At 37.3% G+C, this 57671-nt stretch carries 53 protein-coding genes and 1 tRNA gene (2 of these 54 cut by a window edge); 12 read left to right on the top strand and 42 right to left on the bottom strand.

Annotation, left to right across the window (positions count from 1 at the left end):
• Nucleotides 1-221, top strand: the 3' portion of a protein-coding gene (locus AAEU29_RS03435) for a DUF3718 domain-containing protein (RefSeq protein ID WP_421972066.1). It extends 130 nt beyond the left edge of the window; the window shows 221 of its 351 coding nt (coding positions 131-351); the start codon falls outside the window, past its left edge; the stop codon is at nt 219-221.
• Between the two features lie 64 nt (nt 222-285).
• Here AAEU29_RS03435 and AAEU29_RS03440 read toward each other — a convergent pair whose 3' ends face one another.
• Nucleotides 286-990 (bottom strand): DUF445 domain-containing protein, encoded by a 705-nt coding sequence (locus tag AAEU29_RS03440; protein WP_421972067.1) that lies wholly within the window; start codon nt 988-990, stop codon nt 286-288.
• Between the two features lie 248 nt (nt 991-1238).
• Between AAEU29_RS03440 and AAEU29_RS03445 the strand changes: the two genes are divergently transcribed.
• Together AAEU29_RS03445 and AAEU29_RS03450 are read left to right on the top strand one after the other, a co-directional pair.
• Nucleotides 1239-2114 carry a fructosamine kinase family protein gene (locus tag AAEU29_RS03445; RefSeq protein ID WP_421972068.1) on the top strand — a complete coding sequence of 292 codons (876 nt, stop codon included), beginning with the start codon at nt 1239-1241 and terminating at the stop codon, nt 2112-2114.
• A 69-nt stretch (nt 2115-2183) separates the two neighbouring features.
• Entirely contained in the window at nt 2184-2387 is a 204-nt protein-coding gene (locus tag AAEU29_RS03450) for a CPXCG motif-containing cysteine-rich protein (RefSeq protein WP_274760072.1), read from the top strand.
• 37 nt (nt 2388-2424) lie between these two features.
• Here AAEU29_RS03450 and AAEU29_RS03455 read toward each other — a convergent pair whose 3' ends face one another.
• Nucleotides 2425-3054, bottom strand: coding sequence for a riboflavin synthase subunit alpha (locus tag AAEU29_RS03455; protein WP_421972069.1), 630 nt, complete (start codon nt 3052-3054; stop codon nt 2425-2427).
• Nucleotides 3055-3120: 66 nt separating this feature from the next.
• On the opposite strand from AAEU29_RS03455, the gene AAEU29_RS03460 reads away from it, so the two are divergent.
• The 7 genes from AAEU29_RS03460 (at nt 3121) to AAEU29_RS03490 (ending at nt 10284) form a co-directional block, all read left to right on the top strand.
• Nucleotides 3121-4476 carry an MATE family efflux transporter gene (locus AAEU29_RS03460; RefSeq protein ID WP_421972070.1) on the top strand — a complete coding sequence of 452 codons (1356 nt, stop codon included), beginning with the start codon at nt 3121-3123 and terminating at the stop codon, nt 4474-4476.
• Between the two features lie 19 nt (nt 4477-4495).
• Nucleotides 4496-5464, top strand: coding sequence for a DUF3080 family protein (locus tag AAEU29_RS03465; protein WP_421972071.1), 969 nt, complete (start codon nt 4496-4498; stop codon nt 5462-5464).
• Nucleotides 5465-5566: 102 nt separating this feature from the next.
• Nucleotides 5567-5643 (top strand) — tRNA-Val (locus tag AAEU29_RS03470).
• Nucleotides 5644-5799: 156 nt separating this feature from the next.
• A complete protein-coding gene (locus AAEU29_RS03475; protein ID WP_421972072.1) occupies nt 5800-6915 on the top strand; it encodes an MltA domain-containing protein in 1116 nt (371 codons plus the stop codon).
• Nucleotides 6912-7553 carry an LOG family protein gene (locus AAEU29_RS03480; RefSeq protein WP_421972073.1) on the top strand — a complete coding sequence of 214 codons (642 nt, stop codon included), beginning with the start codon at nt 6912-6914 and terminating at the stop codon, nt 7551-7553. Before AAEU29_RS03475 ends, AAEU29_RS03480 begins: the two co-directional genes overlap by 4 nt.
• Before the next feature lie 17 nt (nt 7554-7570).
• Entirely contained in the window at nt 7571-9277 is a 1707-nt protein-coding gene (gene aceK / locus AAEU29_RS03485; RefSeq protein WP_421972074.1) for a bifunctional isocitrate dehydrogenase kinase/phosphatase, read from the top strand.
• Between the two features lie 65 nt (nt 9278-9342).
• Nucleotides 9343-10284 (top strand): LysR family transcriptional regulator, encoded by a 942-nt coding sequence (locus tag AAEU29_RS03490; RefSeq protein WP_421972075.1) that lies wholly within the window; start codon nt 9343-9345, stop codon nt 10282-10284.
• A gap of 44 nt (nt 10285-10328) precedes the next feature.
• Here AAEU29_RS03490 and AAEU29_RS03495 read toward each other — a convergent pair whose 3' ends face one another.
• Together AAEU29_RS03495 and AAEU29_RS03500 are read right to left on the bottom strand one after the other, a co-directional pair.
• Nucleotides 10329-10661: a hypothetical protein gene (locus AAEU29_RS03495; RefSeq protein ID WP_421972076.1), complete on the bottom strand. Its 333-nt coding sequence runs from the start codon at nt 10659-10661 to the stop codon at nt 10329-10331.
• Nucleotides 10662-10727: 66 nt separating this feature from the next.
• On the bottom strand, nt 10728-11006 hold the full coding sequence (locus AAEU29_RS03500; RefSeq protein ID WP_421972077.1) for a hypothetical protein: 279 nt from the start codon (nt 11004-11006) through the stop codon (nt 10728-10730).
• 82 nt (nt 11007-11088) lie between these two features.
• On the opposite strand from AAEU29_RS03500, the gene AAEU29_RS03505 reads away from it, so the two are divergent.
• The gene (locus AAEU29_RS03505) at nt 11089-12456 is read left to right on the top strand and encodes an O-antigen ligase family protein (protein ID WP_421972078.1); all 1368 of its coding nucleotides are present in this window, start codon (nt 11089-11091) and stop codon (nt 12454-12456) included.
• Here the strand turns inward: AAEU29_RS03505 and AAEU29_RS03510 are convergent.
• The 35 genes from AAEU29_RS03510 to glk all read right to left on the bottom strand — a co-directional run bounded on the left by AAEU29_RS03510 (nt 12434) and on the right by glk (nt 50943).
• The gene (locus AAEU29_RS03510; protein ID WP_421972079.1) at nt 12434-13123 is read right to left on the bottom strand and encodes a VpsP family polysaccharide biosynthesis protein; all 690 of its coding nucleotides are present in this window, start codon (nt 13121-13123) and stop codon (nt 12434-12436) included. The genes AAEU29_RS03505 and AAEU29_RS03510 overlap by 23 nt on opposite strands.
• Nucleotides 13117-13845: a tyrosine-protein phosphatase gene (locus AAEU29_RS03515; RefSeq protein ID WP_421972080.1), complete on the bottom strand. Its 729-nt coding sequence runs from the start codon at nt 13843-13845 to the stop codon at nt 13117-13119. Before AAEU29_RS03515 ends, AAEU29_RS03510 begins: the two co-directional genes overlap by 7 nt.
• Entirely contained in the window at nt 13846-16026 is a 2181-nt protein-coding gene (locus tag AAEU29_RS03520; RefSeq protein ID WP_421972081.1) for a GumC family protein, read from the bottom strand. It abuts the gene before it with no gap.
• An 8-nt stretch (nt 16027-16034) separates the two neighbouring features.
• A complete protein-coding gene (locus AAEU29_RS03525; protein WP_421972082.1) occupies nt 16035-16553 on the bottom strand; it encodes a polysaccharide biosynthesis/export family protein in 519 nt (172 codons plus the stop codon).
• 10 nt (nt 16554-16563) lie between these two features.
• Complete coding sequence (locus AAEU29_RS03530) at nt 16564-17748, bottom strand: outer membrane beta-barrel protein (RefSeq protein ID WP_421972083.1); 1185 nt, start codon at nt 17746-17748, stop codon at nt 16564-16566.
• A gap of 15 nt (nt 17749-17763) precedes the next feature.
• Nucleotides 17764-19164: an undecaprenyl-phosphate glucose phosphotransferase gene (locus AAEU29_RS03535; RefSeq protein ID WP_421972084.1), complete on the bottom strand. Its 1401-nt coding sequence runs from the start codon at nt 19162-19164 to the stop codon at nt 17764-17766.
• A 233-nt stretch (nt 19165-19397) separates the two neighbouring features.
• Entirely contained in the window at nt 19398-20813 is a 1416-nt protein-coding gene (locus AAEU29_RS03540) for a phosphomannomutase (RefSeq protein ID WP_421972085.1), read from the bottom strand.
• Nucleotides 20814-21015: 202 nt separating this feature from the next.
• Nucleotides 21016-21864, bottom strand: a complete 849-nt coding sequence (gene rfbD / locus AAEU29_RS03545) for a dTDP-4-dehydrorhamnose reductase (RefSeq protein ID WP_421972086.1) — start codon at nt 21862-21864, stop codon at nt 21016-21018.
• A complete protein-coding gene (rfbB, locus tag AAEU29_RS03550; protein WP_421972087.1) occupies nt 21864-22931 on the bottom strand; it encodes a dTDP-glucose 4,6-dehydratase in 1068 nt (355 codons plus the stop codon). The genes rfbD and rfbB overlap by 1 nt, the downstream gene beginning before the upstream one ends.
• 14 nt (nt 22932-22945) lie before the next feature.
• On the bottom strand, nt 22946-23491 hold the full coding sequence (rfbC, locus tag AAEU29_RS03555; RefSeq protein WP_421972088.1) for a dTDP-4-dehydrorhamnose 3,5-epimerase: 546 nt from the start codon (nt 23489-23491) through the stop codon (nt 22946-22948).
• Nucleotides 23488-24372, bottom strand: a complete 885-nt coding sequence (gene rfbA, locus AAEU29_RS03560; protein WP_421972089.1) for a glucose-1-phosphate thymidylyltransferase RfbA — start codon at nt 24370-24372, stop codon at nt 23488-23490. Before rfbA ends, rfbC begins: the two co-directional genes overlap by 4 nt.
• A gap of 17 nt (nt 24373-24389) precedes the next feature.
• The gene (locus AAEU29_RS03565) at nt 24390-26945 is read right to left on the bottom strand and encodes an AMP-binding protein (protein WP_421972090.1); all 2556 of its coding nucleotides are present in this window, start codon (nt 26943-26945) and stop codon (nt 24390-24392) included.
• Between the two features lie 15 nt (nt 26946-26960).
• On the bottom strand, nt 26961-27449 hold the full coding sequence (locus AAEU29_RS03570; protein WP_421972091.1) for a serine O-acetyltransferase: 489 nt from the start codon (nt 27447-27449) through the stop codon (nt 26961-26963).
• On the bottom strand, nt 27446-27967 hold the full coding sequence (locus AAEU29_RS03575; RefSeq protein WP_421972092.1) for a serine O-acetyltransferase: 522 nt from the start codon (nt 27965-27967) through the stop codon (nt 27446-27448). The genes AAEU29_RS03570 and AAEU29_RS03575 overlap by 4 nt, the downstream gene beginning before the upstream one ends.
• Nucleotides 27968-28053: 86 nt before the next feature.
• Nucleotides 28054-29361 carry a glycosyltransferase family 4 protein gene (locus AAEU29_RS03580; protein WP_421972093.1) on the bottom strand — a complete coding sequence of 436 codons (1308 nt, stop codon included), beginning with the start codon at nt 29359-29361 and terminating at the stop codon, nt 28054-28056.
• A 144-nt stretch (nt 29362-29505) separates the two neighbouring features.
• Nucleotides 29506-30867 (bottom strand): oligosaccharide flippase family protein, encoded by a 1362-nt coding sequence (locus tag AAEU29_RS03585; RefSeq protein WP_421972094.1) that lies wholly within the window; start codon nt 30865-30867, stop codon nt 29506-29508.
• A 191-nt stretch (nt 30868-31058) separates the two neighbouring features.
• Entirely contained in the window at nt 31059-32156 is a 1098-nt protein-coding gene (locus AAEU29_RS03590; protein WP_421972095.1) for a glycosyltransferase family 4 protein, read from the bottom strand.
• A complete protein-coding gene (locus tag AAEU29_RS03595) occupies nt 32153-33487 on the bottom strand; it encodes an O-antigen ligase family protein (RefSeq protein ID WP_421972096.1) in 1335 nt (444 codons plus the stop codon). The genes AAEU29_RS03590 and AAEU29_RS03595 overlap by 4 nt, the downstream gene beginning before the upstream one ends.
• Before the next feature lie 2 nt (nt 33488-33489).
• A complete protein-coding gene (locus tag AAEU29_RS03600) occupies nt 33490-34218 on the bottom strand; it encodes a WecB/TagA/CpsF family glycosyltransferase (protein ID WP_421972097.1) in 729 nt (242 codons plus the stop codon).
• Nucleotides 34211-35428, bottom strand: a complete 1218-nt coding sequence (locus AAEU29_RS03605; protein WP_421972098.1) for a glycosyltransferase family 4 protein — start codon at nt 35426-35428, stop codon at nt 34211-34213. The genes AAEU29_RS03600 and AAEU29_RS03605 overlap by 8 nt, the downstream gene beginning before the upstream one ends.
• Nucleotides 35429-36385: a glycosyltransferase family 2 protein gene (locus AAEU29_RS03610; RefSeq protein ID WP_421972099.1), complete on the bottom strand. Its 957-nt coding sequence runs from the start codon at nt 36383-36385 to the stop codon at nt 35429-35431.
• Nucleotides 36386-36438: 53 nt separating this feature from the next.
• On the bottom strand, nt 36439-37407 hold the full coding sequence (locus AAEU29_RS03615; RefSeq protein ID WP_421972100.1) for a glycosyltransferase family 2 protein: 969 nt from the start codon (nt 37405-37407) through the stop codon (nt 36439-36441).
• On the bottom strand, nt 37388-37813 hold the full coding sequence (locus AAEU29_RS03620; protein WP_421972101.1) for a hypothetical protein: 426 nt from the start codon (nt 37811-37813) through the stop codon (nt 37388-37390). Before AAEU29_RS03620 ends, AAEU29_RS03615 begins: the two co-directional genes overlap by 20 nt.
• On the bottom strand, nt 37806-38108 hold the full coding sequence (locus AAEU29_RS03625) for a hypothetical protein (RefSeq protein WP_421972102.1): 303 nt from the start codon (nt 38106-38108) through the stop codon (nt 37806-37808). The genes AAEU29_RS03620 and AAEU29_RS03625 overlap by 8 nt, the downstream gene beginning before the upstream one ends.
• A 71-nt stretch (nt 38109-38179) precedes the next feature.
• Nucleotides 38180-39145: a glycosyltransferase family 2 protein gene (locus AAEU29_RS03630; RefSeq protein ID WP_421972103.1), complete on the bottom strand. Its 966-nt coding sequence runs from the start codon at nt 39143-39145 to the stop codon at nt 38180-38182.
• 1 nt (nt 39146) lies between these two features.
• Entirely contained in the window at nt 39147-40313 is a 1167-nt protein-coding gene (locus AAEU29_RS03635; protein WP_421972104.1) for a nucleotide sugar dehydrogenase, read from the bottom strand.
• 84 nt (nt 40314-40397) lie between these two features.
• Nucleotides 40398-41315 (bottom strand): UTP--glucose-1-phosphate uridylyltransferase GalU, encoded by a 918-nt coding sequence (gene galU, locus AAEU29_RS03640; RefSeq protein WP_421972105.1) that lies wholly within the window; start codon nt 41313-41315, stop codon nt 40398-40400.
• Between the two features lie 395 nt (nt 41316-41710).
• Nucleotides 41711-42151, bottom strand: a complete 441-nt coding sequence (locus AAEU29_RS03645) for a hypothetical protein (RefSeq protein WP_421972106.1) — start codon at nt 42149-42151, stop codon at nt 41711-41713.
• 46 nt (nt 42152-42197) lie between these two features.
• Nucleotides 42198-44189 carry a bifunctional diguanylate cyclase/phosphodiesterase gene (locus AAEU29_RS03650; protein WP_421972107.1) on the bottom strand — a complete coding sequence of 664 codons (1992 nt, stop codon included), beginning with the start codon at nt 44187-44189 and terminating at the stop codon, nt 42198-42200.
• Complete coding sequence (locus tag AAEU29_RS03655; RefSeq protein ID WP_421972108.1) at nt 44173-44868, bottom strand: transglutaminase-like cysteine peptidase; 696 nt, start codon at nt 44866-44868, stop codon at nt 44173-44175. Before AAEU29_RS03655 ends, AAEU29_RS03650 begins: the two co-directional genes overlap by 17 nt.
• Before the next feature lie 211 nt (nt 44869-45079).
• Nucleotides 45080-46084 carry a type I glyceraldehyde-3-phosphate dehydrogenase gene (gap, locus tag AAEU29_RS03660; protein ID WP_421972109.1) on the bottom strand — a complete coding sequence of 335 codons (1005 nt, stop codon included), beginning with the start codon at nt 46082-46084 and terminating at the stop codon, nt 45080-45082.
• 1 nt (nt 46085) lies between these two features.
• Nucleotides 46086-46715 (bottom strand): bifunctional 4-hydroxy-2-oxoglutarate aldolase/2-dehydro-3-deoxy-phosphogluconate aldolase, encoded by a 630-nt coding sequence (locus AAEU29_RS03665; RefSeq protein ID WP_421972110.1) that lies wholly within the window; start codon nt 46713-46715, stop codon nt 46086-46088.
• Nucleotides 46716-46727: 12 nt separating this feature from the next.
• A complete protein-coding gene (edd, locus tag AAEU29_RS03670; RefSeq protein ID WP_421972111.1) occupies nt 46728-48590 on the bottom strand; it encodes a phosphogluconate dehydratase in 1863 nt (620 codons plus the stop codon).
• A 355-nt stretch (nt 48591-48945) separates the two neighbouring features.
• Nucleotides 48946-49962 carry a LacI family DNA-binding transcriptional regulator gene (locus AAEU29_RS03675; RefSeq protein ID WP_421972112.1) on the bottom strand — a complete coding sequence of 339 codons (1017 nt, stop codon included), beginning with the start codon at nt 49960-49962 and terminating at the stop codon, nt 48946-48948.
• A 15-nt stretch (nt 49963-49977) separates the two neighbouring features.
• Complete coding sequence (gene glk, locus AAEU29_RS03680) at nt 49978-50943, bottom strand: glucokinase (protein ID WP_421972113.1); 966 nt, start codon at nt 50941-50943, stop codon at nt 49978-49980.
• Nucleotides 50944-51144: 201 nt separating this feature from the next.
• Between glk and AAEU29_RS03685 the strand changes: the two genes are divergently transcribed.
• The gene (locus tag AAEU29_RS03685) at nt 51145-52215 is read left to right on the top strand and encodes a LacI family DNA-binding transcriptional regulator (protein WP_421972114.1); all 1071 of its coding nucleotides are present in this window, start codon (nt 51145-51147) and stop codon (nt 52213-52215) included.
• A gap of 23 nt (nt 52216-52238) precedes the next feature.
• On the opposite strand, the gene AAEU29_RS03690 is transcribed toward AAEU29_RS03685, so the two are convergent.
• The 3 genes in view from AAEU29_RS03690 to AAEU29_RS03700 are tightly spaced (at most 24 nt apart) and all read right to left on the bottom strand, a layout consistent with a single transcriptional unit that may run on beyond the window.
• Nucleotides 52239-54644 carry a glycoside hydrolase family 15 protein gene (locus AAEU29_RS03690; protein ID WP_421972115.1) on the bottom strand — a complete coding sequence of 802 codons (2406 nt, stop codon included), beginning with the start codon at nt 54642-54644 and terminating at the stop codon, nt 52239-52241.
• A gap of 24 nt (nt 54645-54668) precedes the next feature.
• Nucleotides 54669-56162: an MFS transporter gene (locus tag AAEU29_RS03695; RefSeq protein WP_421972116.1), complete on the bottom strand. Its 1494-nt coding sequence runs from the start codon at nt 56160-56162 to the stop codon at nt 54669-54671.
• A 4-nt stretch (nt 56163-56166) separates the two neighbouring features.
• Nucleotides 56167-57671, bottom strand: the 3' portion of a protein-coding gene (locus tag AAEU29_RS03700) for an alpha-amylase family glycosyl hydrolase (RefSeq protein ID WP_421972117.1). The gene runs 298 nt beyond the window's last position; only the last 1505 of its 1803 coding nucleotides appear in the window; the start codon falls outside the window, past its right edge; its stop codon occupies nt 56167-56169.

Below are 57671 nucleotides of genomic sequence, written 5' to 3' on the forward strand. Positions count from 1 at the left end.
AACCGTTAAAAATGCAAAAAGCGATTAAGAATAATCGTGTTAAAAAGCATCAAATTGATGACAAACTAGCTTGCAATGATATGTCACTCGCAGAATTTGCAAGTGTGTATGGCCTTAACCGTACAAGTAACTTCATGAATTTAGATGTGAGTACATCAACAAGCATTAAAGATTTAGCAATGGCAAAAAAAGAATTGGTGTATATCTCAGGCAGTAAGTAATGACGAGACAAACAAAAAACGGAGGGACAACCCTCCGTTTTTTCATGAAGCTTACAACAAGCTGTTAAATAAAATGGGCAAGTAAGCCAAATAAACCACCAAATACCCCACCCCATACAACAAGCCAACCTAAGTGTTCCTTAATGAGATTCTGAATAAGCTCTTTTACAAGTTCAGGCGTTAATTCCGCTAGACGCGCTTCAATAATCGCTTCAATTTTTGACTGTAGCTTTTCGGCACTGGTATTTGACGTTAATTGTGTTTGCACCGTGTTATGAAATACTTCTGAGCTACTAATCTCAATCAATGAAGATTGCATTTTTTCGATAAACGGTTGTTTCATCGGCTCAAGCACAGCTGTACCACCAAACATACCAAGCATCGCACCAAACTGTGAGTTTTCGATTACATCAACCAATGAATCAAACGCTGGGTTTAAATCGGTGTTTTCAATAATCGGTGTAAAGTCGATGCCTGTTTCACTGTTATCAAGCTCTGCCGACATTAATTTATTAATGTTTTCTTGCGTGAAGAATTGCGACATAAACAAGCGCTTTATCGCGTCTTTAATTTGTTCAAATTGATTTGGAATAACCCCTGAGCCATAAAGACCTGGCACCTTTTCAAATAGCATATGTACCGCAAGCCAGTTAGTTAAAGCGCCTGACAAAGCAAATAAACCAATACTTAACAGCCATGGTAACGACAAGAAAAAACCAGCAACTGTTAATAAAACTGCGACAACATTGGTGATAGCGTGCTTGTTCAACTAACCCTCCAAAATAAGCTAAACCCAAATCGCGGCTATTTTAAAGTTTGCCCTTAACCCTAGGCAAGGCAAAAAACGAATAATCGCCATATTTATGTGCTTTTTTGTAAACAAAGCTCAAAATTTATCTGCCTTGACTATAGTTACTTTGTGCAACTACTTCAGGCTTAGATGAATTCACCATATAGTTGTGAAAGTATGCTAACGATTTCATTAAGCCTTTATGCTAAATCGTTAAAGGAACCCCTATGTGGAACTCATTACTCAATGAATTATCAGTTGTGTTACACAGAGATTTCTCATCTGCAACGAAAAGCCAATTGGCCTCTTCACGTAAAGAACGACTTTATAAGTTAAGTGATGACAAACAGTCTTTCTTTGTAAAAGTGGCAACAAAAGACTATTTAGATAAGTTTGAACAAGAACGTATATGTTTAAACACACTCACAACAGAAAGTGTGTTTTATGTTGCCGATTCAATATTGGTCGGCCAAAGCACTGAGTTTGCATACCATGTTATTGAATGGTTGGATTTAAGCGAAGGGACTCCTGAAAACTGGTATGCATTTGGGGAAACGCTTGCAAAACTCCATAAAAAACACCGTCAAGAAATGTTTGGTTTTGACACTGATAACTATATTGGCGACTCCCCACAGCCAAACGAGTGGCATAAACATTGGGATATTTTCTTTGCTGAAAAGCGTATAGGATATCAATTACAACTTCTTGCTGATAAACAGATACATTTAGTCGATATAGACCAGTTTGTTGATACTGTTAAACAGATTTTACATACCCACCATTGTTTACCTTCTCTTTTACACGGTGATTTATGGCGCGGTAATCTTGGTTTTTGTAAAGGGAATCCGTCAGTATTCGACCCTGCTTGTTATTATGGTGACAGAGAAGCCGACATTGCGATGACAGAACTGTTTGGTAAATTTCATCACGAGTTTTATCAAGGATACAACGACACCTACCCTTTATCAGATAAATACCAACAGCGTAAGCACATCTATAATCTTTATCATTTACTCAATCATGGAAATTTGTTTGGTAATCAATATATTGAAGATGCCCATTTAAGCATCGTTAAAATCCAGCAAAGTTATAGTCTAGACTAAGCGCAAAAACAGGTGAAAAATCAGTTTTCAACTACACTTAAACAAGTATTACTGTTGTTGGAAACTGTTATGCGAGACCATAAATTTCAACGTATTTCATGCCCTCATTGTGGCCATCATGTTGATGTAGAGATGGACACCACTTCTGGCGATCAAGATTACTATGAAGATTGTGCTGCATGTTGCAACCCTATCCATCTCAATATGCATATTGATAGGATTTACAACAAAATAGAGCTAAGCGTCGACAGCGACGACGAACAAGTTTTCTAAGTTTATTGGGCAAAAAAAAAGAGGCGCAATGCGCCCCTTATAGCCCTTTTGATTTCATATATCGCTCAATGGTTTCAACAATAGTATAAGTTTGTTGATCAACCTCGATATTAAACTCGGTACCAATTTGCGCTAAGCCTAAGTTGGTAACTTCGAGCGTTTCTGGGATCAAATGCAAATAAAAGCCATTTTGGTGCACTTCACCAACCGTTAAGCTACAGCCGTTAACACTGATAAAACCTTTATAATTAATATATTTAAGCCACTTTTCAGGTAACGATAAGTAAAACGCACAATTATCTTGCTCACGTTCAATTGATTCAACGCGCGCTACTGTGTGAATATGGCCAGAAACAATATGCCCGCCGATTTCAGTACCAAATGTCACTGAGCGTTCAAAGTTTACTTTTTGCCCTTGTTTAAGCTGCCCCAAATTGGTCAGTTTTAACGTTTCATCAATGACATCAAAATGTACTTGGCCAACCACATCTTTATTACCAAGCTCATAATGCACTACGGTTAAACAGCAACCATTGATTGAAATGCTCGCGCCAATATCTAAATGGTTCAAATACGCATTGGGTGTAGACAAAACTAGGCGCATTACTTCACCACTTGTGGAAACAGATACCACCGACGCCTTTGTTTGTACAATACCAGTAAACATTTAATTCCTATCTATCTCTGCATTCAGTAAAATACGATTTTCCTGATTTTGCTAGAATGCGCAAGTATGACGTTTAATGTTTTTGAAGCGAGATATATTCTTCGCTTAGCTATTCCTGTTTTTATAGCCCAAGTAACCATGATTTTAATGGGTGTTGTTGATACTGTTATGGCAGGTCAAGTGAGTGCGTATGATTTAGCGGCACTTGCAATTGCTTTGGGTATTTGGAACCCGGTACTTTTAACCTTGCTCGGTGTACTTCTTGCTCTAACGGGTATGGTGGCGCAAAACTTTGGCGCAAAAAAACTGTTTGCCATACGTCATGATATGTTTCAGGGCTTTTTCTTAGCCTTTGTACTTACAGCATTAGGCTTATTACTTATCAACTTTGTCGAAATTCCAATATCCTATATCCAAATGGAACCTGAAGTGGCTGGCTTGGCGCTTGGCTATATTCATTATGTCAAATGGGGTTTGCTTGGCTTTTTAATTTACAATGTACTGCGCTGCGTGTGTGAAGGCATGGCATATACCAAACCAGCAGTATTTATTGCGGCTATTGGTCTCGCTATTAACATTCCGGCCAACTATATTTTTATCCACGGTAAACTCGGTTTTGATGCATACGGGAGTGCTGGTTGTGGCATAGCAACAGCTATTGTTTACTGGTGCATGGCATTTAGTTTGTTTATATATATGCTTTATTCAAAGCGCTTAAAAGGCAGGTTTTTATTCTCACGCGCCATAAAACCAAAGTTAACCACAATAGCCTGCATTGCTAAGCTTGGTACTCCCATTGCACTTGCACACTTTTTTGAAGTGACACTATTTGCGTGTATTCCACTCTTTATTGCACCGCTTGGCGCTATTGCCGTTTCAGGTCATCAAGTGGCTGCAAGCGTCTCTACTGTGCTATTTATGATCCCACTTAGTCTTGCGCTAGCGATTTGTATTCGTGTAGGTAACTTAGCGGGTCAAAAAAACTATGCGGCGGTTAAAAAAACCGTTTCAACTAGCCTATTACTGGCGTTAATGATTTCGACTGTCGTGGCACTTATTACCTTTTTATCGCGCAGCGTTATTGGTAGTGTGTACAGTGATAACGCTGAGGTAATCGCCCTTGCCAGTGCTATTTTAATTTTAGCGTGTTTTTACCAATTGCCTGATGCTTTGCAAGTGGCAGCAACTGGTATTCTAAGGGGGTTAAAATACACAGCGCCAATTTCATACATTACCTTTATTTCGTACTGGTTAATCGGTTTTAGCTTAGGTTACGTATTGGCCTTAACAGATCTCATTGTTGAACCAATGGGGCCTAAAGGTTTTTGGCTCGGTATTATCGTAGGGTTATCAACCGCTGCGGTTTTACTTATAACGACTGTGAGAAAACGACTTGCTCAAGCGCCTTTTAATATTTCTTAGTCTTATTTGCTTATCAAGTATGTATCTTGTTGGGTGCTCTAAAGCGCCCAACGCTCTTAATTCAGATTACCATACACGCTTACAAAGCCAAATTAATCTGCCAAAACTTACCCCCTATTCAGATAGCCATAAACTCAAAAAAACAAGTATAGAAATCACTCAAACTAATACCATAGGCATATTACAGCTAGCCAAAATCCAACATTGTCAGCTCGGGCAATTAATCGCTGAGCGCAATTCACAACTTGGTAAAGTGGCAGGGCCAAGTGCTCAGTTTGCATATCAAGTTAGGTTTATTCAGTTGTTACCTAAGTGCATTAAGACATTAGAGGATGCGCTATTAAAAGACCAACTAAAAACGGTTTACAACGAAAAACGTGAAGTGCTTTTTAGCTACTGGCAGCAGATGACTTTTCAAGACCCTCAGTTATCGTCTTTATATAAACCAAGCACTTATTCATTAATGGAGATAAATGAGCAAGATAAACAAGCCGCCTTAAATAGTTTGCGTTTTTTGAGTCAAACTAAAGCGCTTATCTTAAATCAGCAGTTTGACGTTATTGATATTTCTCAATTGGAAAAGCAACTATCTGCATTTTATAAAAATACTTATGCGACAGGTGTATTAAGAGCTATGTACGAGCAAATTACGTTATTACAGCAGCAAAACACCGCGCTAAAGGCTGTCTCTACCGAGACACTATGCAAAAAAGGCCACAGCACAGAAAAGGCAAATGTATTAAGTAACATTTTTACAAAATTTTATGGTAATAAAATACAGCAATATCACAATTTACTGCTTCGCGAGTACGCTTTAATCCACCCAGAACTAAGCGCGATTTGGCAAAACGAGATTTCTAAGCCTTATGATAGCGACTTAGCTATTCACCCGCTTGATTTAGCAAATAGTTTAAAAACGTTGTCTGTTGAGCATGTACGCTGGTGGCAAGCTCTGTATAAGTCCTGTGGCATCGTGCCGGGAAGATAAACCATGTTATATTTTGCATATAAATCCATCAGTTAAACGGTGTTATGCAAAATTCTGCTTGTACAACAAAAAATTCTATGTAGAATGCGAACCATAAATCGAGGGTCTGTAGCTCAGTTGGTTAGAGCGCCACGTTGACATCGTGGAGGTCGGTGATTCGAATTCACTCAGACCCACCATTTATTCACTTCTTTATTTCCTAAATATTTCCCTAATAAGCCAATCACATTTCTGTGATAACTAAATCATTTTAACCTGAACAACTAAAGCCCTAGCTTCTCGTTTTTTAAATCAGTAAACTAAGTTTTATTACATGCTTACTAACTGATATTTCAATGAAGTATATTGTTTTATTCTTATTATTTTTTAACGTTTTCATCTCCCACTCTTTATTTGCCGACTCCTTTTATATTACAAAACAAACACCCATTAACGATTTCAAAATCAATACAAATCCCCATGATTTATGTAAGGTTGCTAATAACACTGTTAATTACCTTTCATTAGGTAAGCAGTATGATGCTGCAGTTATTCACGCGAATAAATTATCAGAGTATGGTATTTCTGAAGACGATCTTTCGCGCACGCTAAAATCACTTTGTACCTTTGCCAAAGCAGATGAAAAAAACAACACGAAATCACTAACCGATATTCAATTTTTAAAAAAGCATTATGATTTTTACCGAATTAGTTCGGATACAACACACGCAAAAAAACTCAGTGATAAAAAGCCGCTTTTAAAAAACCTGACTAACGATAAAGTGCTTATGACAAAGTACTACGTGCATTTAGCAACGGGCAGCGATGTAAAAACAACAGAATATACGTATCCGCTTTATGCTTTACCCTTTGATGAGGCTGGTTTATCACTTGAAGAGGCCGAGCGAAAAAAACAGCAACTCACCCGTTTTAAATACGGAAAGCAAGAAATTCTAAGCGGTATACTCACACAACAAAATCTAGCTAAACCAATCATATACCTAACCCGTGAAGATTTAGAATCCGCATTATTACAAGGCACGATTGTAGTAGAGATAAATGGCGAACAGCGAGTTTTTAACGTTCACCGCAATAACGGTATTGCATATGATCGTACCATTAAGCCTTTTGAACAAAATCGCTACTGGTACTTCAAACAAGTAAATGGCATTTTAGGCTATGGTAAAGATGCAAATCATAAAATTGAAGTATTGCCTGAAGTCACCTTTGCTGGCGATATCTATCAACTTGGGCTTGGCGCTTTAGTATTTGCTAAATTTGATTTTAAAAGCCACAGTGAATACCGTATGGCGGTAATGGCCGACACAGGTGGTGCGTTTGAAGACAACTTGTATCAATTAGACTATTTAGCGGGAAGTTATCCCGGCATTAAAGCCTATTACGATGCAAACCGTCATATGCCCGACTACATTGATGCGTGGTTTATGATCCTTAAAGGAGATATAAAATGATCGATGATCTTAAAGGCGATGAATCATGGCGTATGTTTCGCATTATTAGCGAATTTGCCGATGGCTTTGATAAGCTATCAGACACAGGCCCTGCCGTATCGATTTTTGGCTCAGCCCGCTTAGATGAAAATGACGTGTACTATCAAGCAACTGTCGATATCGCAAAGCGCTTTGTTGAAGAAGGCTTTGCTGTTATATCTGGTGGAGGCCCAGGAATTATGGAAGCCGCCAACCGCGGTGCAACTCATGGTAAGAGTATTGGCCTCAATATCGAATTACCCCATGAGCAAATTCCCAACCCCTATCAAAATGAACAGCTTGATTTTAGGTATTTTTTTACCCGTAAAGTAATGTTTTTAAAATACTCTATGGGTTACATTTGTATGCCAGGTGGTTTTGGCACGCTTGATGAAACATTCGAATCACTTACCCTTTTACAAACAGGCCGTATCTCAAAAATGCCCGTTGTGCTATTTGGCAGCGAATTTTGGCAAGGGCTGGTAGATTGGATGCAGCAGCAACTAGTTGCAAAAGGATTGATTGACCAAAGTGATTTTTCATTGTTCACTGTTACTGATGATATCGAACATGCAGTATCAATTATCACCAATCATGCAAAAAAACATCAACCACAATAACTAAAAGGTGTAAATGTATGCAGTTGAGCCAAGTTATCGCCAACTTGATTTTAAAAGGGTTTAGCCACCACTATTCACTGTTTCAAGGTTTAACGTCACAAGCTCAAGTGCATTTCGCCAATGCCGATTGGCAATCCATGCAACGTATTAGTGCTGAGCGTATTAGCTATTATGATAAGCGCGTAAATGAATGTATTGAAAAGCTTAAACGTCGCATAGATGCATCACACTTTGACGCTGAATTGTGGCTTGCCATTAAAACTGATTACACCGATTTACTGAGTTTTCATCCGCAAGCTGAGCTTGCCGAAACATTTTTTAACTCAGTATTTTGCCGCCTTTACCACCGCAAATATTTTAATAACGATTTCATTTTTGTTGAAAGTACCTTGACTGAACCGCTAGTGCCAGTTGAAGAAGAATATAAAAGCTTTTTTCCAGTGGTTGATGGCCTACTTCCAACCATTAAACAAATTTTTGCTCAGTTTGATTTAAAAGCCCCTTTTATCGATCTTGAATCGGATATTAAAAATATCGTCAAAGCCTTTGTTAAACAGGCACCTAATGTAAATTCACGCAATCATCAAATGCGCTTTGATATTTTAAAAGCGCCTTTTTATCGCAACAAAGCAGCCTATATTGTGGGGCGAATCGTCAGTAAAAACGGGGTGCAGCCTTTTATTATTCCTATTTTACACAATAAAAATAAAGGCCTATTTATTGATGCGGTGCTGACAAATTCCGTACAAATGCGGGTGGTATTTGGTTTTGCCCGCGCCTATTTTATGGTGAATACCCGTTCCCCTTCTGGTGTGGTGAGCTTTTTAAATCAGTTAATGCCCAATCGCACACCGGCAGAACTATACAACGCGATTGGATTTCATAAACAAGGTAAAAGCGAATTTTACCGCGAGTTTTTAAATCACCTAGCATCGTGCAAAGAAGACTTTGAAGTAGCCGCAGGCACCCCAGGAATGGTGATGGAGGTATTTACTCACCCTACTTTTCCATATGTATTTAAAGTTATTCGCGATAAATTTGGTGATGGAAAACCCTTTGGCAGGCGCACGGTGTTAGAGCGTTACCAACTGGTTAAAAAACACGATAAAGTTGGCCGCATGGCCGATACCATCGAATTTTCAGATGTGGCTTTTCCTATTTCCCGTTTTCCAGAGCCACTATTAGAGCGTCTTAAAAAATCAATTGCAGGATCACTCGAGTTTGATGGTGATTTGTTGATCATAAAACACCTTTATATCGAAAGGCGGATGACACCGCTTAATTTGTTTTTACAAGATGCACCAGAACAAGACAAACGTCATGTAATGCGTGAATACGGTCAAGCACTTAAGGAAATGATGTCGGCCAATATATTCCCCGGCGATATGCTGCTCAAAAACTTTGGCGTAACCAAGCATAAACGGGTCATTTTCTATGATTATGATGAAGTGCAGTATCTAACCGATATGAATTTCAGAGAATTACCTAAATCGGATGGATACTTTGATTACCCAGATGCCTACTCTGTAGCGCCGCAAGACGTATTTATTGAGCAATTAACCACGTTTGTGACAACCGATCCTCATATTAAAGAAATTTTATTAGAACAACATCCAGAGCTAAATAGTGCGTCTTATTGGCGTGAGCAACAGCAAAAAATTAAGCAAGGAATAAGTACTAATATTTATCCTTACCCCGAAAGTCTAAGATTTAAGTCACGATAAGCACTTGTTATTTATGCCTTCGTTTATTAAAGTCTTTTATTAAATACTGTTACGGCATAAATAAAATGAATATTAGTAAAGTAGATTTAAATCTCTTAGTGTACTTAGATACCCTACTTAGGGAGTGTAATGTGACACGTGCGGCAAATCAGCTGAACATTACACAGCCTGCTATGAGTAACGGCTTAAAGCGTTTACGTGCACTGTTAAATGACCCAATATTAGTGCGTACCAGTGACGGTATGGTGCCAACTGAGCGCGCAAAGGAGTTACAACCCGTTGTACGCGGTGTGTTGCTAACGCTTGAAGAAACACTTCAGCCCAACCGTGATTTTGAACCTGCCAGCAGTAATCGTGTTTTTCGTATAATGGCAAGTGACTATGCGGCCAGTACATTAGCCCCAATGCTACTAAGCCGCCTACAAACGTTCGCGCCAGACACCACGCTTGATATTGTAACGCCAAGTGATGTGACATTTCATGATGTAGAAAACGGCAAAGTAGACATGGCTATTAACCGCTTTGATAACCTGCCGCAATCCTTTCACCAAAAACGTATTTGGAAAGACAGCTTTTCGTGTGTGGTAAACGCAAATAACCCTGTTTTAGAAAACTACAGCCTAGATGCCTATTTAAAAGCACGTCATATCTGGGTAAGTAAAACAGGTTTTGGTGTGGGTGTGGGTATGGATCCGGCTGATGTACAAAAGCTAGGCTGGGTAGATGAAGCGCTCGCACATTTTGGTAAACACCGTAATATTGCCTCATTCACTCGTAATTATCATGTTGCTATTCATTTAGCCAAGGCTGAAAACCTCATTGCAACACTGCCAACAAAAGTGGCAAAAATTTATAAAAACGACAACGAGCTCAAAATTATTGAACCACCGTTTCCAATTCCGCCATTTGAGCTTGATATGATTTGGAGCCCACTACTTCACCGTGATGCAAGCCATATTTGGCTGCGTCAACAAATTGCCGATGTAGCAGAGGCGCTTTCAAGTTAATAAAAAAGCCGACATACTCGTCGGCTTTTTTATTTAACAATTATTTATTCTTCACGTTTGGTAAGTTTTACACCATCAACCGTCATAACCCATTGGTCATTTTCCACATAAGGCGTTTCAGAGACATCAAATGTTGTTGTTAAAAACCCGATGCCGACAACGAAGTCATCCCCTTGAAATTCTTTAAGCGGGCCATTAACTTCGGTACTGCCGCCACCCTTTAAACGTTTATAAGAAACGGTGCCATCGGGCAAAATAAGCAAATACATTTCTTTGCTTACCCACTCACCGGCATAAGACATTCGCTCTTCAGGTAATGGTTTACTACACGCAGCTAAAAAAATGACTGTAAAAATCGTTAAAACAAAATTCTTCATATTCCCTCACTAATGAACACAAAACGGCAGTTCACTGATTGAACTAATTGAATACTTAATTAAATACTATTTATCAGTATTAAGTTTATTAATCTCAAGCAAACGATAAATCGCATAAAGGTATAAACAAGGATAAAATCCACCAATAAATAGAATTAAGCTAGATGAGATTAAAAAATCTTGAAATGTTAGTTCGCTTAACTGCTGCTTTAAGCATACTTGATCAAACAACAACCAAATTGCAAAAAACAAAATAGCGAAGTGAATGGTCGCGAAGAAAATAACACGTGATTTTGACTTGGCAATTGAGCGAGACCATCCAATTGGCTCTGAAATTAAACTCATAAACAATCCTTTGTTTTAAGTAATGTTGCACAATAATATTGTTGTTTAATAACTTAATCAAACTTCTAGCTAAAAAATATGTGTGTTAATATTTATTAATTCTAAAAAGCTTAGAACCTTGAATAAATTGAATAAAGCTATCTTTGCAATGCTATGTGCATTAATTTTCTGGCTTCCTATTCCATTAGGAAGTTACCGTGTTTGGGCTATTATGTTTTTTGGCTTTCTAGTTAGCTGTACATTTATTCTTCATCTCGTTAATTGTGCTTATTCCAAACAAGCAATTTTCCCAAAGAAATCCAGCTGGCCACTCTTCGGAGCATTACTTGCAGTATTATGTGTCTTAGCTATTCAACTATTGCCAACCCGTTTTCAAAGTATTGATCCTAACCAAACATCTGTCATGCTTTTAAAAACAATAACTATGCTTCAGTTTGCTTGGTTGATTCTATTTTATGTAAATTCAAAAAATAGAATTAAAACCTTTATCTATTGGCTTATAGCTGCAGGTGTTTGCCAAGCACTTTATGGAAGTTATCTTGTGTTAACGCAAGCACCACATAGTCTTGTTTTTGATTATCCATATGACTCAAGAGCAATGGGCTCTTTTACATATCAGAACTTCTTAGCTAATTATTTAGCAATGTGTATGGCAATGGGAATAGGTTTACTCATTTCTGAACTAAAAACTCATAACCATAAGCAAAGTTTTAAAAATTTTATCAGAAATTTTTTTGAATCAATTCTCAGTAACAAAATCATTATCAGACTTTGTCTAATCTTAATTATTACATGCTTAATCTTAACCAAGAGCCGAATGGGAAACGTTGCATTTTTTATGGCACTTGGTATTACCAGTTTATTCGCTTTATTTTATTACAAGGAAAGACCCTACAATCTCAAAATAATAATCGTGAGCTTTTTTATACTAGATTTAATTATTATTGGGAGCATGTTTGGCGTAGAAAAAGTTAGAGAAAGAATTGTAAATACCAGTTTTGTTGAAGAGACACGAGATGAAGTATTGCTTTCTTCAATTTCTCTTATTTTAGATAAACCTTTTCTTGGTTCAGGAGGAGGTTCTTTTTACACGGCCTACCCTGCTTACCAAAACGAATTAATGCTAGGTCATTATGATAATGCACATAATGACTATATTCAGTTTAGTGTTGAATTAGGTATACCGTTAACAATAGTTTTGGGATTATTGTTATTCTACTCTTTATTCATATCTTGCAAAATTATGATTTCCAGTTTGAGTAAAACAAGTAAAGGAATAGCTTTTGGCGGTTCAATTGCAATCCTTATGATGTTAATACACTCATCTGTAGATTACTCATTGCAATCTGGAGCAAATTCAATGACATTTATTGCCATAATTGCCCTGTTGTTCGTTGCATATGAACTTTCGACTAACTCGAAAGTAATCAAAAACCGCAAATACCTTTAAAGGGCCATTGCTGCTGATATTTGTTAAATTGCGATTTGTATTTAATCTGAATACAGATCAATTTTTCCATTTCAACCGATTGGGCATCTTGAATGACTGTCGTTAATATCTGTGGTTTTGACGCAGCAATATCTAATAACCTAAAGAAAAACAATTTTTCTTCGGTATTTAAACTTTCCCAATTGTTTAAAAGAATTCCACTCGCAGTAGTAATAACAAAACGATTGTAAGGCCCATAAATTAACGCATTATTAATATATGAAATCGTTTCAGGTGTAATTCCATGGACATAGGCATTAACGCTTGCTAATTCCACCCATGTTACAGGCCAATTTTTACGCTTTTCGAGTGATTCGCGATACAAGGAGATAACTTCTTTATACTTTTCTTGGTCATCGTTATTTAAAAGAATTCCTCTTGAGAGTATTCTTGCCTTTGTATCGAGATAATGAGGATTGTTTGGGTTAAATTTGATTGCAGAATTTATAGAATTTAACGCTAGCTCGTAATCTGTGGTTTTTTCGATTTTTTTTTCTCTGTCCCAAGAGTTTAATTTTGTACTAGCGTTCTCATAATTTATGTCAGCAATAAATAATCTGAAACTAAAAATTCCCGAAAGTGCAGAAGCTGTAACAAGCAAAAGCATTATAAAATAACGATTCAACATATAAATAAGTTTTTTGTTAGTAACTTAGGTGTATTAATAAATAAATTTTCTGCATATTCTGCAGTGTATTTATCACAGACTTCTTTAAATGCTTTACTTAAAATAGGAGGTCTTCGTTTCAGATTATGCGCATCTGATGCAACAATATCAGCTAGTTTATTTTCAAGCATAAAGCTAGCTATTTGCTTAGGTTTTTCACCAAAATCACCAACAATGCTTCCTGCGGTAACTTGAAGTAAACAACCTAAGCGTTTTAACTTCAAAATCAAATCGGTATTTTTCTGAATATCACGATTTCTCTCAGGGTGTGCAATTAAAGGCAGAATATTATTAGAAATCATCCACTTTATTAAATTATCTGCACCTTGTGGATAATTTGAGTGTGGCAGCTCTAGTAAAACTACTTTTTTATCTAATGAGTTACCAATAAATGGGATTTTACCATGCTGAAAGAGAGTGATTAATTCAGCATCAATTCTAACTTCAGCTGCGAAAGCTAGGTTTAATCTTAAATTTGCATCAGCCGCTTTTTGTTTAAGAGAAAAGAAATTAGTGAAGATATCATCAATATTGTTATTAAATTTTCCTAAATGTATATGTGGAGTAAGAACAATATGTGTAATTCCATCATTCTCAGCAATTTTCAAAAGGGATATGGCTTCGTCCATATCCCTTGCACCATCATCAATACTGGGAATTAAATGGCAGTGAATATCGTACATTTAAGACTTTTGTTCCACACCATAACCATAGTAATCATAATAGCCATGATAGCCTCCGTAGCTCTCAGCTCTTTTAAGGTCAACTTGATTCAGTACTATGCCTGCTATATTAGCTTTTGTCTCAATCATGCGCCCTAAGCCAGCTTTAACCATTCCTATTCGTGTACTATCTGCTTTAACAACATAAATTACCGAATCAACATGCTGCGCAATTACCAAAGAATCACTCACTACTTGAGTTGGTGCAGTATCAATAATAATTTTGTCAAATTTAGTTCTTAAATGCTCAATCATCTTAGCAAATCTAGACGATGACAATAACTCCAGAGGATTAGGTGGCACTTGTCCACATGGCATAATTGTAAGTCCCGACTTTTCATCAACAAATAAACATTCATCAAATTTATTTGTACCAGCAATAAAATTGGCAAGCCCTGGATGATAAGCTGGAACATTAAATCGCTTACAAATACTTGGCTTGCGCATATCTGCATCTATGAGAAGTACCTTCTCAATCTGAGCTAAAGAAAACGCAAGATTGCTTGATGTTGTTGATTTTCCTTCACCAGGAATAGAAGATGTAACTTCAATTACCTGATTTTTTCTATCCATTTGGCTCAATACAAAACTGGTTCTAAAAGTTCTAATAGATTCAGCAAATTGACGTGCATCCTCATTAAAGAAATGATGGGTATCTAACGCTTTATCTTTTTTCGTAGGTTGCAGTGGCAACAAACCTAACATGCGTTGCGCCAGTTTACTCTCAACATCATTAACTGTTTTAACCGTATCATTTAAAAGTGTTAACATAATAACAATACCAACGCTAAAGGCGAATGAACCAATAAAAGCTAATAGTACAAATTTCTTTTTGTTTGGCTTGATAGGTTTCGTTGGTACAAACGCTTTATCAATGACCTTAGCAGCTTCTAGACTAAAATCACTCGAAACTTCAGTTTCTTTCGAACGAGTCAAAAACGCGTCATAAAGATTTCTATTGGTTTCAACTTCACGTTTAAGTTTCAAATAGTCAGTTTCTTTTCGAGTAATGCTTTGATAATCACTGCGAAGTTGTTTTAAAGAAGACTCTAAAGAAACGACATTTGCACGAGCATTACGAACTTCCTTTTGAATTCCAGAGATTAAAGACTTAATTTGTTTTTTAAGGTTTTGCTCAGCTATCTCAAACTCTGAACGTGCCGTGATCATTTTAGGATGCTTTGGTCCATAAACTTGTGCAAGTTCATTTACTTTTCTTTCTGCTTCACGAACTTCTACCTTCATGGCTTGAATGGCAGAATGAGATGTTACTTCGTTAATTGATTCTAGTTGTTCAACATTATTAGAACCATTTTCATTAATTATACGTGTTATATTTTCTAATTTAATTAAATCATTCTTAGCAACAATAAGTTGTGTAGAGGTTTGCTCTAGTTCACTTCGAATCAGACTGATGCTACCTTCAAAATCGATTAAATCTTCAGCTTCACGATAAGCTTGCAAGTTTGCTTCAGATTGATCTAACTGAACTCTTAGTGTAGATAATCTGTCATTCAACCAACCAGATGCTTTGCGAGTAATACCCGTTTTTTGTAAGACTTCTCTTTCAATATAAGTTGAAGTTAGTGTATTCACGATGAGCGCTGCAAGTTCAGGATCTGCCGATTCATACGATACAGTTATTAGTCTCGTGCCATATTTTGGCTGTACTTTCAGATTTCTAAAGAATTTATCAAGCATCTGTTGCAGCTTAAATTCTTCACTATTAACTGATACATCAACTCTTGATTCGAATAAAAATGGCAAAAATTCTTTTATCTTAGACGATAATCCATCATTCGATGAAGGGTCATAGGGTGTGAACTCTGGGTATTGAGATAGGTTTAGCTTATTTATAACCTCTCTAACAATGCTTTCAGATTTTAAGATTGCAAATTGTGTTTCAAAATATTCTCTACGCGAAAAATCAACACCATACACTTGCTGAAAATTAACTGCTCTTGCCTGCTTTGATTCAATTTGAATTGTAGAGGTTGCTTGGTAAATCGGTGATATCGTCATTACGTATAAACCGACAAGACAGGTAACTAGCAATGAAAAAAAAGTAATAGAAAAAAACCTTTTCTTCACGGCAAAAAAGTAGTGCTTTAAATCAAAAGCTTCCGAATTTACGTTTTCCATTAAAACCTCTAGAAAAATCGTTGTTCGATTTTTATTGTGTCTCCAGCAGATACTTTAGTATCTAAATTCGCTTTTAACTGATTAATATTGTTCCCTTCTTTATATAAGAAGATTTTGTCTTCTGAAGCACGTTCAGTTAGCCCGCCCGCTAGAGCAATAGCCTGATTAATTGTCATGCCAGGGTTATACGAATAAGCACCTGGCTCTTTAACCTCACCATGAATATAAAAAGGTCTGTGTTCAACAACTTGTGCGTAAACATTTGGATTTACAAGGTAATCACCTTTCAGACCATCGGATACTAGGCGTTCTACCTGTTTAACCGTTAGTCCAGCAAGTTTAATCTCGCCCAAAAACGGGTAGTTAATTTCGCCACTGTTCCCCAACAAAGATTCAACAGATAAATCTTCTTGCCCATAAACCTTGATAGAAATTTTATCTCCTGGTCCTAAAATATAATTATCCTGCGCTTCAACAGAAGGCAGGATAAATAATAAACATAGAACTAGGCTAAAAAGCCTCAGCATATTGTTGTCCTTACAGCGAAATACGGCTTGAGATACCGATTATATTTTTGTCAAATTCAATTTCTTTATCTGTTGAATTTTTATCTAATACTTCAGCAAACAGGCGAAGTGAAATCCAACGTAAAATTTGATAATCAATTGCAGCTTTAAATTTTAACTCATCATCTGTACGGATTATACCTTCATAGTTAAAATCACTATATCCAATACTTAGTGCTGAGCTAAGGTCTTCGCTCCAGCCATGCTGCCATTCAACTTCAAGCGAAGTTGTATTAATGAAGTCACCATCTGTAAGCGTTTCTTCAGCACCTTTATACGTGTTAAGGTTGACTTTGGTATAGCTTAAAGGTTGCCAAGTAACACCTAACTCCCAAATAAAGCCTGAGTAAGTTTCGCGCCCACTACTGATAAAATCTTTTTTCTGATAACCTACTTTTGCTTTACCTGTAGTAAGGGCAGTTGCTTCCCACTCAAAACCCAGTAAAACATCGATATCATAAGAATCTCGAGAATACTCATTTGGATCTCTTACATCATAATTAATATCAGTATTTGAGACCTCTAGAAACGCATCAGTACCTGCTTGGGTATTGTAAATGAATTTACCGCCAAGCATCATAGATTCATAGTTTCTGTACTGCGATTGGGACTTAAAATTCAAATAGTCTTTATTATAGTATTCTGCCATTGCACCAATACGACCGAATGCTGTTTTAGAGCCATATTCAAAGTCACCACTAAGGCGTTGCTCTGCATATCGGTGCATTTTAGTATTAATATCACCTTCACCTTCGGTTAAACCCGTACCTCTAGGTTCAGAAGTCCAATTCGCATCTAGACCAAGATTAAAACGCGTTTTAGAGGAAGGTTCCATATGCATACCGAGCCCAATCAGACCATCGAAAAAATTATCTGAGCTATTTTCAGAATATAAACCCGAAAGCATTCCTACATCGATTGAATATTTGTTAACGCCATCATCAAGTAAAAAATTAACAGAAGGGTCAATGTTTAAAATTGAACTACTTACTTCCTCAGAATTACTGTATATATTGTCGTCATATGTCAACCCTAAATCTAGTAATGGCGTTACAACAAATCCTGATTCAGTTGTGATGACGCCTGGTTCGCTATATGCGGTTGTACTTATAGCTGCCATTGCTAATATCGACACTGATAACAAACGTTTGTTCATTTTATCCTTCCTTTATTAGTAAGCATTCTTGCCTACAAACCCTTTAAAAAACGTTAAAAATATAATTTTTATATCAAACCATAGTGACCAGTGTTTGATGTAAAATAAATCGTACTCAACACGCTTTTCCATTTTTTCAAGCGTATCAGTTTCGCCCCGCCACCCATTAATCTGAGCCCAACCAGTGATACCTGGTTTTACCTTATGGCGCAGCATATAAAACTCTACTTTTTTACGATATTCTTCATTATGAGAAACAGCATGTGGTCGTGGGCCAACAATAGACATTTGTCCCGTAATGACATTAAAAAATTGGGGAAGCTCATCTAAGCTTGTTCGACGTAAAAAACCACCTAATTTTGTGACGCGTGCATCCCCTTTTGTGGCTTGTGTCACTACATCGCTATTTTCCATAACCGTCATTGAGCGAAACTTCCATACACGTATTTTTTCACCACCAAGCCCGTAGCGGTCTTGCTTAAAAAACACAGGACCTTTAGATGTCAATTTTACGGCTAATGCGATCAATAACAGAAGCGGTGAAATCATTACTAGAATAAGCCCGCCAATAACAATATCTTCTGTGCGTTTAAACATTTCTTTGGCGCCTAAATATGGAGATTCAAACACACTCAATGTATCTACATCACCTATATGCTCAATTCTTGCGTGAATTAAGTTAGAAAGAAGAAAATCAGGAATAAAATGCACATCGACTGTGCTATTGCCCAGTTTTACCAAAATATCAGAAATGCGCTTTTCGGCTTTAAACGGAAGAGCAATAAATAACACCTCAATTTTACCCTCTTTGGCATTATTGACAGCGCTATCTATTTTGCCTTCAACATGGAGGTGCAAGTCTTCAAAAAGGCGTTCCGGTTTTCTGTCTTCAAAAAAACCAACAAACTCATAACCAAGCTCTTCATGTTGAGTAATTTGCCTAAATAAATTCGCACCTGACTCTGTTGCACCGATAATCGCAACTTTTTTTGTACTAAGCCCTAAACGACGACGATTTTTTTTATATGCGCGAACAAAAAAACGACTCAAAAATAAGCCTAAGAAACTAAAAATAAACCATAGTCCTAACGTAAAACGAGATAGAGATTCTGAGAATTTAAATATAAAAGCGACTAAAAATAGTGCAGCAAACGACACAATTAAACACGCCCAAGTGTTTATTACCATTTCTCTGAATTTTCCAGCTCGCCAAGAACGGTATAAATTGAAAAGTTCCGCTGTATATAAAAATGCTACAAGCACTACACCTAAAACAGTTACATATTTATGGCCAATCGATATGTCGTATACAAAGCCTGCAGCAAATAAACTTGTTATCAAAACAATTAAATCAGTCGCACGATAAAGGTTTGCGCCAGAGTTGCTTGCAGATTTAAATGTACGGGAAGGTTTCACCCTACCTCCATGTAGTTTTAGGAATATTGAAAGTAAATCCGGACTATTATATGTAATCTGGGATCAAAAAAAAATCTAAACAACCAAAAAGGTAGTATTTATTTATAACTTAAATTTATATAAATTGAATTATATGCTTATCTTAATATAAAAATATGACAACTTATTACATCTAGATGCAGAATTGTAGTCAGGTAAAGAGCCACTAAAGATAATCTTGAGTGGCTGTAAGATTAGAGTGCAGAAATTGCGTTCAAAACAGTATTAACTAATTGCTCAGATTTTAATTCTGAATCACTTTCAACATAACACCTAAGTTCTGGTGCATTTCCAGACGGGCGCAGATGCACAATTGTTGAATTTTCAAACAACATTCTGAAACCATCGGTAGTATCAACTTCTATCAACGTATTGTTAATCTCAAGTTTTGCTAACCATTTTTTTGGATCACTACTGATATTCTCAATTAGTTCTAAACTTTTCTCTCTTGCAAAGTCTTTAATACGATCACTAGCAGTATAGCGAGAAGGTAAATCTGCAACCAATTTAGATATACACGTTTGATTTAGCTGACTTAACAAAATAATCGCCGGAAGTATCGCATCTCTTGTAGGTAATGGTTTTAACGTTTTACCATTAATTTCAACTTCACTTGCTAGTAAATAACCACCGTTTGCTTCGAAGCCGGCAACACTTTTATATTTTGAGCTTAACCAGTCAAATTCAGCAATTACATAAGGTGAACCTATTTTAGTGCGTTCAACATGTTTAAACAGATCACTTTTTTCAATCGCAGTATTACAACTTACCGGCGTGGCAAGCGCTTCAATACCTAACATTTTTGAACACAACAGCCCTAAAACATCTCCACGAAGCCACTCGCCATTCTCATCAGATAATAATGGCCTATCACCATCACCATCAGTTGAAAACAGCGCATTTAGATTAAACTCTTTCACCCAGTCACGGGCTTTTTGCTTGTCTTCATCAGACACTGCTTCCGTATCAATTGGCACAAAGTCATTACTTCTACCAAGTGATATAACCTCAGCACCAAGTGATTCAAAAATAGTTCGGTAAATATCTCTTCCAGCGCTTGAATGCTCATAAATGCCTATACGCTTACCGCTAAGTAAATCAGACGAAAAGGCCTCTGTATTTCGTAATACATAAGCATCAGATGCTTTACTACATATTTTCAGCTCAGGTAAGTTATCAATCGACGAAACTTCAACTTTTGCTGCTAGTATTGCACTTTCATCAGCCTTAGTTATTTCACCTTCAGGTCGATAAAACTTAAGTCCGTTACGGTCAAACGGAATATGACTGCCTGTTACCATAATACACGGCATATTGTTTTGCATTGCATAAAAAGCAAGTGCTGGTGTAGGAATAACACCGTAATAGACGGTTTTAATACCTAATTGGTCAAGACCCGCAGCGATTGATTGCGCCATCTGGTAACTGCTAGGGCGATTATCAATCGCAACAGCAAACTTATCTAAACTTGTTTCTTGCTGCATTACATGCGCGAAAGAAATTGCAAATGCCGCACAAACTTCTGGTTTAAAATCCTCAACCAACCCTCTAGCACCGCTAGTACCAAAAGTAACACCAGAGTTAGTGATGATTTCATTAGAAAAAGCCATATTTATTTACTCCGAGGTGTGAACCAGACATTTTTTAATAATTTTCAAATTAATATTGTCCATAAACTTTAAATTAAGCTAATGAACATTTGATTACTATGTTTATGTAGAATTGTCATGAAACTCAGTAAATAACTACAAAATGTAAGTCAAATACATAAACCATAGTGCACGTAAGAAAGGATCAAAAAAGCATACTAACCTAATCTATCTCATTTATCATACTTTCTAAGTTAAAGCGCCAGTGTTTAGCCAACTTAGGATATGTCTTTTCCATCACACTAAATGCTGGGCGACTTGCCGGAGTTGGATATTGACTCGCGGGGATAGGCAAAATCTCAATAGGTTTAGTGAGTAACCCCTTTTCTAAAGCAATCTCTTGAATCGCAACTGCAAAGTCATACCAAGAAGCAACACCTAAATCGCTATAATGCTGAATAAGCTGCATAGTATCTTGTTCAGCTAACCGCCATAAGTATTCGGCTAAACCTTTAGCATAAGTTGGGCTACCAATTTGGTCACTTACGATATTTAGTGCATCTTTCTCAGCCATGAGACGCAGCATGGTTTTTACAAAGTTGTTACCATGACTAGAGTAAACCCAAGAAGTGCGCACTATAGCGGCGTTTTCTGGGTAGATTTCTTGAATAGCTAACTCACCAGCAAGCTTAGATGCACCATATACATTGATAGGGTTTGGCTTATCATCTGTTTTGTATGGTGTTGATTGAGTACCGTCAAATACAAAATCAGTTGAAATATGTAACAACCTGATATTGTTTGCTTTTGCAATGGTTGCTAAATTTGCAACGGCGTCTCTATTAAGCTCAAAAGCGGCATCTTGCTCTGTTTCGGCTTTATCAACCGCAGTGTATGCAGACGCATTTATAATAATATCTGCCTGCACATTTTCGACAACAGCTTGAATGGAAGCGATATCGAGCACATCGATATCGCCTCTGCCGTAAGCAACCACTGAGATATGTGAAGGGCAAGTTGCCAATAATTCATTAGCAACCTGACCACTTTTTCCAATAATAAGTGCCCTCATTAGCTATCAGCACCTAAGCGTTCACGTTGATAGCTGCCATCTTGCACATGTTTACACCATTCAAGATTTTCTAAATACCATTTAACGGTTTTTAAAATTCCTGAATCAAATGTTTCTTCAGGATGCCAGCCTAACTCTTTATTAATTTTGCTAGCGTCTATCGCATAACGTACATCATGGCCTGGTCTATCTTTAACAAAAGTAATGAGTTCTTTAAAATCACTTAAACCATTTGGTTTATTAACAATCAGCTCATTGAGGTGATTACAGATAGTGGTAACTACTTCAATATTTTGTTTTTCGTTAAAGCCACCAACATTATATGTTTCGCCAAGCGTACCTTGTGTTACTACGCGATATAGTGCACGTGCATGGTCTTCAACAAATAACCAATCACGTACTTGTTTTCCATCACCATAAATTGGTAATTGTTTACCCTCTAACGCGTTTAAAATGACCAACGGAATTAACTTTTCTGGGAAATGGAACGGCCCGTAATTATTAGAACAGTTAGTTAATACAACAGGTAAGCCGTATGTTCTGTGCCAGGCACGCACTAAGTGATCTGACGCGGCTTTTGATGCCGAGTATGGTGAGCTTGGCTCATAGGCTGTTTCTTCAGTAAATAAGCCTGTTTCACCTAAATCACCATATACTTCATCTGTGGAAATGTGATGGAATCTAAATGCAGCTTTTTTATCATCACTTAATGAAGCGTAGTAACTACGTGATGCTTCTAGTAATTCATAAGTGCCAACCACATTAGTTTGAATGAATTCACCTGGACCATCAATAGAACGGTCTACATGGCTTTCTGCTGCTAGATGCATAATAAAATCTGGTTGGTACTTTGCAAAAGTGCTAACAACTAATTCTCTGTCACAAATATCACCTTGCACAAAGTGATAGCGTGGGTTATTTTCAATCGATTTTAGCGACTCTAAATTACCCGCATATGTTAGCTTATCAAAGTTAATAACTGTGTTTTCAGTCTCATTTATTAAATAACGTACAAGAGCCGAGCCAATAAAACCTGCGCCACCTGTTACAAAAATTGTTTTACTCATCGTTTTCTCAGTTATTAAAAATAAGGTGCGTTTTCAAACAGCAAACCAGCTTCATCTTTAGCTGATAGCTTTACATCTTCATTAGGTGTTAACGGCCAATTAATCGCTAATTTAGGATCGTTCCATAACACACTCTGTTCATATTCAGGCGCATAGTAATCTGTGCACTTGTACACAAACTCCGCTGACTCACTGGTAACATAAAAACCATGAGCAAATCCTGCAGGCACCCATAATTGGCGTTTATTATCATCATTTAATAAAATGCCAACCCATTGCCCAAAGGTCGGGCTATTTTTACGCATATCAACCGCAACATCATATACTTCGCCATGCGTAACGCGAACAAGCTTACCCTGTGTTTGCTCTGTTTGGTAATGTAGTCCGCGTAAGATACCTTTGCTTGATTTGCTGTGATTATCTTGCACAAAAGTCACGTCAGCTATATTTTCACGAAACCAAGACTCACGAAATGTTTCCATAAAAAAACCGCGCTCATCACCAAATACGTTTGGCTCAATGATTTTTACATCCGGTATTGTTGTATTAACAATTTTCATGAGAAGACCTTTTGGTTAAGCAGATTTAATAAATATTCTCCATAACCGCTTTTACGCAATGGATCTGCCAATGCTTTTAATTGCTCGGCATTAATGTAACCCATACGGTAAGCAATTTCTTCAGGGCAATTTACTTTCAAGCCTTGGCGTTTTTCAATTGTCTCAATAAATTGTGCGGCTTGTAGTAAAGAATCGTGCGTGCCTGTATCCAACCAAGCAGTACCACGCCCCATAATTTCTACATTCAATGTACCTTGCGCCAAATATTGATCGATAACATCTGTTATTTCTAACTCGCCTCTAGGTGATGGCTTAACGTTTTTTGCATAGTCAACTACTTTACTATCAAAGAAATATAAGCCTGGCACTGCATAGTTCGACTTTGGTACAGATGGTTTTTCCTCGACCGAAATGGCTTTACCTTGTTCGTCAAATTCAACAACACCATAGGCAGTCGGATTTGCTACGTGGTAACCAAATACAGTCCCACCTTGTTCACGAGCAGCAGCGTTTTGTAGCGATTTCACCAGGTCATGTCCGTAAAACAAGTTATCACCCAACACTAATGCTGCGTTTGCGCCATCCAGAAACTCTTCTGCAAGCAAAAATGCTTGTGCTAGGCCATCAGGCGAAGGCTGAACTGTATACTCAATTTTAATACCCCAATCATTCCCATCACCAAGTAAATCAACAAAGCGCGATTGCTCTTCAGGTGTTGTAATAATTAAAATATCTTTAATACCGGCGCACATAAGTGTACTAATTGGGTAATAAATCATGGGCTTATCATAAATAGGCATCAGCTGTTTACTGACAACTTTAGTTAATGGATAAAGCCTTGTGCCACTCCCTCCAGCGAGGATAATTCCTTTAGTATTCATAACATATTCACTTAGATCTAGGAAAAATAGAATTTACTAACTTTTCGATACATATATACATAAAACAATAAAAATAAAGACATAGCGATTGATAGTGCCATTGGTATGCCTAGCCCTGACAAAACATTCTTAAGCGGTATTACCATCGCATGACTAATAAATAATGGAAATGCTAATACCCCTGTTGCAGCAAAGAGTTTCGTCAACAGACCCGGTATTGTTTGTTTAGAAAGAATGCTAAAAGTTAATTTCAACAACAAAAGCGTGCTACCAAAATAAAACAACCAGCCCCACCATGGCGTTACTTTGGGAAATATCAACCACAACGCTTGTTGCTCTAATTGGAATGACATACTTATTGCCAAAATAATAAGCAAACTGCCTAAAAATATAAGTGCGTCACCTGATATAATATTCGATTTTTTAATAAGTAAAGAGCCCACATACAAGCCAAGTAACACCCACGCGCTCATCTCAAAATAGTTATACTTTGCCGTTAGAAGTAAAATTCCCATTTGAATAAATGGGTTTTCACTTGGGGTGATCCCAACAGTGCTAATAACAGTGTGTATGCCATAAAATACTGAAGCTAAAAGTAATAGTTTTAACTCTGAGCTTTTTCCAGAAATAGCTTTTAACCATAATGGAATTGATAAAACTGCAAAAAAGTAATAGAAAATTACTGAGTAGAAAGCGTGTGCAATATCCATAGCGCTTACAGCTGGCTTATTGATAGACCAATCACAAAGCCTCACCAAAGCAAGAGCTGTAATACCAATCCCTAGTATTTTAACGTTACGCCAAACAAGCTTATTAACGGAGAGAGGATCTTTGTCGTAGCGCTCTTTAGTATAAGCCCCAATACCGATACCAAAAGCAATAGCAAAGCCAGGTGTGCCTGAGCTATAAAAACTTGCAAAATAACGATTTATTTCAAGGAAAACACCACCTAAGCGCTCAACAACACCTAAAGCCCAGTGCGCACTAATATTTAGTAATACCAAAATTCCTTTAACTATATTAAAGGTCTCATTAAGTGTTCCTGCATGAATTTTCTGGGGTTTTTCACTACTCGATGATGCGACAATAATTTGGGAAATTGTATACCCTTTAAATATTTTTCGACAGAGCTCTTTATCTAGACCAGCAGCCTCCATTTCCATGATAACTTGAATAGCTGACAGCGAGTCTCCACCTAAATCAAAGAAGTTTTCATTAACAGATATATTCTCAACTTTTAAAACACTTTTCCAAATATTCAGTATTTCAGTTTCCTGGTCTGTAACACCTTGATTCTTAGCTGTACTCTTGTTCATTTCGACATTGTTATAATAGCTAGAGGCGACTAACTTTTTTTGAACTTTGTTAGTCTCAGTTCTTGGCAAGCTGTCTACTTCAAACACTTGTTTATTACTAATCCCAGTAATTCCTTGTAAATTAAGAGATTGTTTAAATGACTTAAATAATAAGTGAGTCTTTTGAGAAGTTGAGGACTCAACCGCTAAAATAACACTTTCACCCTTCATCTCATCACTTACTTTGATAACTGCGAACCCAGTATGTATATTGGTAGCTAGTGAAATTTCGCGCTCTAAAATATCTGGAGAGACCTTAATACCCGCTATATTCGCAATATCATCGGCCCTACCTTCATAATAAAGAAAACCATTTTTTAAACTCCCTTTGTCATTCGTTAAAAAATAGCCTTCATCATCTTTTAATGAAACCAGCTCTTCACCAACTAACATACAGTTTGCAACATGTGGGCCTTTAATTTTAATTAAGCCGCGGTCAGTTAACTTAACATCAGTGCCTGAAAGTGGTTTTCCAACTGATTCAAGATTATCTCTTTCAAGATCAATTCTTAAAAATGTTGAGCGTGATGCCTCTGTTAAACCATAATGCTGAGCTATTTTTGCATTAGGAAAAAGCTTAAGCATTTTAAGCTTTTCCTCTTCACTCATGTATTGGCTGCCAATTTCAATCCACTTAACTTTGTGTCCAATATTTTTAAATAATGATTCGAATTTGAATAAAACCCGCCATAATGAAGGCACTGCTGAGATAGCATTAATCTCATCATTCGCTAACATACTTGCAATTTCATTAGGATCAAAGCCATTACTCGGTATAAAAAATTGACCACCGACTAAACTAACAGCTCGGCACCTACCAAAGCCAAATGAAAACGTAACAGGCACACCTACATATTCTTTAATACTGCTATCCATTTCCATTGCAATAACAATACGTTGAGTTGTGTTTTTTAAATTACTATGCGAAAGACAAATCCCTTTAGGTTTGCCTTCAGTACCTGAAGTAAATGCAATTTGAGCTATTTCTCTCGAATCATTTGGAATGTATTCTTGACCGTTATACCAACCAGTAGCAGCATTTTCAGACTTAGAAAATTGTATCTCGAGTGTCTCGGAATCTTTTAATCCGTAAGCATTTTTATCATTCGCAAAACAATTAGCATTTGTAAGGTAAGTAAATACCTTATCCAAATAACCTAAACTATTTTGTGCTTCAATTACGTTTATTCTTCTTAGCTTTAAATCATCAGTCTTCATTTTTCTGTATATCACTTACAATTCCCTAGCTGGGATCCCTACAACTGTTGCATTTTCTTTTACATTTTTTGTTACTACTGCATTAGCGCCTACTCGGCTGTGTTGACCTAATACAACATTTCCTAAAATTTTAGCGCCTGCGCCAATATCAACATGCCCTTCCAACACAGGAGCCGTGCCATTCTCTGCCCCTGCAAGTGTTACTTGTTGAAAAATAAGACAGTTAACACCGATTTTGGCATTAGGGTGAATAACTATGCCATTGGGGTGTGGTAGCAATAATCCCCCTCCAATTTGGCAATTCAAACTAATTTCTGCTCCTGTCACTATCGACCAAAATCGATGTGATACTACCCAATATTTACTAAGAATCTTGCCCGTAAATCGACTTTTATCAAGTGATTGATATTTGCGGATGCTTTTTAGTAATCTTCGGCTAGGATCCCAAAACCTGCGTGGAACCTCTCTTGACCAATCTGCTTCAGTTGAAGATACATGACTCATTTTGTCTGCTCCAAAATTGGTTTCGCAGGTACGCCAACAACTACTTGATTTGAGTTAACTGATTTATTGACCAATGACATAGCACCAACAATCACATTGCTACCAATTTTAATATCACCAATTGCCATTGAGCCCGCGCCAAACTCGACATTATCGCCTATAACGGGAACTAACCCTTTCAGTTTACCCTCACCAATAGTAACACCTTGCCTCAGAATACAGTTGTTACCAATAACTGTATTTGGATGAATAAAAATGTTGCCAAAGTGATAGATACGTAACCCAGCCCCCACAGTTACATCTTTTGATAGACTAATGCCAGTAACAAGCTCTAAAATATGAAACAAAAACCAATAAATCTTTAAGTTTATTTTCTTCCATATGCCATCTTTCATTAAATCAACGGATTGCCCATGTCTATACCAATAAACAGCCCATATTGATTGTTCTTTTAACCAAGGCTTTAGAGGATATCTAGCCTTGTCTGATTCCCATAAATTCTTAATATCAGGATGCATACTCTGTAAACTTATTTAAAGGTAAGTTGATTATTTATAATTCGATTATTAATTAGAAATTAAAAGCGTTCACTTCAAAGCATTGGCTATTGCAATGGGCAACCAAAATCTGGCTTTGCCAATTGTTTGTTTAAAACCCATTCATATACACATTGCATCATTTTTGCTTTCGCATCCCATGTGAAACATTTATTAACATAGGTAATAGATTCTCTACCCATTACTTCTATTTTTTCCGGCTCGGCCAATAAACTTTCTAATGCGCTTTCAAACGCTAGGGCTAATTCATTTTTTGGCGCTAAATCAATGCGGACGCCCGTTTTACAATTTACAAGTTCTGCTGGGCCACCGTAATTAACTACCATAGGCACAACGCCTAGCGCCATCGCCTCTAGCACCACTCCTCCACCAAATTCTCTAATACTTGGGAAGATAAGCACATCATTTGATTTAAGAATAGTTTGTACACTCTGGTGTTTAACATTGCCATGAAAAGTTACCCCATCAGACAAACCAAGAGAGTATGATAACTTTTCTAAAGTTTCTCGCTCTGGGCCATCACCCAAGATGTCAATACAAACCTTGCCCTCTAAAACCAATTTTTTACACGCATGAAGAACTACATCTACACATTTATACGGTACTAAGCGGCCGACAAATACTAACTTAAGCTTTTCACCAGCTTGATAAAAAGACGTTTTAACGTCGTTAAAACGCAACGGGTCTATTGCATTTTCAGGCAGATAAATGCATTTATCTCTGTAACTCATTGGTACTTGTTCTAAAGTAGCTTGACTGGCAATCACCAAAGCAGATGCGCTCTGACGGCTGCTTTTATAATAAGGTAAATACTTATATAGATCTCTCATAGGCGCGAGCCACTCTCGCTCTTTTTTTCGCTCTTGGTCGTATGCTTTAGGCCAAGGTAAGCCTCCAGCAATCGGCCCCCAAATAAATGGGATATTTATCTTGTTACAGCGCTTTGCAATAAAACTCGGTAAGGTTGGCGATAAGGGCGTTAGCCTATGCACAATATCAAATTCATTTGCTTTTAATTTGTCTTTAAACTGCTTCCATACTAGCCTTTCAAATTCTAAATAAGCAGGAAGCTGTAAGGCCATACCCGTAGTCCAGCCAGTGCCTTCCTTGATTAAAAGTTTTCTTAAATAATTGATATATTTAAACACATGCTCAGTATTTATAACTGTAAAATCTTTACCTTCAATTAAGCCTGCGTCTAAAAACGATTTTCTATGCCTTATTTGAGTAACAATATGCACATCTGCTACTTTTCTAAGTGCTTGGCTATGTGACCATGCAACCAAAGGTACGCTTACTAAATTTGGGTCACAAAGTTCAGCTATTAGTAAAACCCTTAGTCGTTTTTTATTCACTTTCTAAACCATTTATTTTTTTAATCATAATGAACATTTGCTTTTAAAAAGCTTGTACCTTATTTATTGAAATTTATAATTTTTATTCTTAGTCAAATAACTAGGTGACTACTTAGTTTAAAATCCGTACTACTTGTTTTTTACTCAGCCAATAAAGCGGCTTAAAAAATAAATAACTATTCCTGCTAAATACCCTAATAATAAGCAAGGAATAATACTAACTAAACTTAAAAGTTCTTTTTTCAAATCAAACAATTGTATGTGTCTATTAATATAAACAGTAACGCAAAACGAAATTACACCATATAAAGAGGAACCTAAAATAGCAATGTAAAAGCCGTAAAGTTCGAATAGAATTAAAATAAGCGCAATTTTTGTAAGCGCTTCAATGCCAGTTACAATCGTAGCTAGTTTCGGTTTACCAATGGCCATATAAATTGATGTAGAAAAAGACACAGATATAAATAATAACTGTAACGAAAGTAGCTGCAACAAATCACCCGCTAGTGCATAATCTGCGCTAAAAAGGAAATCAACAATGGTTTTGGCACAAAAGAATACGGTAGCAAAACAGAAAAAAGCAAAAAAATCGATCTTCTTCCTTACATTGTAAAATACTAACTGTAGATTCTCCCCTGCATTATAAGCAGCACTAAATTTTGGAAATAAGACTTTCGAATTGATAGTCAAAATAACTTGTTGAATGGATAAAAATAGCAAGCCCGCAATTGCATACACCCCCATTTGTTCTGGTGTTATATAGGCTGCAAAAATAAGTTTATCCACTTGTGTTAAAGTAGCGGTTACCAAGCTTGACAAAACAACCCATTTCCCAAAAGAGAAAATCCGTTTAAAAATTAAAGCATTCCAACCAAAAGCATCTCTTTCTCCGGTTAAGAAAATATGCCCTGCTACAACATTTATAAATACAGCTAAAAGTGAAGCAAATATTAATCCCCATAAAGACGGGTAAAAGTAGGCTAAACCAATAGACACAACACTGCCAATAACTTGCGAAGCAATTTCAATGCTTGAGAGAACGCCGTAATCCATATGCTTACTGGCAAATGCAACCTTTGTAGACCTAAACGCAGTAATAATTGGTTGTATTGCAACTAAAAGTAATAAAATTGGGGTATCACTATGAGCATAAATGTTTTGCCCTATCAAAACTCCAAATTCTTGACCTAAATAAATTGCTAAAGCTAAACACAATACCAAAGTAGCAATAATAAAGCCGACTGTTACTTGAAGAGTGAAGGCAGTATTTCTAAACTCCTTAGTTTCGCTATCTTGGTTTCTAACTAAACTTGTGTTAACACCCAAATCACACAACATCGTTAATAAAACTAAAATTGAAAAAGCAAAAGCCATAAAACCAAAAAATTCAGGCGCTAGTAATCTGGTCAATATTAAGTTAGAACCTAGTTTTAAGATTTGACTAAGAACGTAAGTCGCAATTACTACAATCGATGCTTTTTTTGTTTTTGATAACTTACGTAGCATTTAAAAACATTCCGCTATATTTTATAAACTTCATTATGTTGAGATAAACCTTACAAATCACTTGGGCTAATACGCATTTGGAAATTACTGCAAAAAAACGAATGAAACTTAAAAAAATTAACTGCTTATTAAAGGCTTGAAATTAGAATACCGTTTTGCATTTTGGTAATTCCCATATTATTACATTATTTTTATGGGTGTTTTTCTGGATATAAAATTGTATTCAAAATACTCTCAAACTTTAGTGTCAAGTCCCGCCAATTGTGCTTTTCTCCTGTTTTCCTAGCGCTAAGAGTAATTTTATTCTTTTCTTCTTCATCAAGGTCGCAGTATTCAATGATTTTTTGTGCTATTTCAACTGTCGAAAAATTTTTGGTAAGAAAACCTCCTCCTTGTTCAATTAATTCAGGAGCAGCACCTGCAGCTGTTGCAATTACAGGTGTTCCACATGCCATAGCCTCTAAAATGGGTAAACCAAACCCCTCTTCGTCCGAGGGGAAAAGCCAAACATCTGCAGATTGATAAATATCAGGTATTTTTGCTTGAGCAGGTTTAATATAAAGATCATCAAACATTTCTTTATGGTGATCTGGTATATCTATGTCTCCGCTAAACCCAATAAGCTTTAATTTAGTATTTTGCTTTTTAGCAATCTCAAAAGCGTCTAGAGCTCGAGCACTATTTTTAGTTACTAACATGGAATATAGAACACCAACGTAAAAGTAACCTCTAAAAGCTTTTTCTTTGTAGAAAAAACAATCACTATCTACACCATTTGCTAATAGCTCTATACCTGTTTGGTTAAAGTCATTTTCAATTTTTTGCTTTAACCAACTAGAGACTGCAATCTGCTTAAACTTGTCGCTTTTATAGATAGCTTCAACCCTGTCCTTTGGCGTATGTGGCAACACTTCATAACCTTGAATAAAGTGAACCTTTTTACCTTTAGAATCTGGTAGGTTCTCTATCCATTCGGCCGTTTCCCACCATGTCGCAATAATAATATCTGCATCTGGAAAGTCCTCTGAAACAGGTCCGCTATTTTTAATTTCAATAAGTTTAAAATTTTCATTTGAAAAATTATCAAATAATGTTGTATCCAGCCCAATTTGACTGAATTTTTTTTGGTGCAGTAGACCAGCTTTTATTCTCTGTTTAACTGTACCCTTTTTTGTAAAAGCTAAAACACTTACATCATGACCTAAATCTAATAAAAGTTGGGTATATATAGCTACAACTCTAATGCCACCGCAAACAATGGGCTTTGGTGATACAAAAGTTATTTTCATCTATTTTCCCTTTCCTGTTTAAAGTTAACTACAGTAAAGTAACCTGCCCCAAGTAAAAACCAGACCCAGGAGTCAAGGGAGTCATTAACTATTTGATCTACCATTATTAATGACATTGCGCACGCAAAAAGCCCAATAGAAAAACTAACAGCATTAGCAAAATGAATTGATGTTTTCAAGATTCTATGGATTGAATAAATTGCTAAGCCAAAAATAGCTATAAAACCTAATAAACCAAACTGACCAAATTCAATAATCCAGCGCCCATCAGTTACACTACCCATCAAACGGTTACGTCCCCAACTGCCCCAACCAAAAAGCAGCTTATCTTGTGCATGTTGTATTAATAGTGTTTCATGAAAAAATCTAAAATTTAAAGAGTGAGCTCTGTCAACATCATATGCCAAAAAGAAATTTACAATTGCTTCGTGAGGAAATATCATCAGAATACATAATAAGGGATAAAACAAGACACAAAAAGTTATTATTTTTGTGGATAATCGAGTTAATTTAGTTCTTCCAATTAAGACTAAAGCTAATATAAAGAACCCAAATAAAATTGCCCCTACTGCTTTAAAAATAATCAAACAAAATAGTAGATATAGAGCAATATAAACAGGAGAAATACCTTTAAAAACCTGTATTCTACTTTTCCAAAGTACACAAGCGGCTGTAAAACACGCAAACATATATATCCCAACTAATAACCCATGCCCTAGAAATACAACAGGCCTGAATCCCCCAAATCTAACTTGTTGGTTGAAACTATGTGGGAAAAATCCATACACCCAAGTATGTAGTTGTGGACTTAGCCTTACTTCTATTAACGCCAAAACAGAATAAAAAAGCCCACTAATAACCATTAATTTACATACTTTATAGAAATCGTTTTGTGATTTAATTAGTTGACTTGCAATGATAAATGGTAAAAGTAATAAGTATTGCCTCATTAATACAGATACAGAATCATATAAAGTCATTCCCTGTATCCAGTATGCCCCATTAAAATATGGCTCCCCATTAGTAACAACGGTAAAAAATGGGCTCACGATTAATGTAATTACTAAGAGTTTTGCAACCTTAGGTTTTGGTAGCAAAGAGATTGATTCTTTTTTAACTAAGATTAAACATAGCAAAGCGGCCAACGCTGGAATCGTTTGTTTATCAAATGCAGGAATGAGCGGAAAATCAATATTAACATTTACAGGCAGTAACAGTGCTCCACCAACGATGGTAAAAAAAGTTGCTGTAACACTATCTGCACGCCTGTAAATAAAGTAAGCAATAACTGGCCATGCACAGAGCATAAAATAAGCAAAAAAATTAGGCACAGTTACAACGCCTTGTAAATTTTAATAAGTGATAGTGCATTTGCTGAATATCGTTTTACTAAGCGTTTTGGGTCTTGCAGCATACGGTACAGCCATTCTATGTGTAACGTTTGCATCCATTTAGGAGCTCGTTTTTCTTCACCTACTAAAAACAAAATTGAAGCACCAATACACAAGGCAACACCTTTAAATTGGTTACGCAGTTTTAGTTTGCCTGCCAGTACTTCTTGCCTAGGCGAGCCAACTGCCAAAAATACAAATTTACAGCCACTACGTTCTATAATATTTAACGTTTTTTCTACTTCTTCAGGCTTATTAATAAACCCCATTGGCGGGTTGTAATGCTGGATATCTAGATTCGTATATTTATTTTTAACACGCAAGATAACTTCATCATCGCCACCAATAATTAACACTCTATCATCAGCTGAAAGTTGAGCATCAAAAAGCTCTTGTGTAAGGGTTGAACCAGGAATAACTTCCTCAACTCTATGCCCTTTTAATTTAAGCAATTTTTCGAAAATACGGCTGTCACATAAGTTTAAACTTGCTTGCTGGTAAATGGTTAGTAATTCAGTGCTATTTTTACCCACCAATCTCGCTAAATGATCAATGTTCGGGGTAACAATATATTCTGGTTTATCACTTCTACTCAGTTTTATCGTTTCGCTTATTGCCGCACTTAAAGTGCAGTTGTCTAATTCAATTAAATTTGTAGTAAGTTTATTCATTAATTGTATTCATTAGTCGTTGCGCATTTGCTTTCATTGAAAAGTGCTTAAGAACATGCTGTTTCGCATTTTCTTTTAGCTTTAATTTTTCGTTGCTATTCATAGAAAATGCAGTTTCAATTTTGCATGTTAAATCGTCGATATCTGCTGATTTTGCGATAAACCCAGTTTGATTATCAATCACAAGCTCTGCAACACCTGATACATCTGCTGTAATTACCGGAACACCTTTAAGCATAGCTTCCATTAATGACACAGGAATACCATCCATATCACCATTTTTGTCAACAACACATGGCAATGCATAAAAGTCTATTGTATCAAGCCAATTAGCCACATTGTGGTTATCCATTTGCCCTAAAAATTTAATCTGTTTTTGTAGATTCAATTGTTTAGCTTGTAATTCTAACTTTTGCTTCTCAGGCCCATCACCTGCTATTTCAACGATAAAATCACGGTTAGGCAGCTTTGCACAGGCATCTATAAGAATGTGAATACCTTTTTTTTCAACAAGCCGAGCTAAAACACCTATTTTAGGTGTTTTATTTTCCGGATCATGGCTTCTAGGTACAAAACTCAGCTCATCAACACCACAACGAATCACCCTCAGTTTGTTTGCTTTATCATACTTAGCTAGCTGGCATTTGTTATACTCTGAAATCGTAGCGAAAAATTTACTTCTGTTGATTTTTTCATTAAGTAAATAACCACGCTCAAAAATATCATTAGCATGTGCTGTTACACTATAAGGAATACCTGCAATATTAGCCGCATACATTGCGATATCGGTAGGAACATGTGCAAAGTGCGTGTGTAAATGCGCTATTCTTTCTTTTTTCAATACATCAGCTAAAAAGCAACTAGCTAAAAATCGATAACATTGACCCGCAGCTAACGAGTTAAACAAACCGAGCTTTATTACATCCTTAACCAAGTTTGCAAGTGTTGAAAACATGGTTGTGGGCGACGTAAAGATCAATCTAATAAAGCTTTTAAAAAATGCCTTTACACCAGCATTATAAATGTAGGTAACATCACCTAGTTCTTTTTGCACACGTTGGCTAGCCAATGCTGCTGGCTTATGTACTGATGCAACTTTTATCTCGTAACCTAGTTTGCGTGCCTGAAAAATTTCATTGTAAATAAAAGTGGCTGACAAGGATGGAATTTCAGGCCCAAGGTACATTACTTTCTTATTAAGGTTTGCCACTTAAACCTCTTTATTTGGCATAGAATAGCCAGGGTTGTTTGGGTTCCAATATGCTGCACGCTTTTGATTAAACTCTTTTGCAGCTTTTACTTTACCTTTTGTTAAACAAGCCCAATGAAATTGCTTCATTAACTTTATCATTTCTGGGTCATCTAAACGCTGCACATTAGTGAATGCACTTTTAACATAGCCCCAAAATGTTGCAATAGAACCTATAACATATGGTTTTTTATTTAATCTAAATACCACAGAGGCAAACATATAAAGAAAGCCTGTGCCCATAAAATATTGCCCAAACCCATGGCGAATTCGACCAGTCCAAATACTTTTTTGGCTTGAGCCCATTGGCCTTAAATGGGTGAATCTAATTTCTGGATGATCTTCACTGGCTGAAATCCATCCTAATAAACGACATCGGTGGCTATCAATACCATCCCACATAACTTGACGGACAAAACCACCTATTTGCTTAAAGCATTCAACACGATAAAATTTTGTCATACCCACTGATGATTCATCGCCACACACCTCAGGTATTAACTCTCCCGATTTATCATCAATAAAATATGGCTTACCACTATAGGTACCTAATCTTGGTTCTTGCACCATTTGATTAATCAGAAATTCAAAATAGCCATAGGGTAAATCTAAGTCTAAATCTAACTTACAAATATAGCTGTAATCATCAATATTTAGCTGATTGTAACCGTCATAAAAAGCTTCAATAACACCTGGACCAACAGCACGGTGACCACGGTTTTTACGCGTTAAAATTTCAATGAAATCGTACTTATCAGCATATTCTCTAAGTATTTGAGGTGTATTATCGGTAGAACCATCATCAACGATCAACCATTTAGCAGGTGTTATTGTTTGATTAACTACTGATTCTAATGTCTTTCGCATGTACTTTTCTTCATTGCGACATGGAGAGATAATTAAATATTCGTTTCCCACTAAGGTTAACTCCTACCGATTTGTTTATTAAAAATTAAAGAGATCTTCTTGCTCTATTTATATTGTAAATTATTAACTTTATTGAATTTAAAACGTAAAACCCCAATTTGCTGGGGAAACTTAGCCAATAGAATAAAAATACTTTCCAAAAGTTTATCCTTAAAGCGATATGGCTTCTTAAGTTTTAGAGCTACTCTTATTGCCTGTAGCGGATACACTAGTAATAGCAACAAAGAGATTGGAGTAATTAAACTGCAAATAAGAATTAATAAGGGAATGAGTGTTGCCCAAATAAGAATACTTCTTTCCTGTCCAACAAAACCATCCCACTCCTTTGCACTGGCATAGCCATAACCACTTTTTGTATTTCTAGTCCACCACTGGGAAAAATGATGCATTGCACTATCATGAGAAGCCATTTCAAAATCAATGCATTGAATTTCGAATCCGAGTTTCTTAACCCGTTTATAAAATTCAGGTTCTTCTCCGGCAATAAGTTCAGCGTTAAAAAACAACCCTTCCCTAAATATTCTTGCTCTAACTAATGCTAATCCACCACAACTATTTATAAATCCAGAAGGAATATACCAACTTAAATCAGCTAATTTATTGTAAATAGAAGCATTTACATGTTTTTCTCTTAAACGCCCACACACTGCAGCAGTATTAGGATTATCCTGTAAATGATTAACTGAATTTTCAAGCCAATGTTCGTTTAACTCACAATCTGCATCAATTAACTGTATGTAGTCTAATTCTGGACATGTTATTAGATGCTTGATGCCAACATTTCGAGCAAGGGCAGCACTTAATTTTCTATCTTCTGAAAGTTCAATACACTCAATATTGTATTTGTTAGCAATGGAAATGCTGTTATCAGATGAGGCAGAATCAACATAAATAATGGTCGCTTTTGTACCAACGATTGATTGCAAACATTTCTCTAGTCGCTCACCCTCATTTCGTCCGATTACCACTATTCCAACTTTTTTTAAGTCGATGTTATTTTTTACGTTGTTCATGCTTTTTTACTGCTAATTTAATAAAATGAACATATGTCAGCATTATGCCAATACATATAAAAAATAATATTGCCTGACCAGCTAAATCAAACACTCTATCTAAATTAGGATTGGTACTTTCAATTTGCTCAAACCAAGAATGAAAGAAAAATATGTTAAACCATGCTGTCCTGGTAATATCTTTTTCTAAAATGCCAAGGGCATGAATAATATCGGGCACTAAACCCCAAAGACCAACTAAACCAATTACTACAGGAAAATAAAGAAACCAATGCCTATTAACTCTATTAATGCTTTTAAATACTTGCTTAGTTTCTTGTAGCTTATGTCTATTTTTACCAATTAAAAATGCGATACCGCTTCCAACAGCTGCACCTATAGAAAAGTAAACGTGCTTATCAGGCATTAGATTTACCCCCCCAACCATATTTTCTACAATATCTTACCAGCGCAATATATTTAAAAATAATGTACGTATATAAAGTGCCACAAAAAAGTGCCACAATCGCTGTTCTTGCAAACACTTTAGCTAGTATTTCGTTGGTATGAATTAAATCATAAAAAAAGAAAACATTTAGCCAAGGTGCAGTATATTCTTTGCCAAATAAAAAGTAAGGTAACGCGGCCCAAACACCAAGAATAAAAGGTATAAAAGGGCTATAGACTTGTACTTTTAAGCTTTTCTTAGCACTAAACTGCATTACTAGCATTACTAAAAAACCCACAAGATATGCGAAGGCAAAGTGGCCTGAACCCTTAAGGTATATCTCCACTACTCTATACCTTTTACAAAGCTACTATGGCTTAAAAAAGAGCTAAAGTATTTTGGCGGCAGCTTAGCTTGGTCCTTTTTAAGTAAGCCTTTAAAGGTGTATATAGCTAAGCCAACAATATGAAAAAAATCCGCACCAATAGCACCCAACCTTCCATAAGACTTAATTAAAAATCGTCTCCGTGAATTAAACCAATAATTAGGAACAGGCTTAACTTTATTTGTAATTCCTGTTGAAGCTCCAACAAAATGTTTAATCACACTTTCGTCGACATAATATGAAGCAAATCCACGTGCTTTTGCCTGAAAACAAAAATCAACTTCTTCGTAATACAAAAAGTAATCATCATCCATTTTTTCCACTACATCAAACACAGCTCGCTTAGCCATAAGTGATGCGCCAGAAACCCAATCGTATTGATGGAAGTTTTTGGGGTGATGAACAGGTACAACTTTATTTGGTAGCAGTCTATCTAGAATACCTAGTTTGGCACTTGTTAAAAGTTCCCCCAATATACTTGGGTAGTTAAAAGCTGACGTCAACTTTTCGCCTTGCTCGTTAACTTGTTTAGAGCCTGCAATACCAGCCAATGGGTTCGATTGCAAAAATTCAACTAGTTTCGCTGCGGCACTATCAAAAATAACTGTATCTGGGTTTAATAGCCAAATGTAATCACAGCCACTTTCTAAGAGTGGCTTTATAGCAAGGTTATTACCATAAGCGAAACCACCATTCTTATCGGCATTTATAAATGTGACCCAGGTTTCGAACCCAGCATCTTTAATAAATGATTTAATTTGTGCAGATGAGTTATCAGGTGAGCAATTGTCAACTACATATACTAAGCATGAAGAAAATTTTTGAGCTTCAGCTTCAAGAGATTTCAAACAATCAATCACTAAATCAGGTGTGCAGTAATTTACAATTGCAATGCCTAGTTTTATGTCTGCTATTGCTTTACTCATATCAATCACTGCCAAACAAATCTCGTGTATACACTTTAGCAGCGACGTCTTTTAGACATTCGTCCATTCTGTTAGAGACGATTACATTAGACATAGCTTTAAACTCATCAAGATTTTTAATTACTTTTGAGTTAAAAAATAGTTCTTCTTCTAAAACTGGTTCGTATACAACAACCTCAATACCTTTAGCCTTTATTCTTTTCATAATTCCTTGAATAGAAGACGCTCTAAAATTATCTGAGCCGGTTTTCATTATTAATCTATAAATTCCAACCACTTTTGGTTGTTTGTTTATTATTGAAAACGCTATGTGATCTTTACGAACAGTATTTGACTCTACAATTGAGTTAATAAGTGTATTTGGTACATCTTCAAAATTTGCACGAAGCTGTTTAGTATCCTTTGGTAAGCAATAACCACCATAACCAAATGAAGGATTGTTATAATGATTTCCAATACGCGGGTCTAAACTCACTCCATCAATAATTTCTTTTGTATCTAAACCATGGCTTTCTGCATATGTGTCTAATTCATTAAAATAAGAAACTCGCATAGCTAGATATGTATTGGAAAAAAGCTTAACTGCTTCGGCTTCAGTTGAACCAGTTAACAATATTTCAATGTTCTCTTTAATTGCTCCTTGAGCAAGTAGCTCAGCAAACGCTTGAGCTCTTTCAGATTTCTCACCAACAATAATACGTGAAGGATGAAGGTTGTCATAAAGAGCTTTACCTTCACGTAAAAATTCTGGAGAGAATATAATATTACTAGAACATAGCTTTTGCTTAATACGCTTGGTAAAGCCTACCGGTACAGTTGACTTAATCACCATGATTGCAGCAGGGTTAATTGCATTAACATCTTTTATTACAGCTTCAACTGATGATGTATCAAACTTATTTGTTACTTCGTCGTAGTCAGTTGGCGTTGCAATAACTACATAGTCAGCATTCTTATATGCTAAGTTTTTATCAGTAGTAGCTACTAAATTTAATTTTTTATTTGCAAGGTAATCTTCGATTTCTTGATCAACAATAGGTGATTTTTTATCGTTTATAAGGTCTACTTTTTCTTGCATCAAATCTAATGCAATCACATTATTATGTTGTGCTAATAAAATTGCGTTTGATAGGCCTACATAACCTGTGCCTGCAATTGTAATATTCATATTTTAATCTCGAAGAATACATTAAACTTACTAGTGCATATGCAAAATGTTTGGACTAACTAGCGATTGACCCAAATACAGTTATCATGCGATTTTAAGGTTTTTATTTTCATTCATTAAAAACTTTGTTAACTCGCTCTTAAAGTCAGCTCCCAGTTTGCCGCAACGCAAAGTGTACTCGACGTTAGCCATTAAATAACCAAGTTTTGAACCACAATCATGAGATTTGCCTTTAAGATGATACGCCTCTAAGCTTTCCAACTTACGAAGACTATGTAATGCATCTGTTAGCTGTATTTCACCGCCTGCGCCTGGAGGAGTAAATTCAAGTAATTCCCATGTTGAGGCACTTAAAACATAGCGGCCTGTAATGGCTAAATTACTTGGTGCCTCATCTATAGCTGGCTTTTCTACCATATTAGATATAACAGCGCTGTCACCTTGCTGTAATTCAACACCGGAGATATCAACAACACCGTATTGGTTAACCTGTTCAGCTGGTACTGGTTCAACCATAATTTGGCTTGCGTTTGTTTCTTCAAAACGCGCTATCATTTGAGCTAAATTGTCTTTTTTTAGATCACTTTCGTACTCATCAACAATTACATCAGGTAATAATACAGCGAAAGGTTCATTACCAACGATTGGTTTAGCGCATAATACTGCATGGCCCAAACCAAGTGGCTGTGGTTGACGGACAGAAATAATAGTTACATCTTTAGGTACAATTGCACGTACTTCTTCAAGCAAACTGCGCTTAACACGTGCCTCGAGTGTTGCTTCAAGTTCAAAGCTTGTATCAAAGTGGTTTTCTATAGAATTTTTAGAAGAGTGAGTAACAAGTACAATTTCTTTGATTCCAGCCTCAACTGCTTCTTTAACTACATATTGAATAAGAGGCTTATCTACAAGAGGAAGCATTTCTTTTGGAATGGCTTTAGTTGCGGGCAACATACGAGTACCTAAGCCGGCAACTGGCAATACTGCTTTTTGTACTTTCACAAATGATCCTATGATTCAAAATAGCAGAAAATTTTCATTGCTTCCCTGCTAACAAAATTGAGCGTGTATTATACGTTTTTAAGGTATTATTTCAATCAACAATCCATATTTGGCATTAATTTAATATTCCTTAAGAATATAAAAATTTATTTTAAAGAACTCTAATTTAATTAGTATTACACTTTATTACTTAGGCTGATAAAAATTACTTAAACGTTATTTTTAATAACTAATAACAACAAATCAATATACCCTTCTATAAAAAGCAATTAACCGATTTATTTTTAAAATTATTGTTGGTCGGGGTGAAAATGTAAGGTTAGAAAGTGTGAGGTATCTATTTAAATAAAGCTTTGAATTGCAGATAATAAAAAACCTCTTGCGAGGTCCTTTACTTAGTTATTGTTGTCTTCGGAAGTGCCGCCGCCACCGCCGCCGCCGCCGTTACCACCATTACCATTACCATTACCCATACCACGATTGATATTACGACCAGCGCCAACTCCTCGTCCAACACCATTATTGTTTTGGCCTGCAGCTGTGTATGATTCAGTAATGATACCAACAAGGGTTGCATCAACTCCATTGGCTAGTGCTATTGTGATAAAGTCATCTTTTATAACTCCAGCTGCGTCAGATGCATTTGCGATTTCTTGCAAAATATTTTGATCTGAAGGGTTTGCAGCAATCAGGTTTGCAATAACAGTCTCTAAGGACGCTTCATCCGCTTTTTGTATAAGTTTAACTATGTCCAGTTTTTCGTTTGCATTTACAGCAAAACCTGTACTCGTGATTAAGCTTAATGCTAATAACGAAGCTGTTGTTAATTTTTTCATTAAATTGTCCTTAAACTGATATATGCAATCACACCGCAAATTATTTTTACAATTCTAATCCTTTGGTATGGAAAGTAAACACATTTTCTTCTGTTTCTTGCGAAATATTTAATGGTTTACGAATATAGTTTCCCTGTGAACCATCACACCCTAGCTCTTCTACTAATCGAAGAGTTTCACTATTTTCAATTAAACACGCGATCACTTTAATACCCAGACTATGGCAAATATGGTTAATTGTCTGAATAAAAATGTTATTTTGTGGGTTATTTAAAAGATCTTGGGTATATGCACCATCTATTTTTATAAATTCAACATCCAACCCTTGTAAATATTTAAATGAGGTTAAGCTGGTACCAAAGTGTTCAATACAGGTATCTATACCAATTAATTTGAATTCATCAATGATATTTGCTGCTGCTTTTATATCTGCTAATAATACCGATTCCTTAATCTCAAAAATAAGATTATGTTTAAGAGCCGCTTTAACATCGCTATACATTTTCAACCAATTCAGGAAATCGCCTGAGTAGAACGATTCACGAGTTAAATTTAAAGCAAATGTTTTATCGTATTGAACTTCTTTTAACTCTACAAAACTTCTAATTAGCTTTTTATCAAGTTCCATTGTAAGGTTTAAACGCTCAGCCATTGCAAATAGCTGAGCATTGTTAACCTGCTCATTTTCATGAGTAAAGCGTGCAAACACTTCATAATATAAACCCGTATTATTAGTACCGTTAAGTTTCACAGGCTGAAAGCTGAAATTAATATCCCCAGAAGAAATAATATTATTAATGATGGTTCGCCATTCATTTAAACTTAAACTAACATTTACGTCATCTGCCCCTTTCACGCCCTGCTGTTCAAGAGTCGTAGCAGTATCTAAGTTAGCAAGTACATTTTTCAGACTATCATTTTCATTAAACTCTGTAATACAAATATTGGCATAGCCTTTTTCATAGCGACTAGTATTTTTATGTATGAATGTATCTTTTAAGTCTTTATGAAAACCTTTTAAAAACGATTTATCATAATCAAATATAATAACTAAAGAGCCACCGGATATTCTAAATAAGTAACTATGTTCATATTGTTTTGTCTCTTCAGTTAAAATTTGCACTACCTCATTCACATACTCGTCACCAGCTTGGTAACCTTGCTCTGTGTTGAGGATTTGAAGAGATGGAAGCGTTATCATGCACATACTGTGCACTTCGCCTTTTTGAATTAATGCTTTGTTAGATTCAAAGTAGCTACAAAATGCACGGCGGTTACCGAGTCCGGTAAGTTCATCAATTAGCGCTTCTTTAGTCAGTTTTTCTGTTTGTTTGGTCATCGAATCGAAGTTATTTTGTAAATTCGATACCATTTTGTTCATTGCTGAAGTTACAGCTCTGAGTTCAGTTGTAAATGGTACTTTATTGTTTAATTCGAACCTTTTTTGTGCGACTAAATTCGCCTGACTTTCGACACTTTTGAGTGGCCTAAATATCGCTTTTAATATTAAATATGCAATAAACAGACAAAATAAAATAACTAGTAACGAGCCATATGCTGCGCGTTTTGTGTATTCCCAAATTTTTAGGTATGAAATACCTGGATGACTTGTGACATAGAGTGTGCCTGCTATTTGCCAACCACTACTCACTTCACTCATTTGCGTTGGCGCTTTTAAATCAATTAAATCGATGAACCAGTAAGGAACACCTTCAATTGCAGACGGGTTGTTACGTTCTAATATCACCTTTCCCTCGGGTGAGACTAATCGCATGCTTTTGTAATAACCCGAGTCAAATATAGCCGCCATCATAGTCTCGGCAATGACGATATTCTCTTCATCCATGTATGGAGAAATTGATAAACCTAAACTAGTTGCCGCATCTTGAGCATGGCTACTCATTTGCTCTTCAAAATATTCTCTTGTATTTTCAACACTTATATAAAGACGACCTAAGAAAGATAGTGTCGCTAAAAGTATTAAAAGTCCGTATATTTGAACTTTAAGGCTCATTCCTTTGTTAATTAAGCTTTGCATAATTTGCTTCTTTTATCTTTGATTCCATCGTGTTTAATTCACCCTGTTCAATCCGTTCTAACATATTATCCCAGGCCGATACACCACTTGTGTTTTTTATTTTTTTACCTAAGCCTTTGGCTTTTGCCAACCATAATCCTTGACCATTAAAACTATAAATTGGTTTTAAATCACGACGTTTTGTCGCTGGTAACAATTTATTGTTAAAATTATCGAGTACAAAAGGTATAGAGCTAGGTTCTTCGAAGTAAATAAGTACCATATGAGGCTGATTGATAGTTAACTGTCTTACATACATCAATCTTATTTTTTCCTCAGGGATCCCTAAGGCTATTAAACTAAAGTATTTAGCGATAGCATAGTCTTCACAATCGCCTTTTCCACGCCCTAAGGTCTCTATCGGACTCGCCCAATAATCTTGTTTACCCCAAAGCTCTTCATCTAGTTGGTAGTCAATTTTTTTATTAAAAAAATGGTTTACTTTGTTAATTTGCTGCCATTCAGAACTTGCTTCTGTTTCCTTAATAAAATCAAACCATTCTAAAGTACGTTCAGCACCTTTTTTACCATAAGTTTGTTCAACTTTAAGGACAAGATCAGAAAAATCTAGCTGATTAAAGCGTTTAATAGCTATCACAGTGAACGAGATAAATAATAGAAGTGAAATGACTGTACGCACTCACTACTCCTTGTCAAAAGTCACTTTGAATAATATCTAATTTTGTCATGTGAGTCACCTTTCCATGGTTAGTGTAAATAATTCATTAAAAGTAAGTTTTAAAAAGCCATTTTAGTTTAGAACAATCAGCATTTTAAGCAGCTAATTTTATATTAAGAAATACAAAAAACGGCTGCAGATGCAGCCGTTTTTTTATATATCTTGGTAAAATTTACAGGAATTTACCTAATGCTGTAACTTGGTCTAGCATGCGGTTTGAGAAACCCCATTCATTGTCGTACCAAGCCATAACTTTAACTAATTTACCATCAACCTTTGTTTGTGTTGCATCAAATACTGAAGACGCAGGGTTGTGGTTAAAATCAATTGATACAAGTGGTGCTTCGTTGTACTCAAGTACTTCTGCCATTGCACCTTCAGCTGCTGCTTTAACTGCTGCATTTACTTCTTCTGCTGTAGTATCACGCTTAGCAATAAAAGTTAAATCAACTAGTGATACGTTGATTGTTGGTACACGCACTGCCATACCGTCTAATTTACCTGCTAATTCTGGTAATACTAAACCTACTGCTTTCGCTGCACCCGTTTTTGTTGGGATCATGCTTTGTGTTGCACTACGCGCACGGTATAAGTCGCTGTGGTAAACGTCTGATAAGTTTTGATCGTTAGTGTATGCATGAATTGTCGTCATGCTACCTTGCTCAATACCAATTGTATCGTTAAGTGCTTTAGCTACTGGCGCTAAACAGTTTGTTGTACAAGATGCGTTTGAGATGATGATGCTATCAGCATTTAGTACGTCAGAGTTAACACCGTGAACAACTGTTGCATCCATATCAGTACCTGGCGCTGATACGATTACACGCTTAGCACCCGCTTCGATGTGTTTTGCCGCTGCTTCACGTGAAGTAAATAAACCAGTACATTCAAGTACGATATCAACTGCTAAGTCAGCCCACGGTAAGTTTGCTGGATCGCGCTCTTGCACTAGTGCAATTTCATCGTTATCAATAATAAGTGTGTTTTCAGCAAGTGTTACTTTTTTGCCAAAAATACCGTGTACCGAATCGTACTGAGTTAAATGTGCATTTACGTTTGCTGGTGCTAAATCGTTGATTGCTACAATTTTAATTTCTTGCTCGCGATTTGATTCATAAAGCGCACGTAAAACGTTGCGTCCAATACGGCCATAACCGTTAATTGCTACTCTGATCATCTTATTCACCCTTGTTCACTTTACTTGCTTGGCGCGCTAACTCTTCAATTGCTTGCCAGTCTTTATTTGCGATTAATTCTTTATCTAACATCCACGTACCACCAACACATACCACGTTTGGTAGTGCTAAATAGTTTGGCGCACTGGCAAGGCTTACACCGCCAGTTGGGCAAAACTTAACCTGTGGTAATGGACCAAAAATTGATTTAAGCATTGGTACGCCGCCAGCAGCTTCAGCTGGGAAAAACTTTAAAAACTTAAAGCCTTTTGCTGCAAGTTGCATTACTTCACTAGGAGTCGCTGCACCTGGTAAAAATGGCACATCAGTCTCGCTTGCAAGTGCTAACAGTTCATCGTTAACACCTGGGCTCACCATAAAATCAGCGCCCGCTTCAATTGATGCGTTAAATGTTGCTTTATCAATTACAGTACCAGTACCTACGAATGCTTCTGGTAGTGCTTGTTTTATTTGTTTAATTGCTTCAACTGCAACAGGTGTACGCAGTGTGATTTCAAGTGCACGTAAACCACCGTTATAAAGCGCAGTTGCTAATGGCACTGCATCTTCTAGGTCATTAATTACAACAACAGGGACAACCGGTGCTGCTTGAAGAATTTTTTCAATACTCATTTTTACTTCCTGTTAGTGGTTTGTATTTGGATAAATAAGACCAAATGCACTTGCACCTAAATCAGCGCTTGATACCGTTTGACGAATGCCTTCAAACAATTCGCGGCCAGTACCATAAGTTTGCACCTGCTCGCTAATTTCAAGTTCGCGTTGTGCCAGTTCTTCGTCAGATACATGCACTTTTAGTACACCTTTTGGTGCATCAAGTGTTACCACATCACCTTCGCGGATTTTGGCAATAAAGCCACCTTCTACCGCTTCTGGTGCAAGGTGAATTGCAGCTGGTACTTTTCCTGAAGCACCCGACATACGACCATCTGTTACAATTGCAACTTTAAAGCCTTTGTCTTGCAGGGTTGCCATAATTGGCGTTAGCTTGTGAAGTTCTGGCATACCTTTCGCTTTCGGGCCTTGCTCTTTAATCACAGCAATAAAATCAGTTTCTAGTTCACCACGCGCAAACGCATCTTGTAATCCAGCTTGCGAGTTAAATACTTTTGCTGGCGCAGTTACAACTTGGTGCTGCTCTTGTACAGCAGACACTTTAATCACTGCGTGACCTAAGTTACCCGTTAATAGCTGTAAGCCACCTTGTGGGTTAAATGGATTCTCAATTGGACGAAGTACATCTTCATCATGCGAATTTTCAGGGCAATCTTGCCATTTTACTTTCGCTGCAATTTGGTTGTCCGTTGCGATTACCGAAGTATCAATCACTGGCTCTTTGGTGTAATCATTTAGGCTATTACCAACGATGGTTTTCACGTCTTCGTGTAAGAAACCACCTTTTAGCAGCTCTTTCACTAGGAACGGTAAACCACCTGCTGCGTGGAAGTGGTTAACATCAGCCGAGCCATTTGGATAAACACGTGCAAGTAGTGGCACTACTTCTGAAATATCTGACATGTCTTTCCACGTAATCTCAACGCCCGCTGCTTTTGCCATTGCAACTAAATGGATCGCATGGTTCGTTGAACCACCCGTTGCAAGTAAACCTACTAGACCATTCACAATGGTTTTTTCACTTACAATCTCGCCAATTGGGTTTGCATCTTTAGTGCTAATTAGCTGATTAAGCATAAGCTCAACTGCATTTACGGTTAAACCATCGCGTAATTCTGTGTATGGGTTTACAAATGAGCTACCAGGTAAATGTAAGCCCATAATTTCCATCAACATTTGGTTTGAGTTTGCCGTACCATAGAAAGTACACGTACCCGCACTGTGGTAAGACGCGCTTTCAGCAGCAAGCAGCTCATCACGACCAACTAAGCCTTGTGCGAACTTTTGACGAATACGTGCTTTTTCTTTATTTGGAATACCTGATGGCATTGGCCCTGCAGGTAAGAAGAAAATCGGTAAATGACCAAAAGACAATGAACCAATTACAAGACCAGGGACAATTTTGTCACACAGGCCTAAACAAAAAACACCGTCAAAAACATCGTGCGACAGTGAAACAGCCGTAGACATTGCAATCACATCACGGGAAAAAAGTGAAAGCTCCATGCCGTCACGGCCTTGCGTTACACCATCACACATAGCTGGTACACCACCGGCAACTTGTGCAGTGGCATTAAATTTGGTTGCAACCTTTTTAATTAAATCTGGGTATTCTTTGTAAGGCACATGCGCTGAAAGCATGTCGTTGTATGAATTGATAATACCAAGATTAGGTTGTTCGTCTTTAGTTAGTAGTGCTTTTTCAGAACTTGAACATGCTGCCATTACGTGAGCTAAATTACCGCAACCTAAACCAGCGCGTACACGCTCTTTTGACTTAGCTGCGTCCATACGAGCGACATAGGCTTGGCGTGTTGCTTTGCTGCGTTCAATAATTCGATTGGTAACTTCTTGGATTCTTGGGTGTAGCATTTTTCGCACTCATTCATAAAGATTTGGGAAAAAGGCTCAGTACTTAAATTAGAGACTCCTACTAGTCTAAGTACCGAGCGTCTTTGTCTACCCGTTCAAAGGTCCGATATCGAGCGTCTCTCACAATCACTCTATGACACCGGTGTCACATTATTAAAACCGATACATGACACCGGTGTCAACATTAATTTTAGTGCTTTTCCTGAAATTTGCTCATTTTTGATCATTGATCTTGAATTTTTATTAGCAAAACGCCTTGAAGTGACAATTGAATGACAAAAACGAAATAATTTATAAGAAATGGAAATAAAAAACGCAGCAAGCTGCTGCGTTTCAATTTGTTCAAGAAGTGAAATTAATGACTAAATTGTGCTGTGGATTGTCGCTCAATTAATTTACCTGCAAAAATCTCTTCCATGTTTTCAATTTCAGCAGCATTAATACTATCAATAAGTAATGTCACAGCCCTAAACGTCATGTCTTCTACTGGCTGTGCAATGGTTGTAAGCCCTGGCCAAATATGACGTGCAATGGGTGCATTATCAAAACCAACTATTGATAACTCGTCTGGTACTTTTAAAGACATTTGCGATGCAACTTTTAATACCGCTGCAGCCATGTAATCATTTGATGCAAACACAGCACTTGGGCGAGCAGCCGATTCAAGAATTTTACGTGCACTATCTTCACCTGAGTGATAACTGAAGTTACCTTCTGCAACAAATTCTGTTTTAAGTGCAATGCCCTCTTCACCCAACGCTTTTACATAGCCATCAAAACGGGCTTCTGTGGCACTGTGATCTGGGTGGCCTTTGATAAACGCAATTTCTTTGTGACCAAGGGATAATAACAACTTGGTAATATCGTAAGCCGCTTGCGTGTCGTTACTTTTAATAGAGATTGACTCATCATCAAGTGTTACTGGTGCAACACGCGCATAGGGGACATTACGAAATTTAAGATAGTCTACGAGCTCTTTGTTATCAGAAAATGGCGGTGTGAGTACAAGGCCATCTAAGCGCGAGGTGCTGATCAAAGTTTCAATATTATCAATCAGTGGCTCACCACGTAATTCACACGGGTGGATCAGTAAGTTGTAGTTGCGTTCTTGACAAGCTTCTAGTGCGCCAGACTGCACGCGCGTAATATAACTTTTCGACGGGTTGTCGTATAAGCAGCCGATAATAAAACTACGATTATGTGCAAGACCACGTGCAATGGGGTTAGGACGATAATTTAGCTCTTTAAATGCCTGTTGTACTTTTTCACGCGTAGCATCAGACACATTCGGCTCATTATTTAGCACCCGTGATACCGTTTTTTTCGATACCCCAGCATGCTTAGCCACACTATTTATCGTCACTTTTTCCATATAGTTCTCTAGTTATTAATTCGCTTCCAAACTGGCAGCTGCGCCAAGTAATGGGATGTTGTCTTGAGTAATTAAAATGACTGGAATATCTTCCACGATATGCTGCATTTTTCCTTTCGCAACAAATCGTTTAGCAAACTTACTTCCCAGTAGCTTATCTTGAAAACGCGGTAAAATACCACCACCGATATAAACGCCGCCTGTTGCATTAAACGTCAGGCTTAAATCACCGGCGACTGCACCAATCCAGTCACAAAATTGATTTAAGGTTTTTACACAAATGTCATCGTCATTGGCAAGTGCAAGTTTGGTGATTGTTGGCGCATCATACTCTTTGGCATTTGTATTATGCACTTTTGCCATTGCACGATATAAATTTTCAATGCCTTGACCTGAAAACACATGTTCAACGGATACATGTTCAAAGTCTTCGCTAAGCGCCGCAATTAAGTCGCGTTCTAGCGCATTACAAGCCGCTAAACTGATGTGCCCTGCTTCACAACTTAACACAACATTGTGGTTATCACCTTTAACTAACGCTGCTGCACCAAACCCTGTACCTGGGCCGATTACCGCAATATTACCATCACTGTGGGCACAACCTTGTTTAACAACTAAGTTATCAGCGTCATTAATGTATGGCGCGGCTTCTGCAAACGCTGCAAAGTCATTAATTACTTTAAATTCTTCAAAACCAAAAGCATTTTTAATGTCGTTAACATTAAACTGCCAACCTAAATTAGTTAAAAAAACGGTATCTTGCTTACGCGGACCAGCCACTGCAAAACACGCTTTTTTTGGCACATTATCTAACGTATTAACATAGGCAGCTAATACATCAGCAAAACTATCAAATTCTAAACTCGATAATTTTTGAATATGGTCAAATGTAATATCTTTGGTTGCTTTATCAAATGCGCTCACCAAAGCGAAACGGGCATTTGTACCACCAACATCTGCAACTAAAATAGGCTCAAACATATAATATCTCTCAATTGAATTGGCTAAGTTTTTTAAGTGCAGTATTTGCAACTCGTTAGCGGTTTATTTGTGCCCTGCTACAGACAACTAAATAAATTGGCAACAAACCCAATTGACTCCGGTTTAATTTGCCAATTATGACACCGGTGTCAGATTAAATTCAATATCTGTATACATAAAGTTAGTTTTTTTATCAAATTTATGGCTAAAATACCTGCTAATTACGCATTTATATTTAAAAAAGGTGTTGAGTTGAGTAAATCAAAAGCGACGTCGTTCGATATCGCACACTATGCTGGTGTATCACAATCGACCGTGTCTCGTGCATTACGCAACAGTCCACTGGTGAATGAAGAAACCAAAAAGAAAGTGTTTGAAATCGCCAAAAAGCTCAATTACAAAGTGGATAAGAACGCCAGTAATTTACGCACTCAACAAAGCAATACCATTGCCCTTTTGCTGTTTGAAGACCCAACCAGTGACGAGTCACATATCAATCCGTTCTTTTTATCGATGCTCGGTTCAATTACACGCGCATGCGCTAATCAAGGTTATGACTTGTTAGTATCGTTTCAACAAATGGATCAGGACTGGCAAGCTCAATACGAAGATAGTCATCGTGCCGATGGCCTTATTTTGTTGGGTTACGGTGATTACATCGACTATCAGGCGCGTTTAGCCACCTTACTACAAAACAACACGAAATTTGTGTGTTGGGGCGCAAACGTTGATTCACGTCCTGAGCTTTCCATTTCATGTGACAATTATTATGGCGGCGAACAAGTTGCTGAGTTTTTAGTTGCTAAAAAACGCACCCAATGTGCATTTATTGGAGATGCTTCAGAGCACAGCCCTGAATTTTTTGCCCGCTTTAATGGCTTTAAAGACACCCTTCAAAAGCATGGGCTTGATGTCGATGCGCGCCAAATTATCAATGCTATTTCAACTGATGAATCTGGCTATAACGCAACCAAAACATTGCTTAGCTTAAAGCGTCCTATCAATGCTATTTTTGCTGCTAGCGATTTAATCGCAATTGGTGCTATTCGTGCTGTAAAAGAAGCGGGCTTAAACGTACCTGAAGATATCAGTGTAATTGGCTTTGATGATATTCCTGTTGCGAGCTTTACGGAGCCTGCACTGACTACCGTAAACCAGAGTACTTCTGTTGCTGGTGAAATGTTAGTAGCAAACTTATTAGCGCAATTAAAAGATGAGCCGCCAGTTCAAACGCAGCTAAAACCCACGTTAGTGATCAGGCATTCAGCATAAAAAAGGCGCTTAACGCGCCTTTTTTAATTCAGTTTTTCTTTCACTACTGGGTAGTAATCCCAAACTTGTTTATCTGACATGGAACGTAGTAGCTTAATGTACTCCGCATGTGTCCATGCAAGAGGTGTCGCAGAGTTCGTGCCTTCACCAAATGTATAGTTGTGAGGGTTAACGCCTACACCATCCCATACTTGCTCTGGCAACATTAAGCCTTCATTGGCAAATTGTTCCATGCCCTTCACATAAGTTTGCACTAAATTAGCCTGCTGTGCTTTATCAAAATCACCAAACTGAGCCAATTTTGCGATTTCGTAATGACCGCGCTCTCCGGTAAAGAATGGCCAAACACGGCCACGTTGACCAGGTGTATTATTGCCACCTTCAGCGTAATTTGTGCCTGTTATTTCATCTTCACCGTAGCCATCATTACCGTAACGGCGCCAACCAGGGAACTCGCCCTCTACACCCTCAAAGGTAAAGTTATATTTTACTTTTAGATTTTCAGGCAAGTTATCTGCATCATATTCATCAAGCGTATCAATAATATGCTTATCATTAGCAGGCCTTACACCATAACGCACAAGCTCTAAAAACCCGCCATCCAAAATGCTTTGTTTAACTAAACCTTTACGGCCATTGTTATCACCAAGAATAGTGGCTGAGTTTGCATCGTCATCTTGGCTTATACGCACATAATGCTGGCCATTCGATGCATCACTCGGTAGCGTACTTTTAGTAGTATACATGCGCGATTCAACTTTGGCGTTGTAATCTTTTGCTACATTTAAGTACTCGGTGGCCATAGCATCATCGCCTGCCAGCTTTGCAATTTCACTTGCAGTAATAAGACCAGCAATCACTGCAGCTGTTGTTGATGGCGAATGCCCTGCTTGCTCTTCCCAACGTTCTTGCTGAGTAAATGGCGGTTTAATTTCAGTGTCATTCCAAAGGATTTTCGCAAGGCCACCTTCCACTAAAAAATCTGCCGCAGGTTTAAGCATTTTGTTAAACCAGTGAACAAGTTCTTCTTTGGTTAATACATCAGCAAGGTAAAGCTTCCAACCAAGCATAATTGGCATAGCGGTTTGGTCAAGTTGAACACCTACCCACTCTAGTTCTCCGTCTACATGAGTTTTTTGTAAAAACCAACCTGTATCGCCTTGGTTACCCGGTGTTTTATCGGTTACTTGTACTTTTTCTAGGTATTCAAATGCGGTTTTAGCGGTTGCAGTATCACCCATAGCTAAGAATGCCATGGCTACTTGATAAAAGTCGCGTACCCAAACCGCTTTGTAACCTGTGTGACCTTCAATTGCAGGTACTGTGTCGCCCCAAGGGTTTGACAATGATGCAATCAATGCGCCTGTATGCGTTTTGTCTTCTTGTGCTTTTAACACGAGTGCACTGGCATAAGCTAAGCGGCCATTATCAGCAGATTGTGAGCTCAAAGTTTCAAGATCAAGCGATGCTAAATACCGTTGCCAATCAGTACCAAATTCAGTTAGTAGCGCTTGGTAGCCTTTTTCTTGGCTTGAGGTTGCTGCTGCAATACTCTCATCCAAGGTTTTACCAAATGAAAGTGTTAAATCAAATTCTGCTTTGCTTGATGTACTGCCAAGTAATGCATCTAGCGACACATTTCCACTTTTATCACCGGTTGTTAAATAGCTGGTGAACGTTTCGCCCGATTTCATTTGTGATATCAGATCAGATGTACCAACAAAACCCACGCTTGCCTTTTCAAATGCAGTTTTGCTTGAAAGTGTAAGATAGTTGTCGCCATCAACCGCAACGAGTTTGCCATCTTTCACCATGGCTTTATCACCAACACCGTTATTATTTACATACGGATTAGCATGAACATAAAGTGACAGTGGTTCGCCTTTTAGTGATTCTAATGCCACTTTTACAAATAACGTTTGGTTGTTGCTATCTGTGAAAATATGCTTTTCAATTTTAAAGCGCCCTTGCTTGTCTGTATTTGTTAGCTTGTAAGCAAGTGATAATGGTCTGCCAAGTTCGTCTTTTTGTAGATAGTCAATTTGCCAGTTGGTGTCGTCTAGCTCTGTTGCAACAAAGTTGTTGCCTTTCACTACAAATTGCATTTCTTTTAACTGTGCTTGATGAATTAAACCAAACATGGTTTCAGTAATAATACCCTGCGCTAATGAGAACCACACTTTTGAAACGGTACCAGTTGTCGCTTTATCGCTGTAGCTGCCATCTAAGTATGCTTCGTAGCTGGTACCAATACCTGTTTTACCTGAATAAGCCCAATATGGTTTGCTACCAGGTGCACCAGGCGCTATTGCATTATTTTGCACTGCACTTTCTGTGTTGCTTGTGGTTACATCAGCACCACAGCCCGAAATCGCCAGTGCCACAGCACTTGCTAGAAATGATTGTTTAACAAATTTAGTTTTAAACATGGTTAATTTTTCACTTGTTGTCATTTACTTGTTATAGGTCACACGCGTTACAGCAATTGCTGCAATCAAATACGAAATACCACCGAGAGTGAGGGCATAAATTGCCTCGCCATTAAACACATAGCGCACAAGCGAACCTAAAATAGTGGCCGCAAGCATTTGTGGAATAACGATGAAAAAGTTAAAAATACCCATATACACGCCCATTTTATTGCTCGGCAAGGCGTTACTGAGCATGGCATATGGCAGCGATAAAACAGACGCCCAAACAAAGCCGATGGCTATCATGGCATAAATTAGATGTTCGCTATTGGAGATAAAGGCAAAGCTCAGCATGCCGCCTGCGCCAAGCAATAAGTTGATCATATGGCTCACTTTTAAGCCAAGTTTTTTCACCATTAGTGGAATAACAACCGCAGCAATAACCGAAAAGCCGTTATAAGCAGCAAATAAAACCCCTACCCAATCAGCGCCATCGTTATACGCTTTCGTCGCAACATCGCTGCTACCAAAGTGAAAACTTGTTACCGCAGGCGTGGTATAAATCCACATTGCAAAAAGCGCAAACCAGCTAAAAAACTGCACAACGGCCAATTGTTTCATGGTTTTTGGCATACTCATCATGTCAGACATAACTGTGTAAAAGCCGTTATCTGTCTTGCCTTTAGATTGCATGCTGTTTGAAAGTAAAAATAGCCCACCAAATACGCTCAGTGCGCCGCCTAAAAAAACAATGTCTTTACCAAGTGATAACACATAAACAGCTGCTAAAACGACAAAACCTAAGCCTAATAACGCAGCACCAATACGTGCGAACGGCACATGACCTTGATTTGAGTAAGCCAGCGTTCCTTCTGGATCTTCATATTTCGCCAGCTCTTCGGGGCTATATTCTTTGGTAGAAACAATGGTCCAAAGCACTGCAATTAGTAATACCACAGCGCCAAAATAGAATGAGAAAGTCACTGACTCGGGAATTACCCCAGTGTCTGCCGTGTTACTAATGCCAAACCAATTAGTCATCATCCAAGGCAATGCAGATGCAACAACAGCACCCACACCAATGAAAAAGCTTTGCATGGCATATCCCATACCGCGCTGTTTTTTAGGTAAATTGTCACCCACTAAGGCGCGAAACGGCTCCATAGTAACATTGATAGCAGCGTCCATTATCCACAGCATACCCGCAGCAATCCATAAAGTTGGGGAGTTTGGCATAATGCAAAGTGCTATCGAGGTTAGTAATGCACCATAGAGGAAAAACGGTCTGCGACGGCCTAATTTACCCCAAGTACGATCGCTAAAATAACCTACAATCGGCTGTACGATTAAACCTGTCAGCGGTGCGGCAATCCACAAAATGGGGATATCATCAATGTTCGCACCTAAGGTTTGGAAAATGCGGCTAACATTGGCACTTTGTAAGGCAAAGCCAAATTGAATGCCCATAAAGCCAAAACACATATTCCATATTTGCCAAAACGACAGTGTTGGTTTGTCTTGCACGGTTGTTGTCATAAAGTTACTCCACAGCCACTACAACTGCACCTTGAGGTACGAGCGTGAATTGCGTGTTTTTGTTATTAATTTGAATTTGGTTATCACCTGCAAACTTCAGTAAATTTTGCGGCTTTACTTGGTATGGCAGCGAGAATGTTTGAGGCTTATCTGCAAAATTAGCAAGCACTAATAAGGTTTGGTTATTTGTATGGCGTTCAAAACCAATAACCTTGTCTTTTACAGCACCTATTTGTTGGGTGATATCTGTAAGCTCCCCCCATTTGATGGCATCTTGTTTTGCAAGGTTTAATAGTGATACATAAAAACTGCGCAGTTCTTTTTGCGTTTTTGATAACAACGCGCCATCAAAATTGCCATTATTCATCCATTTTTGATGCTCAGGTACCCCAACATAATCAAAAATACTGGTGCGTGTTGCGCTGCCAAACCCTGCGTTTTCTGCACCAGGCTCACCCACTTCTTGACCAAAGTAAATAAGCGTAGGTGACGTACTGATTAAATGTGACACCACCATCGCTGGTTTGCCTTTATTCATATCACCAACAAAGTCTGGGCTGGCAATACGCTGCTCGTCATGGTTTTCTAAAAAGTTAAGCATATGCGGGGCTATATCTTTCACTTCATTATGCACAGGTATTAGTGTGGTAGCTGACTGCTTACCCTGCATAATCCATTTTAAGGTGTCATAAAAACCCACTTTGTCGTAAAGGTAATCCATTTTGCCTAACTGAATATAATCACGATAAAGCGTTGGGTTATATACTTCTGCAATTAATGTGGCCTCTGGGTTTTTAGTTTTAATATGCGCATTTAAATAACTCCAAAATTCTACTGGTACCATTTCGGCCATATCATAGCGAAAGCCATCCACGCCCTTATCTAACCAATAAAAAGCGATATCACGCATTTTTTGCCAGCTGCTTGGCAATTCTTTGTCTTGCCAAAACGTTACAACATCGTGGTAGTTTTTAGCGGCATACTCACTTGGTAATTTTGCAAAATCATGCCTGCCATCGGGTTTTACGCCATAATTTACTTTTACGGTTTCGTACCAATCGTTAAAATCGGGTTGTGCTTCGCGCGAGCCATTGCCAGTCCATTTCGCAGGTTTTTCGTCAAACTTGCCATCGACTAAATGGTGCGCATCACCACCTAAAGGTGAATATTCTTCAGGGAATTTAGGCAGTGAAAACGCTTTTCCAGGAATATAATAAAAATCATTAAACTTAGAATAGCTCACGCTGGTATCGTCTTTCTCTCCAAGACCTATAACACCTTTTGGTTTGGCAATGGACTGGTAACGACGTGCAACATGATTTGGCACAATATCAATAATCACTTTAAGGCCAGCTGCATGGCTGCGTTCAATTAATGCTTCAAATTCTTCATTACGCTTCGCGGGGTTATTTGCCAAATCTGGGTTTACTGAATAGTAATCTTTAATGGCATAAGGAGAACCCGCGCGACCTTTAATCACATCAGGGTCGTCTAAACTAATGCCAAATT

This window comes from Pseudoalteromonas aquimarina (genome assembly GCF_049257255.1).
Taxonomy (GTDB): Bacteria; Pseudomonadota; Gammaproteobacteria; order Enterobacterales; family Alteromonadaceae; genus Pseudoalteromonas.

What these genes read in the sequence shown, in the direction of transcription:
- AAEU29_RS03690 (WP_421972115.1), bottom strand. Translation starts at nt 54,644, where the DNA reads ATGTTTAAAACTAAATTTGTTAAACAATCATTTCTAGCAAGTGCTGTG.
- AAEU29_RS03530 (WP_421972083.1), bottom strand. Translation starts at nt 17,748, where the DNA reads ATGAACAAACGTTTGTTATCAGTGTCGATATTAGCAATGGCAGCTATA.
- AAEU29_RS03465 (WP_421972071.1), top strand. Translation starts at nt 4,496, where the DNA reads ATGTATCTTGTTGGGTGCTCTAAAGCGCCCAACGCTCTTAATTCAGAT.
- rfbB (WP_421972087.1), bottom strand. Translation starts at nt 22,931, where the DNA reads ATGAGTAAAACAATTTTTGTAACAGGTGGCGCAGGTTTTATTGGCTCG.
- AAEU29_RS03525 (WP_421972082.1), bottom strand. Translation starts at nt 16,553, where the DNA reads ATGCTGAGGCTTTTTAGCCTAGTTCTATGTTTATTATTTATCCTGCCT.
- AAEU29_RS03650 (WP_421972107.1), bottom strand. Translation starts at nt 44,189, where the DNA reads ATGCAAAGCTTAATTAACAAAGGAATGAGCCTTAAAGTTCAAATATAC.
- AAEU29_RS03695 (WP_421972116.1), bottom strand. Translation starts at nt 56,162, where the DNA reads ATGACAACAACCGTGCAAGACAAACCAACACTGTCGTTTTGGCAAATA.
- AAEU29_RS03450 (WP_274760072.1), top strand. Translation starts at nt 2,184, where the DNA reads ATGCGAGACCATAAATTTCAACGTATTTCATGCCCTCATTGTGGCCAT.
- AAEU29_RS03575 (WP_421972092.1), bottom strand. Translation starts at nt 27,967, where the DNA reads ATGCATCCTGATATTAAGAATTTATGGGAATCAGACAAGGCTAGATAT.
- AAEU29_RS03630 (WP_421972103.1), bottom strand. Translation starts at nt 39,145, where the DNA reads ATGAGTAAAGCAATAGCAGACATAAAACTAGGCATTGCAATTGTAAAT.
- rfbA (WP_421972089.1), bottom strand. Translation starts at nt 24,372, where the DNA reads ATGAATACTAAAGGAATTATCCTCGCTGGAGGGAGTGGCACAAGGCTT.
- AAEU29_RS03460 (WP_421972070.1), top strand. Translation starts at nt 3,121, where the DNA reads ATGACGTTTAATGTTTTTGAAGCGAGATATATTCTTCGCTTAGCTATT.
- AAEU29_RS03665 (WP_421972110.1), bottom strand. Translation starts at nt 46,715, where the DNA reads ATGAGTATTGAAAAAATTCTTCAAGCAGCACCGGTTGTCCCTGTTGTT.
- AAEU29_RS03500 (WP_421972077.1), bottom strand. Translation starts at nt 11,006, where the DNA reads ATGAGTTTAATTTCAGAGCCAATTGGATGGTCTCGCTCAATTGCCAAG.
- AAEU29_RS03645 (WP_421972106.1), bottom strand. Translation starts at nt 42,151, where the DNA reads ATGAAAAAATTAACAACAGCTTCGTTATTAGCATTAAGCTTAATCACG.
- AAEU29_RS03615 (WP_421972100.1), bottom strand. Translation starts at nt 37,407, where the DNA reads ATGAACAACGTAAAAAATAACATCGACTTAAAAAAAGTTGGAATAGTG.
- AAEU29_RS03685 (WP_421972114.1), top strand. Translation starts at nt 51,145, where the DNA reads ATGGCTAAAATACCTGCTAATTACGCATTTATATTTAAAAAAGGTGTT.
- AAEU29_RS03675 (WP_421972112.1), bottom strand. Translation starts at nt 49,962, where the DNA reads ATGGAAAAAGTGACGATAAATAGTGTGGCTAAGCATGCTGGGGTATCG.
- rfbD (WP_421972086.1), bottom strand. Translation starts at nt 21,864, where the DNA reads ATGAGGGCACTTATTATTGGAAAAAGTGGTCAGGTTGCTAATGAATTA.
- AAEU29_RS03565 (WP_421972090.1), bottom strand. Translation starts at nt 26,945, where the DNA reads ATGAAGACTGATGATTTAAAGCTAAGAAGAATAAACGTAATTGAAGCA.
- AAEU29_RS03625 (WP_421972102.1), bottom strand. Translation starts at nt 38,108, where the DNA reads ATGCAGTTTAGTGCTAAGAAAAGCTTAAAAGTACAAGTCTATAGCCCT.
- AAEU29_RS03515 (WP_421972080.1), bottom strand. Translation starts at nt 13,845, where the DNA reads ATGTACGATATTCACTGCCATTTAATTCCCAGTATTGATGATGGTGCA.
- AAEU29_RS03520 (WP_421972081.1), bottom strand. Translation starts at nt 16,026, where the DNA reads ATGGAAAACGTAAATTCGGAAGCTTTTGATTTAAAGCACTACTTTTTT.
- AAEU29_RS03445 (WP_421972068.1), top strand. Translation starts at nt 1,239, where the DNA reads ATGTGGAACTCATTACTCAATGAATTATCAGTTGTGTTACACAGAGAT.
- AAEU29_RS03455 (WP_421972069.1), bottom strand. Translation starts at nt 3,054, where the DNA reads ATGTTTACTGGTATTGTACAAACAAAGGCGTCGGTGGTATCTGTTTCC.
- AAEU29_RS03620 (WP_421972101.1), bottom strand. Translation starts at nt 37,813, where the DNA reads ATGCCTGATAAGCACGTTTACTTTTCTATAGGTGCAGCTGTTGGAAGC.
- AAEU29_RS03475 (WP_421972072.1), top strand. Translation starts at nt 5,800, where the DNA reads ATGAAGTATATTGTTTTATTCTTATTATTTTTTAACGTTTTCATCTCC.
- AAEU29_RS03585 (WP_421972094.1), bottom strand. Translation starts at nt 30,867, where the DNA reads ATGCTACGTAAGTTATCAAAAACAAAAAAAGCATCGATTGTAGTAATT.
- aceK (WP_421972074.1), top strand. Translation starts at nt 7,571, where the DNA reads ATGCAGTTGAGCCAAGTTATCGCCAACTTGATTTTAAAAGGGTTTAGC.
- AAEU29_RS03540 (WP_421972085.1), bottom strand. Translation starts at nt 20,813, where the DNA reads ATGGCTTTTTCTAATGAAATCATCACTAACTCTGGTGTTACTTTTGGT.
- AAEU29_RS03590 (WP_421972095.1), bottom strand. Translation starts at nt 32,156, where the DNA reads ATGAAAATAACTTTTGTATCACCAAAGCCCATTGTTTGCGGTGGCATT.
- AAEU29_RS03570 (WP_421972091.1), bottom strand. Translation starts at nt 27,449, where the DNA reads ATGAGTCATGTATCTTCAACTGAAGCAGATTGGTCAAGAGAGGTTCCA.
- AAEU29_RS03495 (WP_421972076.1), bottom strand. Translation starts at nt 10,661, where the DNA reads ATGAAGAATTTTGTTTTAACGATTTTTACAGTCATTTTTTTAGCTGCG.
- AAEU29_RS03510 (WP_421972079.1), bottom strand. Translation starts at nt 13,123, where the DNA reads ATGTTGAATCGTTATTTTATAATGCTTTTGCTTGTTACAGCTTCTGCA.
- AAEU29_RS03600 (WP_421972097.1), bottom strand. Translation starts at nt 34,218, where the DNA reads ATGAATAAACTTACTACAAATTTAATTGAATTAGACAACTGCACTTTA.
- AAEU29_RS03480 (WP_421972073.1), top strand. Translation starts at nt 6,912, where the DNA reads ATGATCGATGATCTTAAAGGCGATGAATCATGGCGTATGTTTCGCATT.
- gap (WP_421972109.1), bottom strand. Translation starts at nt 46,084, where the DNA reads ATGATCAGAGTAGCAATTAACGGTTATGGCCGTATTGGACGCAACGTT.
- AAEU29_RS03490 (WP_421972075.1), top strand. Translation starts at nt 9,343, where the DNA reads ATGAATATTAGTAAAGTAGATTTAAATCTCTTAGTGTACTTAGATACC.
- AAEU29_RS03635 (WP_421972104.1), bottom strand. Translation starts at nt 40,313, where the DNA reads ATGAATATTACAATTGCAGGCACAGGTTATGTAGGCCTATCAAACGCA.
- glk (WP_421972113.1), bottom strand. Translation starts at nt 50,943, where the DNA reads ATGTTTGAGCCTATTTTAGTTGCAGATGTTGGTGGTACAAATGCCCGT.
- edd (WP_421972111.1), bottom strand. Translation starts at nt 48,590, where the DNA reads ATGCTACACCCAAGAATCCAAGAAGTTACCAATCGAATTATTGAACGC.
- rfbC (WP_421972088.1), bottom strand. Translation starts at nt 23,491, where the DNA reads ATGAAAATTGTTAATACAACAATACCGGATGTAAAAATCATTGAGCCA.